Annotated in this window: 56 protein-coding genes and 3 pseudogenes (1 of these 59 running past the window's edge); 9 read left to right on the top strand and 50 right to left on the bottom strand. The window is 38.5% G+C overall.

The genetic code is table 11. The annotated features are described in order from the left end of the window. The 5 genes from IOC57_RS17655 to IOC57_RS26340 all read right to left on the bottom strand — a co-directional run. Positions 1 to 1,249, bottom strand: the 5' portion of a protein-coding gene (locus IOC57_RS17655; protein WP_207439919.1) for a tyrosine-type recombinase/integrase. Its footprint begins 845 nt before the window's first position; only the first 1,249 of its 2,094 coding nucleotides appear in the window; its start codon is at positions 1,247 to 1,249; the stop codon falls past the left edge of the window. Next, positions 1,246 to 2,388 (bottom strand): tyrosine-type recombinase/integrase, encoded by a 1,143-nt coding sequence (locus IOC57_RS17650; RefSeq protein ID WP_207439918.1) that lies wholly within the window; start codon positions 2,386 to 2,388, stop codon positions 1,246 to 1,248. The genes IOC57_RS17655 and IOC57_RS17650 overlap by 4 nt, the downstream gene beginning before the upstream one ends. Positions 2,389 to 2,774: 386 nt before the next feature. Next, positions 2,775 to 3,254, bottom strand: a complete 480-nt coding sequence (locus tag IOC57_RS17645) for a hypothetical protein (protein WP_207439917.1) — start codon at positions 3,252 to 3,254, stop codon at positions 2,775 to 2,777. A 30-nt stretch (positions 3,255 to 3,284) separates the two neighbouring features. Next, positions 3,285 to 3,473, bottom strand: a complete 189-nt coding sequence (locus IOC57_RS17640; RefSeq protein WP_048683874.1) for a hypothetical protein — start codon at positions 3,471 to 3,473, stop codon at positions 3,285 to 3,287. Beyond that, positions 3,473 to 4,057: a peptidoglycan-binding domain-containing protein gene (locus IOC57_RS26340; protein ID WP_207439916.1), complete on the bottom strand. Its 585-nt coding sequence runs from the start codon at positions 4,055 to 4,057 to the stop codon at positions 3,473 to 3,475. Before IOC57_RS26340 ends, IOC57_RS17640 begins: the two co-directional genes overlap by 1 nt. A 519-nt stretch (positions 4,058 to 4,576) precedes the next feature. Here IOC57_RS26340 and IOC57_RS17630 point away from each other — a divergent pair. Further along, complete coding sequence (locus tag IOC57_RS17630; RefSeq protein WP_207439915.1) at positions 4,577 to 5,326, top strand: hypothetical protein; 750 nt, start codon at positions 4,577 to 4,579, stop codon at positions 5,324 to 5,326. 65 nt (positions 5,327 to 5,391) lie between these two features. On the opposite strand, the pseudogene IOC57_RS26550 reads toward IOC57_RS17630, so the two are convergent. The 10 genes and pseudogenes from IOC57_RS26550 to IOC57_RS26545 all read right to left on the bottom strand — a co-directional run bounded on the left by IOC57_RS26550 (position 5,392) and on the right by IOC57_RS26545 (position 16,584). Beyond that, positions 5,392 to 5,690: pseudogene (locus IOC57_RS26550) on the bottom strand (DUF6884 domain-containing protein). A 465-nt stretch (positions 5,691 to 6,155) separates the two neighbouring features. Then, the gene (locus IOC57_RS17625; RefSeq protein WP_207439914.1) at positions 6,156 to 6,539 is read right to left on the bottom strand and encodes a hypothetical protein; all 384 of its coding nucleotides are present in this window, start codon (positions 6,537 to 6,539) and stop codon (positions 6,156 to 6,158) included. 23 nt (positions 6,540 to 6,562) lie between these two features. Then, entirely contained in the window at positions 6,563 to 7,786 is a 1,224-nt protein-coding gene (locus IOC57_RS17620) for a Zn-dependent hydrolase (RefSeq protein WP_207439913.1), read from the bottom strand. A 109-nt stretch (positions 7,787 to 7,895) separates the two neighbouring features. Further along, the gene (locus IOC57_RS17615; protein ID WP_207439912.1) at positions 7,896 to 9,305 is read right to left on the bottom strand and encodes an amidase; all 1,410 of its coding nucleotides are present in this window, start codon (positions 9,303 to 9,305) and stop codon (positions 7,896 to 7,898) included. Between the two features lie 14 nt (positions 9,306 to 9,319). Then, positions 9,320 to 10,153 carry an ATP-binding cassette domain-containing protein gene (locus tag IOC57_RS17610; protein ID WP_207439911.1) on the bottom strand — a complete coding sequence of 278 codons (834 nt, stop codon included), beginning with the start codon at positions 10,151 to 10,153 and terminating at the stop codon, positions 9,320 to 9,322. A gap of 2 nt (positions 10,154 to 10,155) precedes the next feature. Beyond that, positions 10,156 to 11,178, bottom strand: a complete 1,023-nt coding sequence (locus IOC57_RS17605) for an ABC transporter ATP-binding protein (protein ID WP_207439910.1) — start codon at positions 11,176 to 11,178, stop codon at positions 10,156 to 10,158. A 45-nt stretch (positions 11,179 to 11,223) separates the two neighbouring features. After that, on the bottom strand, positions 11,224 to 12,147 hold the full coding sequence (locus IOC57_RS17600) for an ABC transporter permease (protein ID WP_207439909.1): 924 nt from the start codon (positions 12,145 to 12,147) through the stop codon (positions 11,224 to 11,226). A gap of 10 nt (positions 12,148 to 12,157) precedes the next feature. Then, entirely contained in the window at positions 12,158 to 13,120 is a 963-nt protein-coding gene (locus tag IOC57_RS17595; protein ID WP_207439908.1) for an ABC transporter permease, read from the bottom strand. A 130-nt stretch (positions 13,121 to 13,250) separates the two neighbouring features. Beyond that, positions 13,251 to 14,867 (bottom strand): ABC transporter substrate-binding protein, encoded by a 1,617-nt coding sequence (locus IOC57_RS17590; RefSeq protein ID WP_207439907.1) that lies wholly within the window; start codon positions 14,865 to 14,867, stop codon positions 13,251 to 13,253. Positions 14,868 to 16,152: 1,285 nt separating this feature from the next. After that, on the bottom strand, positions 16,153 to 16,584 hold the full coding sequence (locus tag IOC57_RS26545; protein ID WP_207439924.1) for a YkvA family protein: 432 nt from the start codon (positions 16,582 to 16,584) through the stop codon (positions 16,153 to 16,155). Positions 16,585 to 16,751: 167 nt separating this feature from the next. Between IOC57_RS26545 and IOC57_RS17580 the strand changes: the two genes are divergently transcribed. Then, positions 16,752 to 16,991 carry a hypothetical protein gene (locus tag IOC57_RS17580; RefSeq protein ID WP_207439906.1) on the top strand — a complete coding sequence of 80 codons (240 nt, stop codon included), beginning with the start codon at positions 16,752 to 16,754 and terminating at the stop codon, positions 16,989 to 16,991. A 328-nt stretch (positions 16,992 to 17,319) separates the two neighbouring features. Here the strand turns inward: IOC57_RS17580 and IOC57_RS17575 are convergent, their stop codons facing one another. Continuing rightward, a complete protein-coding gene (locus tag IOC57_RS17575; protein WP_309487725.1) occupies positions 17,320 to 17,520 on the bottom strand; it encodes a phosphodiester glycosidase family protein in 201 nt (66 codons plus the stop codon). Between the two features lie 423 nt (positions 17,521 to 17,943). Here IOC57_RS17575 and IOC57_RS17570 point away from each other — a divergent pair, with 423 nt between their 5' ends. After that, positions 17,944 to 18,126 carry a YolD-like family protein gene (locus IOC57_RS17570; protein WP_207439904.1) on the top strand — a complete coding sequence of 61 codons (183 nt, stop codon included), beginning with the start codon at positions 17,944 to 17,946 and terminating at the stop codon, positions 18,124 to 18,126. A 133-nt stretch (positions 18,127 to 18,259) separates the two neighbouring features. Here the strand turns inward: IOC57_RS17570 and IOC57_RS26005 are convergent. Together IOC57_RS26005 and IOC57_RS17565 are read right to left on the bottom strand one after the other, a co-directional pair. Beyond that, positions 18,260 to 18,435, bottom strand: a pseudogene (locus tag IOC57_RS26005) (TIGR00366 family protein); the annotation flags it as partial. Between the two features lie 113 nt (positions 18,436 to 18,548). Beyond that, complete coding sequence (locus IOC57_RS17565; RefSeq protein WP_286184970.1) at positions 18,549 to 18,749, bottom strand: hypothetical protein; 201 nt, start codon at positions 18,747 to 18,749, stop codon at positions 18,549 to 18,551. Positions 18,750 to 19,550: 801 nt separating this feature from the next. Here IOC57_RS17565 and IOC57_RS17560 point away from each other — a divergent pair. From IOC57_RS17560 to IOC57_RS17550, 3 genes are read left to right on the top strand one after another with little or no spacing between them, the layout of a single operon-like run. Next, the gene (locus IOC57_RS17560) at positions 19,551 to 21,026 is read left to right on the top strand and encodes a spore germination protein (protein ID WP_207439903.1); all 1,476 of its coding nucleotides are present in this window, start codon (positions 19,551 to 19,553) and stop codon (positions 21,024 to 21,026) included. 26 nt (positions 21,027 to 21,052) lie between these two features. Further along, positions 21,053 to 22,150, top strand: coding sequence for a Ger(x)C family spore germination protein (locus IOC57_RS17555; protein ID WP_207439902.1), 1,098 nt, complete (start codon positions 21,053 to 21,055; stop codon positions 22,148 to 22,150). Next, positions 22,147 to 23,259, top strand: a complete 1,113-nt coding sequence (locus IOC57_RS17550; RefSeq protein ID WP_207439901.1) for a GerAB/ArcD/ProY family transporter — start codon at positions 22,147 to 22,149, stop codon at positions 23,257 to 23,259. The genes IOC57_RS17555 and IOC57_RS17550 overlap by 4 nt, the downstream gene beginning before the upstream one ends. A gap of 214 nt (positions 23,260 to 23,473) precedes the next feature. Here the strand turns inward: IOC57_RS17550 and IOC57_RS17545 are convergent, their stop codons facing one another. The 8 genes and pseudogenes from IOC57_RS17545 to IOC57_RS25990 all read right to left on the bottom strand — a co-directional run. Further along, positions 23,474 to 24,622, bottom strand: a complete 1,149-nt coding sequence (locus IOC57_RS17545) for an SPOR domain-containing protein (RefSeq protein ID WP_207439900.1) — start codon at positions 24,620 to 24,622, stop codon at positions 23,474 to 23,476. A gap of 711 nt (positions 24,623 to 25,333) precedes the next feature. After that, positions 25,334 to 26,305 carry a peptidoglycan-binding protein gene (locus IOC57_RS17540; protein WP_207439899.1) on the bottom strand — a complete coding sequence of 324 codons (972 nt, stop codon included), beginning with the start codon at positions 26,303 to 26,305 and terminating at the stop codon, positions 25,334 to 25,336. A 173-nt stretch (positions 26,306 to 26,478) separates the two neighbouring features. Continuing rightward, on the bottom strand, positions 26,479 to 26,679 hold the full coding sequence (locus IOC57_RS17535) for a hypothetical protein (RefSeq protein ID WP_207439898.1): 201 nt from the start codon (positions 26,677 to 26,679) through the stop codon (positions 26,479 to 26,481). 1,157 nt (positions 26,680 to 27,836) lie between these two features. After that, the gene (locus IOC57_RS17530) at positions 27,837 to 28,226 is read right to left on the bottom strand and encodes a tautomerase family protein (protein ID WP_207439897.1); all 390 of its coding nucleotides are present in this window, start codon (positions 28,224 to 28,226) and stop codon (positions 27,837 to 27,839) included. A gap of 133 nt (positions 28,227 to 28,359) precedes the next feature. Further along, entirely contained in the window at positions 28,360 to 28,506 is a 147-nt protein-coding gene (locus IOC57_RS17525) for a hypothetical protein (protein WP_207439896.1), read from the bottom strand. Between the two features lie 38 nt (positions 28,507 to 28,544). After that, complete coding sequence (locus tag IOC57_RS26000; protein ID WP_286184967.1) at positions 28,545 to 28,946, bottom strand: helix-turn-helix transcriptional regulator; 402 nt, start codon at positions 28,944 to 28,946, stop codon at positions 28,545 to 28,547. Further along, on the bottom strand, positions 28,946 to 29,236 hold the full coding sequence (locus IOC57_RS25995) for a hypothetical protein (RefSeq protein WP_286184966.1): 291 nt from the start codon (positions 29,234 to 29,236) through the stop codon (positions 28,946 to 28,948). The genes IOC57_RS26000 and IOC57_RS25995 overlap by 1 nt, the downstream gene beginning before the upstream one ends. Positions 29,237 to 29,602: 366 nt before the next feature. Next, positions 29,603 to 29,752: pseudogene (locus tag IOC57_RS25990) on the bottom strand (sugar phosphate isomerase/epimerase); the annotation flags it as partial. A gap of 500 nt (positions 29,753 to 30,252) precedes the next feature. On the opposite strand from IOC57_RS25990, the gene IOC57_RS17515 reads away from it, so the two are divergent. Continuing rightward, the gene (locus tag IOC57_RS17515) at positions 30,253 to 31,167 is read left to right on the top strand and encodes an iron-hydroxamate ABC transporter substrate-binding protein (protein WP_207439895.1); all 915 of its coding nucleotides are present in this window, start codon (positions 30,253 to 30,255) and stop codon (positions 31,165 to 31,167) included. Between the two features lie 395 nt (positions 31,168 to 31,562). Here the strand turns inward: IOC57_RS17515 and IOC57_RS17510 are convergent, their stop codons facing one another. From IOC57_RS17510 to IOC57_RS17490, 5 genes are all read right to left on the bottom strand, one after another. Beyond that, positions 31,563 to 32,069: an Imm6 family immunity protein gene (locus tag IOC57_RS17510; RefSeq protein WP_207439894.1), complete on the bottom strand. Its 507-nt coding sequence runs from the start codon at positions 32,067 to 32,069 to the stop codon at positions 31,563 to 31,565. 13 nt (positions 32,070 to 32,082) lie between these two features. Then, positions 32,083 to 34,065 (bottom strand): ribonuclease YeeF family protein, encoded by a 1,983-nt coding sequence (locus IOC57_RS17505; RefSeq protein WP_207439893.1) that lies wholly within the window; start codon positions 34,063 to 34,065, stop codon positions 32,083 to 32,085. Next, the gene (locus tag IOC57_RS17500) at positions 34,065 to 34,352 is read right to left on the bottom strand and encodes a YwqI/YxiC family protein (protein WP_207439892.1); all 288 of its coding nucleotides are present in this window, start codon (positions 34,350 to 34,352) and stop codon (positions 34,065 to 34,067) included. The genes IOC57_RS17505 and IOC57_RS17500 overlap by 1 nt, the downstream gene beginning before the upstream one ends. Beyond that, positions 34,352 to 34,780 (bottom strand): YwqH-like family protein, encoded by a 429-nt coding sequence (locus tag IOC57_RS17495; RefSeq protein ID WP_207439891.1) that lies wholly within the window; start codon positions 34,778 to 34,780, stop codon positions 34,352 to 34,354. Before IOC57_RS17495 ends, IOC57_RS17500 begins: the two co-directional genes overlap by 1 nt. A 240-nt stretch (positions 34,781 to 35,020) precedes the next feature. Continuing rightward, positions 35,021 to 35,269 (bottom strand): hypothetical protein, encoded by a 249-nt coding sequence (locus IOC57_RS17490; protein WP_207439890.1) that lies wholly within the window; start codon positions 35,267 to 35,269, stop codon positions 35,021 to 35,023. 388 nt (positions 35,270 to 35,657) lie between these two features. Between IOC57_RS17490 and IOC57_RS17485 the strand changes: the two genes are divergently transcribed. Beyond that, positions 35,658 to 36,068 carry a hypothetical protein gene (locus tag IOC57_RS17485; protein WP_207439889.1) on the top strand — a complete coding sequence of 137 codons (411 nt, stop codon included), beginning with the start codon at positions 35,658 to 35,660 and terminating at the stop codon, positions 36,066 to 36,068. 162 nt (positions 36,069 to 36,230) lie between these two features. Here IOC57_RS17485 and IOC57_RS17480 read toward each other — a convergent pair whose 3' ends face one another. From IOC57_RS17480 to IOC57_RS17390, 19 genes are all read right to left on the bottom strand, one after another. Continuing rightward, positions 36,231 to 36,524: a hypothetical protein gene (locus IOC57_RS17480; protein WP_207439888.1), complete on the bottom strand. Its 294-nt coding sequence runs from the start codon at positions 36,522 to 36,524 to the stop codon at positions 36,231 to 36,233. 279 nt (positions 36,525 to 36,803) lie between these two features. Next, the gene (locus IOC57_RS17475) at positions 36,804 to 37,418 is read right to left on the bottom strand and encodes a serine hydrolase domain-containing protein (RefSeq protein WP_396020854.1); all 615 of its coding nucleotides are present in this window, start codon (positions 37,416 to 37,418) and stop codon (positions 36,804 to 36,806) included. A 316-nt stretch (positions 37,419 to 37,734) separates the two neighbouring features. Beyond that, a complete protein-coding gene (nadE, locus tag IOC57_RS17470; RefSeq protein WP_207439887.1) occupies positions 37,735 to 38,565 on the bottom strand; it encodes an ammonia-dependent NAD(+) synthetase in 831 nt (276 codons plus the stop codon). A 34-nt stretch (positions 38,566 to 38,599) separates the two neighbouring features. Beyond that, positions 38,600 to 40,069, bottom strand: a complete 1,470-nt coding sequence (locus IOC57_RS17465) for a nicotinate phosphoribosyltransferase (protein WP_207439886.1) — start codon at positions 40,067 to 40,069, stop codon at positions 38,600 to 38,602. A 61-nt stretch (positions 40,070 to 40,130) separates the two neighbouring features. Continuing rightward, positions 40,131 to 40,682 carry a cysteine hydrolase family protein gene (locus IOC57_RS17460; protein ID WP_207439885.1) on the bottom strand — a complete coding sequence of 184 codons (552 nt, stop codon included), beginning with the start codon at positions 40,680 to 40,682 and terminating at the stop codon, positions 40,131 to 40,133. 15 nt (positions 40,683 to 40,697) lie between these two features. Beyond that, positions 40,698 to 41,462 carry an NUDIX domain-containing protein gene (locus tag IOC57_RS17455; protein ID WP_207439884.1) on the bottom strand — a complete coding sequence of 255 codons (765 nt, stop codon included), beginning with the start codon at positions 41,460 to 41,462 and terminating at the stop codon, positions 40,698 to 40,700. 190 nt (positions 41,463 to 41,652) lie between these two features. Next, positions 41,653 to 43,182, bottom strand: a complete 1,530-nt coding sequence (locus IOC57_RS17450) for an acyl-CoA carboxylase subunit beta (RefSeq protein WP_207439883.1) — start codon at positions 43,180 to 43,182, stop codon at positions 41,653 to 41,655. A gap of 23 nt (positions 43,183 to 43,205) precedes the next feature. Beyond that, entirely contained in the window at positions 43,206 to 43,988 is a 783-nt protein-coding gene (locus tag IOC57_RS17445; protein WP_207439882.1) for an enoyl-CoA hydratase, read from the bottom strand. Positions 43,989 to 44,007: 19 nt separating this feature from the next. Then, the gene (locus IOC57_RS17440; protein WP_207439881.1) at positions 44,008 to 44,907 is read right to left on the bottom strand and encodes a hydroxymethylglutaryl-CoA lyase; all 900 of its coding nucleotides are present in this window, start codon (positions 44,905 to 44,907) and stop codon (positions 44,008 to 44,010) included. A gap of 17 nt (positions 44,908 to 44,924) precedes the next feature. Continuing rightward, a complete protein-coding gene (locus tag IOC57_RS17435) occupies positions 44,925 to 45,137 on the bottom strand; it encodes an acetyl-CoA carboxylase biotin carboxyl carrier protein subunit (RefSeq protein ID WP_207439880.1) in 213 nt (70 codons plus the stop codon). A 38-nt stretch (positions 45,138 to 45,175) separates the two neighbouring features. After that, positions 45,176 to 46,525: an acetyl-CoA carboxylase biotin carboxylase subunit gene (locus IOC57_RS17430; RefSeq protein WP_207439879.1), complete on the bottom strand. Its 1,350-nt coding sequence runs from the start codon at positions 46,523 to 46,525 to the stop codon at positions 45,176 to 45,178. Positions 46,526 to 46,537: 12 nt separating this feature from the next. Then, positions 46,538 to 48,175 carry an AMP-binding protein gene (locus IOC57_RS17425; RefSeq protein WP_207439923.1) on the bottom strand — a complete coding sequence of 546 codons (1,638 nt, stop codon included), beginning with the start codon at positions 48,173 to 48,175 and terminating at the stop codon, positions 46,538 to 46,540. 122 nt (positions 48,176 to 48,297) lie between these two features. Then, on the bottom strand, positions 48,298 to 49,440 hold the full coding sequence (locus IOC57_RS17420) for an acyl-CoA dehydrogenase (RefSeq protein ID WP_207439878.1): 1,143 nt from the start codon (positions 49,438 to 49,440) through the stop codon (positions 48,298 to 48,300). A 60-nt stretch (positions 49,441 to 49,500) separates the two neighbouring features. Further along, positions 49,501 to 50,136 (bottom strand): TetR/AcrR family transcriptional regulator, encoded by a 636-nt coding sequence (locus tag IOC57_RS17415; protein WP_207439922.1) that lies wholly within the window; start codon positions 50,134 to 50,136, stop codon positions 49,501 to 49,503. 208 nt (positions 50,137 to 50,344) lie between these two features. Next, positions 50,345 to 51,106 (bottom strand): hypothetical protein, encoded by a 762-nt coding sequence (locus IOC57_RS17410; RefSeq protein WP_207439877.1) that lies wholly within the window; start codon positions 51,104 to 51,106, stop codon positions 50,345 to 50,347. 28 nt (positions 51,107 to 51,134) lie between these two features. Next, on the bottom strand, positions 51,135 to 52,181 hold the full coding sequence (locus IOC57_RS17405) for a cytochrome d ubiquinol oxidase subunit II (RefSeq protein WP_207439876.1): 1,047 nt from the start codon (positions 52,179 to 52,181) through the stop codon (positions 51,135 to 51,137). Between the two features lie 16 nt (positions 52,182 to 52,197). Beyond that, positions 52,198 to 53,559: a cytochrome ubiquinol oxidase subunit I gene (locus IOC57_RS17400; protein WP_207439875.1), complete on the bottom strand. Its 1,362-nt coding sequence runs from the start codon at positions 53,557 to 53,559 to the stop codon at positions 52,198 to 52,200. Between the two features lie 207 nt (positions 53,560 to 53,766). Next, positions 53,767 to 53,922 (bottom strand): hypothetical protein, encoded by a 156-nt coding sequence (locus IOC57_RS17395; RefSeq protein WP_286184961.1) that lies wholly within the window; start codon positions 53,920 to 53,922, stop codon positions 53,767 to 53,769. 690 nt (positions 53,923 to 54,612) lie between these two features. Continuing rightward, positions 54,613 to 55,119: an acyl-CoA thioesterase gene (locus tag IOC57_RS17390; RefSeq protein WP_207439873.1), complete on the bottom strand. Its 507-nt coding sequence runs from the start codon at positions 55,117 to 55,119 to the stop codon at positions 54,613 to 54,615. Between the two features lie 1,026 nt (positions 55,120 to 56,145). Here IOC57_RS17390 and IOC57_RS17385 point away from each other — a divergent pair. Further along, positions 56,146 to 57,597 (top strand): flavin monoamine oxidase family protein, encoded by a 1,452-nt coding sequence (locus IOC57_RS17385; RefSeq protein ID WP_207439921.1) that lies wholly within the window; start codon positions 56,146 to 56,148, stop codon positions 57,595 to 57,597. The last annotated feature ends 74 nt before the right edge of the window (positions 57,598 to 57,671 follow it).

Here is a 57,671-nt window from a genome sequence, read left to right as displayed (position 1 = left end):
TGGTTTTGGAAATGTCCGTTACAATTTGATATTTCCCATTCAGTTTTACTAGGCAATCATGATTAAGCCTTAAAGTATCAGATAATCGTAAGCCTGTTTTAAAAGATATCCATATTATGGGCTGCACATCTTCATGAAGATAGCTTAGATTGTCAAATAACTGCTCTAAGACATCATCTGGGATGTAGTTTACTTTATCTGACCTTCTTTTATATTTTGGTTTATCTTCCGGGAAAATAAGTACTCTAATATCCTTTTCAGGTGCTAAATCTGAATAAACTTCTTGTAAACCCTGAAGATATTTTTTAACCAAGGATACCGCCTTTATGATATAGTGGCGTGAATTTGTGACTCTTTGATTATCCTTTAAGTCTTTGTTTAGTTGCTCAAGATATTTTTCAATATGATTTCTAGTTAACTTGGTCAAGTCATCCCAATCAGGTTCCAGTGAGAAAATAAAATCTAAGAATGCGGGAATACAGTTCAAATAATTTCTGGCCGATCCCCAGGTTAAATCATTTGACAATAAACGGCGTTTTAAATATTTTTTCGTTTCCTCACGAAATCTCATATTATTAATCGCTGTAAAGTCCATTTTAGTTTGACTGGCTGCCTGATTAAAATATACACCATATTCTTTATTCAGGTTTTTAGCTTCCCAGATGTCTTTTTCCCATTCATCTCGAAAGTCTATTAGTTTATTAAACTCAGTTAGAAGATTTAATAAGTACTTGGCCCGGGGAGACTTAACTTTATATCCATCCCGTTTGCTAATGTAAAAAGTCGATACTCCGTTTTTCTCTAACCAAGATAGCCACTCCCTGTTCGCCTTGTCAATATTCAAATCAGTGAGAGAGTTGAGATTGGGGTATTTTTCATTTACAAAACGGTTAAATAGTTGAATGTTATTGGCTTTTCCAACAAACAAAGTGTTCATGGTCCATTCATCCTGAAATATTTTTCTATACACGAAAAATTTAAGTTCTAAATTAATTAGCTCGCTCTTGAATGGAAAATGGATTATTTTCCTATTGAAAGTAGGATTCTCCAAATAAGATTTAAAATTAGAAATTGTCCTAAAAAAATTAATATGCCATGAATTCTCAATTAAAAAATAAGGATTATTGACAATTACTTTATGCACATTTTCATCCCCATCAATATTACGAACCACATAGGACGATAATTCATTCCTCATATAATCGTGTACACTTTCAAAATCCCGGCTTAATAAAGGATTAATACTCATTCATTGATTCCCCCAGGATTATTCTTGTTGTAAATCTTAAAAGCATGTTGAGCTTTTTCCCAATTATTGCGAATATCTTCTTTAGAAGGGTGAAGGTATAAGTTCATGGTTGTTTGAATATTACTGTGGCCTAACCGTTCTTGAACTTGTTTAATATCACCAGTTTGTTTGTAGTATAGAGTCGCGTGAGAATGCCGTAATAGGTGAGGATGAACAGAGATATTGCTTTTTTTCCTTAATCGTTTAAATAGAGCTGATACATCTTGATAATTCATGCCCTGACCTGCATTTTTCCCACGTAGTTTGACAAATACGAAATTTTTATGAATATCCATTTCATCTAAAATTTCGTATAGGTAGTCATCATACAAATCCATTAATTCTTGGGAAACATAAATTTCTCTTTCTCCTGTCTTCAATCTTGCTCCATTCTCTAATTCTCCCCGATCAACTAAGCGTATCCGGTGACCATTTTTGTGATCAAACACAAAGTCCTCCAGGTAGAGTGAAAGTAGTTCTCCAATCCTTAGTCCTGTTTCAAATAGAGTTTGCAAAAGCAGCCTATCTCTAATGTTACTAGTTGCTTTAATTAATTCACTTACATCCTCTTTAGTTAATGTGTTAATTTTTTTCCTCTTCTTTTTGATTTTTAAAATGTTCTTATGTACTGATTTATTTTTATTCACATGGTAGAGGAAATCTTTATATTGTCTCTGTCCTCTATTAAAGTCCTCCTGCATAACAGTATCAGCTAATGCTTTTGGAATTTCTTCGTTTCTGAAAAGGTAGTTGTAAAAACCTGTAACTGCCGTAAGAATCAAGTTAATTGTACTCTCTGTCTTTCTAGCCTTTGTTTTGGAAATAGGAGTAGTATTTAAGCTTTCAAAAGGGTTTCTTAACCATCCTATAAATTCTACTAAGTGTTCTAATTTTACCAGGCTATAGTTGATATTCTTTTGATTTAAGTAATCGAAATATTGTTTCAATGCGTAGCAATAAGTCTTTTGCGTATTAGTACTCTTTCCCGTTATATCTAGATATTTTAGGTATTTTAACACCGGAAGAATAGGAACTCCCTCATCATCTATGAGCATGTATCTTTTGCTGTGATTCTCTAGGAAAACTTCTTGAACCCTCATTTACTAAACTTGCCCCCCTATACTAAACATAGTAGACATATTTTCTTAAATCTTCTTAATCATTTTAATATACAAAAAAAGAGAATTAATGGTCGTATATTGAACATTTTATCCTCTAATTATTATAGTATAGTTAATCGTTATTGTGGCGTGTATATAAGCGGACCTTACCGGCCGCATCAACGGAATATATTAAGCGGATGCCGTCGAGCTTCAGCTCCGTTAAGTAATCGGAGGAGTCGAACGGATCATCGGATTTGTGCAATAGCATTGGCGATATGAACAACGTAATTCACCTCGTCTATAAGTTTAACATGGCGCAGGTGGAGCGAACCATTTTCGCAGACTAGTAGATTATTGGAAAAACCCCGACCTATTGGTCGAGGTTAGTAAACTATGCGTGATATTTGCGTAAATTGTTCCTTTGTACACTGAATAAGGGTTTTGTGCTCAACGCCCTCTTCGTCGATTAAATAAATGTAAGCGTTTGAAGTTTCTTTTTTCATTGCTCGGACTGCTACATCAGCGATTGCACCGACCGAACCTACAAGAGCAGTACTTAGAATCGTGCTGCTTTTAGGTTTACCGACGTTTCGACTTTCACCGTGTTCCCACTCAATCCGTGAAAGTTTGAAGTGTTTTTGTCCAAATGCAGTTGTAACCTTGACCTTGCCTGGCTGACTCCACTTCATTATGGTCATTCTGTTAACGCTTTCTTTAGCTTCCACATTATTAGTTAATACGTGACCACCTGCCAATACGCTGACTTGAATCCGAGGTTTAATAACCTGTTTCCAAAATCCCATAATAGCACCGTCCCTTTTCCTTTTAATTATATGTACGCATCCGCCTACGAATGGGTTCATTTTTCCTCGTAAGCTTCCGCAATTATTTCGTTAAATATCTTCGTGTTTCTTCGGAAAGAAGGACCCCGTAATCTGGCCGAAGTTCATAACTAACGCGCCGATAATAAGATTCCGCGTTTGCTCATCTCCGTAAAACACAAATAAGGCCGCCGACAAAACGATCAGCAGTCCGAAGGAAAAGAGGTATTGGAATTTAATCCGCTTGATAATCGTCATCATTAGAACATCACCGCCCAGGTCTTAGCGCCAACGATGCCGTCAGCCGAAAGTTTCTTACGTTTCTGATACGCCTTGACCGCTGCTGCCGTCCCTTTGCCGAAGATACCGTCAGGCTTAACGCCAACCGCACGCTGGATCCGTTCAACATCCTTACCCTTCGACCCGACTTTTATAACCTTGCCCGGATACTTGACGATAGAAGCAACGGGTTTGGTAAGATCTTCACATCTTGTTAAAATAGTCCAAATTCCATTTAAATCACTTTCAATAAGTCTTTTCATTAATGCCAATGCATGTTCATCAGCTAATACAGCTTGGTGATCATTTGAGTATGGTTCGTCAGGAGTTAAGAATAATTCACTAAGCATCGGTAAAAATTCTTTTATTTTCTTCTTCCTTGGAGTTTTCAAAACTCTTAGACTAGCACTTGAACCTTGTACTGCACAAACACCAAATCCATAAAGTGCCCCATGCAAAGAAATAGTTAACCATTTAAACCAATATTTATCTTCTCGGTTCTTATAATGAAAACTAGCCTTTTCTAAATAATCAATTGCATTATCAAGCTCATTTATTCTTAACACTACAAAAATCACCTCATAAGTATTTTATTACCTTTGAGGTATTATGTGAATTTTATCTAGTCTTAATATCTTAAATGCTATATTTATGTATTACTTATGTATTCTATCCTGGTTTTCTATGTAATATTTATTCTATAAAGGAGAAAATTTAATATCCTTCTTTAAATTTTCTCCTTATAAGTACGATTCAAACAGATTTTCTGAATAGATCTGGCTGTAACACCTAATTCCTTCCCTTTTATAAGTGTCTACTCTATAGGGTCCAGGTTAAAAAACTGGCTAACCTTATAATACGAACGCACCATTAAGAGTAAAAGGGTGTGTTACTCCTAATGAAATCACAGTTTTATTAATCCTCAAAAAGATACAATTACAAATGTTTCAGCTACTTCAACAATCAAGACTATAATTTCTTAGTCACTTTAGCACAATCCAGTTTCGCTTAAGTAATTGTCCTTTAATTATATTGTAATAGGACAATTTTTGATTCCCATATACATACTGCGAGGAGGTATGTATATGTTTGTTGAACATAACAGGTATTCTCCAAAAGAGATTAACTGGATTCCGATTAAAAAAATAAAGCCCTTATACATCCCACATATTACAAAAACGTTTTATAAAAGGATGAATATTAATTTTCACTATCTTGATACTTTTGATTTACTTCTACCTGTTGAAAAACATCCTCAAAAAGAAGAGTATTTTTTAGTAGGAAGATATGATTGTTATCTTTTCATGATTAACGAAACAAATTTAAAAGAAGTTCCCTGTATAATTGAAGAATTCACAGGAAAACCCTCACAATACCTAAAAATACTTCGCAGGCTTCATAACAAAGGGGATTCAAATAAGACTAGTAAGCAAAGCCTTCTAAACAAGCTCCAAGCAAGAAATTTATCTATATCACAGGTCATAAAAATGACTGGATTCACAAAACAAGATTTAGAGGATTACCACTACAAACAAACTGTCCCACAGGAATATATAAACAACCATACAACAGAAAAAACCTTGAATTGGATTGACAACCTCAGTCTCGATAACACTGTAAAAGATTTCTTATATAAAAGTGCAGGTCTTCCGCAAAGTAACAAAGAAAGACTGACAGATGAAAAACGCAAATTTCTCCAATACTTCTTTAAACATGCCAAACGATTCGAGCAGCTCACTATTCCAGAACAAATTGAAGTACTGGCTACTGCTTTAAATTTCCGAAGTGTAGTAATGTCATTTTTACAAGAAAAAATTTACAGGTATTTAGATTGATATTTTTTTCAAATCCACTTTGTTAAGATTATGTAACAAAGTGGATTACATCATTAACCTCTTGTTTACAAATCATACTGGATTGCGTTTTGCTCTAGTTGTTCCTCATCCTGACCAAGCACCAACTTTGCCCAAGCTTTCCCCTCTATTACTTTCATATTATTCAATTTCAAATCATAAGGAGCAATCATTTGTTTTTTACTGAGAAGTCCATATTTGCGGATAATATAAACCAGTTATCATAATTCTGTAGCTCAATGTACTTGATTGCCTTACTAAACAAGGTAGACTTCTGACTCATCTTTTCAGCTTCACAATGGATGATTTCCTTTAAGTTAGTATAACTTACGAATGCTATTTTCAATTACATCATTGTCTTTCTTTTTAGGTAAATTGTGCCACACACAAATGAATTTGATGATATTGAACATTTTGTTGATAATGATAAACTTAGTAGTCATAAGATTAACACGGAATAATACACCATAAACAAAAAGAGCAGGGAAACTCTCACTACTCTCTTCGTGTGTGTATAATAAATAATATTATGATAATGATAGTTGCCGTTTTCACGTTAGTGAAAAATGAGCAACTGCTTAAGAGGAACGGAGCGGTAGCGTAGGTACGGGGTGGCTACCCAATATTTATTCAAAGTAAAGATAGGCTAGGCAGCCCGTCATGAGTTCGTTTCTCACTCATTCCTCCCCGCCCATTAGACCAATCTCCGCTTTGCTCCGATTAGCCTAATGTATCTAAATCAACATAGAACATACTCCATACTCCTCATCTTATTTCTTTATATAGAAGGGATGAGGAGTCTGAAGTTGTCTTATAATATTTCTTGAACAATCTCTAAATCATGATGTCCTAATTTAACAAAACCATTTTGGTTCCAATTTACTAATTGCTCCCCATCATTGTAGATGTCAAATTGCAATAAATACACTGGATAAGGAAGGTTGTTAGTTCCTATAATGTAACACAAGTTGTATTCTGAGTATTGATTCTGAACAATGATATTACCGAACCAATTTATTGCAACTGAGCTATCTAAATTGTCACCCTCTTCTACATCAGCGCTAGGGAAATGAACATTGTCTGTAACTCTAAATGTTCTATCTCTTTTTTCAACTATAGTCTGGCCTTCTATTAAACACCTTTCGTTGGTTAAGGCTGTACTACTCGCGATTAATTTATCTATTAGCCTTTTCATCACCGATCCTCTCCCCATCTTCCCTACATGGAAAGTATAGTTTCAATCAGGACATTTACCCCTTTTTCACAGTCTTCCCAACTAGTAAGTTCATCTTCGCAATGACTTTTTCCATCTATGCTTGGAACGAAGAGCATAGCGGTCGGAATATAACTGGCGATGAATTGTGCATCATGGCCAGCTCCACTGTCCATTCGTTTATAGGAATATCCGAGATTTCCAGATGCTTTTTCCAAGTCAGCGCAAAGCTTTTTATCGAATAGAACCGTGTCGCGATCCCAAAGCTTGGTCACTTTGATTTCGCACCCTTCATTATTTTCTACTTGCGATAGACCTTGAATGATTTCTTCTACTCGTTTAATAACTTCCGCATCCTTATGTCTGGATTCAATCGTAAACACGACTTTATTTGGAATGACGGTATTGATATTCGGAAAGATATTGAATCTCCCCATCGTATAAACCAACGCCTTATCGAGTTTGCTCAGCTTTTCCCGCGCTTCTGTAATAATATTGATGGATGCCATAAGAGCGTCTTTTCTCATCTCCATCGGGGTGGTTCCTGCATGGTCGGACACACCGGTTACTTGCATTTCATAGCTACACATGCCGATTACACTTTCGACCACACCAATCCTTACATTTTCATTTTCCAAAATTGGACCTTGTTCTATATGTAATTCTAATAAAGCGGTCGCTTCTTTTAGACGGTTTTCTTCGCTGCCGTTATAACCAATTGCATTTAGAGCTTCTTCAAAAGTGATACCATCGACATCTTTCACTTTCATCATCTTTTCTTTTTCGAATTTCCCTGATAACACGCCTGAAGACATCATAACAGGTTCAAATCTAGCGCCCTCTTCATTCGTAAAAGCGACAACAGTAAGGGGAAGACGCAGTTTAATATTGTTTACCACTAAAGTACGAGCTACCTCCATACCAGCAGCTACTCCCAATATTCCGTCAAAACGGCCACCTTTTTTGACGGTATCTATATGCGATCCGATTACAATCGGAGGCTTATTTTCTTGTCCTTCCAAGGTGGCATAGATATTCCCCATATCATCCACTTTGATGGTCATTCCCAGTTCTTCACAGAAAGAACAAAAGAAATCTCTTGCTGCTTTATCTTCTTCTGACAGGGACAAACGGGTAACGCCATTTTTTTCTGTTCGTCCAAAGTCAGCAAATTTCTCTAATGTATCCTTTAATTTTTCCTCGTTTACGAGTACCATTTGTTTTTCCATCATTATATGCCCCTCTCTAGCCATTGATCATTTTCCTATCTTTTTACAACAGTGACCAAATAACAAAACGACTTTCCATCATTACCATATGCTATTTCTATCGGCATTTTTACAGTGTAATATTTTCTGCCTTATAAGCATTATTCTTTTCTAAACAAGACACCCAATTCGTGGACTTCTCATATACTTCAGCGATATTCATGATTTTTCCATCGTCATACGGCTTCCCAATTAGTTGGAAGCCTACCGGCATTTTCTCTTCAGTAAAACCACACGGAACACTGATAACGGGAAATCCTAGTAAATTCCCGAGCGGAGTCCGGCCTAATGTGAAAATATTATTCAATGATTCTTCTGGCTGGATGCTGCCAATATCAAAAGGCGGGATTGCATTTGTTGGTGTAAATAGAACATCCAGCCCCTGCTGAGACATTGACTCTAATACATGCCCTATAAAACGTTTGCGAGTATTTCTGGCTCTGATATATTGTGTGGCAGGAACGCTACGTCCTAAGTTCAGACGGTAGGCGATATCTTTTCCATATAGTTCAGGCGTTTTTGCGAAATTCTCCTCGTGGAGCGTATACGCCTCCGATTTTGAAATCATTTTTTGTGCTTCAATTGCCTCTTCCAAATCTTCGAGTTTAATAGAAACCACTTCTGCGCCTAGTTCCATTAATTGCAGCAATGCCGCTTGCACCACGTTTTTCATTTCTGGATCCATACTTTCAAAAAAGTACTTTTCACATACACCTATTCTAACCCCATGCAAATCCGTGAGTTCCGTACCTAAATCGATAAGACTAACCATTTCCGGATCAGCCATGATTCTCAGCATGATGCGGCTATCAGCTACCGTTCTCGTCATTGGGCCGATGTGATCGAGTGTCCAACTTAATGGCATACAGCCATCTGTGTTCACTAGATTATAAGTTGGCTTTAAGCCGACTATACCGCAAAGTGCAGCCGGCAGGCGAATCGATCCGCCTGTATCCGTTCCAACCGCTCCGAAAGCTGTCCCTGTTGCCACTCCAACAGCGGAACCGCCGCTGGAACCGCCAGGTATTTTTTTTATATTCCATGGATTCCGGGTAGAACCATAATGGGGATTTTCTGTAGTAGCGCCCATGGCAAACTCGTGAAGATTGGTTTTGCCAATGACGATTGCTCCGGCAGCCTTCAATTGTGCCATTACCTTAGCATCCCGCTCTGCAATGAAATGTTCAAACACCTTTGAGCCGGAAGTTGTAATGCTGCCCTTCATTTCAAAAATATCTTTAATTGCAATCGGCACTCCGTGAAGGGAACTGCGGATGTTCCCTTCTGCAAATTCTTTTTCCATTGACACTGCTTGTTTCAAAGCTTCCTCCTTCAACACCGTAATATACGCATTAAGGGTAGGCTCAAGTTCTTCAATTCGCTCTATAAGCTGTTTTGTTAATTCTACCGGTGAGATTTCTTTTCTTTGTAAAAAGCCGGAAATCGTCTGTATATCCTTAAAAAACAATTCCTTAATCATTAATCTCCTCCAATTCAAATCACATTTATTTTTCGATAAACTTCTCCCAAATCCCCTTGCAGGGTCAAAATGGAGCTTAATAATTTTTTCGTCAACTCATGTTTAGGATTTTTAAACAACTCCATCGTCGAAGCTGTTTCAATCACTTCCCCCTTTGATAAAACCGCCACTCGATCACAAAAATAAGCAACTAAATCCAGATTATGTGCGATAAATAAATAGGTTAAGTTAAATTCTTTTTGTAAATCCATTAATAGATTAATAATCTGTGCTTTAACGGAAACATCTAGTGCGGATACCGGTTCATCGAGAACGAGAAATTTAGGTTTCAAAATTAACGCTCGTGCAATTCCTGCCCGCTGCCGCTGTCCGCCAGAAAGTTCGTGCGGGTAGCGGTCATAGAAGTCAGCTCTCAAACCAACCACCTCTAGCATATGGAGAGTTTCTTTGCGAATCACTTGGATATCTTGATTGACTCCAAATTTAAGCAAAGACTGAGCAATTTGAGAACCGATTGTTTTACGTGGATTAAAGGCTGATCCAGAATCCTGAAAAACAATTTGGACTTCCTTTCGCAATGCAGCCATCGATTTTTTAGATAAATCCATTAACGACTGTCCTTTGTAGATAATGGATCCGCTTGTCGGATCGATCAATCTGAGTATCATTCTTCCAACTGTCGTTTTGCCTGACCCAGATTCACCAATTAAACCAAACGTCTCTCCCTCACGGATGGAGAAACTGACATCCTTGACGGCTGTCACCTTTTTACCGGGAAGCAATATACCATTTTTTCCGCCATAGATCTTTTGCAATTCTTTTACTTCAATTAAAGTATTGTCTTTCATCTTTAACGGCTCCTTTCAGTCAACACGCAGCGCACTAAATGATTTGAATTATACCGATTTTGTTTTTTTAATAACGGCTTCGTTACATGACACTCATCCTTAGCTAAATGGCAGCGGCCGGAAAAACGGCAGCCCTGCGGTAATTCCAAGAGATTTGGCGGTTCTCCCTTTATCTGAAATAATGGTTTTTTGACCATGGTTTCCTTAAATATCCAGTCCATATCAGGAATACATTTTAGTAAACTTTGCGTATAAGGATGCTGGGGATAATTAATGATATCGCCAACTGCCCCGTTTTCGACAATCTGTCCGGCATACATGACAGCTACCTTATGTGCGATTCGGGCAACGACGCCAAAATCATGTGTAATGATTAAAATAGCCGTACCGAATTCGCGATTTATTTTGACAAATAGATCTAATACCTGTAATTGCACGGTTGGATCCAAAGCAGATGTCGGTTCGTCAGCAATAATTAAATCTGGACCACAAGCAAGTGACATCGCAATAACCGCCCGCTGCCGCAAACCACCACTTAATTGATGTGGATAAGACTGGAAAATCCGTTCCGGATCATCAATTCCCATTTGAGCCAAAAGAGATAGGGCCTTTTCCTTTGCTTGAGACTTCGTCGCTTCCGTTTTTGCCACCATAATTTCAACAATTTGTTTACCGACCCGATAAGAGGGATCCAATGATGTCATTGCATTTTGTGCCACCAGAGAAATTCTTCTTCCTCTAATTTCCTGCATTTTATTTTCACTGAGGGTAATGACGTCTTTACCGTCTACTTTAATTGAACCGTTATATTCTTCTATCAAATTTTCAGGCAGCAGTTTCAGGATGGAGTTAATGGTCATCGATTTCCCAGAACCGGACTCCCCGACAATCGCCATGATTTCACCTTTTTGCACAGTAAAGTTAACATCCTCTAAAACGGTTAGAATACCGTCAGCCGTTTTTATTTTCGTAGAAAGATTTTCTATATTAAGTAAAATACTTTCTTCTTTTAGTGAAGCAGCCATTTTCATCTAACCACCCTTTCCTCTTTGCCTGTATAAAAACTTCTCTCAGCCTTTAGCCGTTTGTCCTACACCGACTCCTGTGGTTTTTTCTGTTTTCACTTTCTTCTTAGCTTTCATTTTTGATTGTTCATATGGATCTAGGGCATTTCTTAATCCATCACCAATCATACTGAAGGCAAAAGATAAGATTAAAATGGCGATGCCTGGAATGAATGTAACATGCGGATACCCTTGCATTAACACTTTACTGCCATCACTTGCCATTCGGCCCCAGTCAGCTGTCGGAGGCTGAACACCAAGCCCGATAAAACTTAAACCTGCTACCGTTACAATCGTTACACCAGCAAGTGTTGTCGCATATGCGATCAAACTCGGTAATACGTTAGGGAGAATTTGCTTAAACATGATTTCCAACTCTCCTATTCCAAATGCTTTGGCAGCCTCCACATATTCCTTCTGGCTTTCTTGCAGGACATCTGTATAAACAACTCGTGTCATATAAGGAATGCGAACAATAATCATCGCAATAATGACATTGAGCAACCCTGGCCCTAAAATGGCAGCGATGGCAATCGCCAATAACACGGCCGGGAAAGCAAAAAAGATATCTATTACTCTCATAATCAAGGTTCCGATAAAACCTTGATAATATCCTGCTATAATTCCAAGTGCAATACTGACAACAGCTGCAATGACAACAGGAACAACCGCTGAAATTAGGGATGTTTGCGTTCCAAAAATGATTCGGCTTAAAATATCTCTTCCTTGTTGATCTGTTCCCAGGATATGTCCGTCTGTTCCTGGAGTTAGCAATCGGTTACTTCCTTCTGCTACCGTATTCGGATCATACGGTGCAACAAAGTTAGCAAAGATTGCTAGAAAAACTGCTAATAGAATAATAACCGCTCCTATTGAAGCCATTTTATTGCTGAAAAAAGCTCTACTTGAGAGTTTCCACTTCTCAGCCATCCCTTCACCCCTATTCTGCTTTTATAGAATCCTGTAATTTGGGACTCAACCAAACGTTTAATAGATCGACAACTAAATTAACTATGACAAAGGTTAAGGAAATTAAGAGAATGCCAGATTGAACAGTAGGATAATCATTGGATGTTACGGCTGTATAAAGTTGCTGTCCGATGCCAGGCCAGTTAAATACAACTTCACTAAACAAAGCCCCTCCCATAATATACCCCACCTGCAATCCAGAAATATTGATGACTGGCGGAAGAGAATTTCGCATCACATGCACAAAGTTGATTTTTGTTTTGGAAAGACCAAACGAGTGAAAATATTTTACATAATCTTTTTGTAGCACATCAAGAACCGTACTTCTTGTTAATCTGGCAATCACAGCAAGAGAAACGGTTGCTGTTGCAAAGGCTGGTAAAACTAAATGATGAAGTAAATCCATAGAGCCGCCGGGATTTCTCATATTATACATTCCGCTTACCGGAAACATTTGTAATTTAATTGCAAATAACCACATAAGCATTAAGGCGATCCAAAACACTGGCATACTGGCACCAATTAATGCAGCTCCCATACTTACCTTATCAATCACACGATCTTTTTTTAATGCACTGATGAGCCCTATGATAACCCCTAATGTAATACATATTAGTAAACTAGCGACTGTTAAAATCAAGCTGTTCACAAATCTTGGCAGAAGTTCATTTATAATTGGTTTATGAAGAGTATAAGAATAACCTAAATCCCCCTTAAGCAAATCCATCATCCATAATCCGTATTGTGTCAAGAGCGTTTCATTCAATCCCATCTCATCTCGTAAGGCTTTAACTGCTTCTGGTGTTGCATCACTACCGAGAATTGATTTGGCAGGATCTCCCGGTATCATTTGGATTAATAAAAAAACAATAATTGTAACCCCAAAAAGCACAGGGATTGTTGATAAGATTCTTTTCAGGATATATCTCAGCAATTAAGCGCCTCCTAACCGATTCACTATAATGACAATAACTTACAATTGGACAAAACCCGAGAAAACAATTTAGGTATAATGTCTTCTACGGGTTAGCCCTTGCTAATGGATCATGTACTTTATAAACTAATTATTCTTCAATATATACAGGTGCTAATGTATACCATTCTTCTGATGGTATAACGAATCCTTTCACACGGGAATTAATAACATAAGGTGCTGAATCATTGACAATCGGAGCAAACGCTGCATCCTCCATAATTATTGATTCTGCCTGTTTCCATAACTCCAATGCCTTATTTTCCTCTACAGAGGTAGAAGCTTTGTCAAGAATTTCATCTAACTTTGGATTGACATATTTACCAGAGTTAAAGCCTCCTGGTGCTACAAATTCAGAGTGGGCAACCATAGATAGGAAGTAAGGAGATGTACGGCCAGATGACATTTGGTTCATTCCAACATCTGGTTCCATTCCATTACTATAAGCAGAATAATAAGTAATCCATTCCTGAGTATCTAAAGTAACATCAATTCCAACTTCAGCTAAATCCCTTTGAATCCATTCGGCTATATCAACTGGAATCAATTGTCCTGAACCATCAACAGATGTTTGCAGTGTTGTTTTAAATCGAGCTTCCAAGCCTGCCTCTTTTAAAAGCTGTTTTGCTTTTTCTGGATCATATTCATACCATTTTTTTTCACCACCATAGTTCACTGCACCAGGTGATTGAATAGTATAAGCTGGCGTTACGGTTCCATTTAACAATTCATTGGCAATTCCTTCTTTATTAATCGCATAATTAATTGCTTGTCTTACTTTCAGATTCTTCATATTTTCATTATCAAAATTAAACGTTAAATACCAAACATGCGGAGGTGTACCTGAAACAACCTTAAATCCTTGATCTTTCAAATTTTCAATAGAATCAGGAGACGGAACAGCAATAATATCGACCTCATCATTTTGAAGTGCTAACACCCTTGCTGCCGGGTCTGATAATGGTCGAAAAATCACTTTATCCAGCTTAGCCTTTTCTCCCCAATAGTCTTCATTTTTTACAAGGGTAATATGTTTGCCTCTTTCTCTGCTATCGAACTTAAACGGACCTGTTCCAACCGGATTTTCTCCCATACTATCATTGCCATTCTTTTTAATCGCCTCGGGACTAACAATTTGCAATGAATTGATTTGTGCCAACATTCTCGGAAATTCTGAGAATGGAGATGTTAAATGAATATTAATGGTGTTATCATCCACTACTTCACTGCTCTCAAAAAACTTCCAGGTTCTAAAGGTACGTCCCACTCCCAATTTATCGTAATATTCAGAATTTTCATCTGTTAATCTTTTAATGTTAAAGTCTACTGCTTCCGCATTAAAATCTGTTCCATCATGGAATTTAACCCCTTCTCTTAAATGGAACGTATAAGTTTTACCATCTTTAGAGACATCCCAACTTTTCGCTAATACAGGGATTAACTCTGGTACTGCTGATTCTTCTGATGATTTGCTTAAATCTTCCCCAATTAGAGGTTCAAACATTTGATTCGTGATTCTCATCGTTACCCATCCACCTGCACGATGCGGGTCTAGAACATCTGCTTCTGACTCCATCCCGATGATTAATTCTCTACCACCAGAGCTTTCTTTGCTATTATCAGCGGATGATCCTGAATCAACATTACATGCAGTTAAAATGAGTACGAAGCTCAATAAGATCGATAGTGCCAAACTTTTCTTTTTCATTTTTTTCCTCCTATGTAAGTAAAAAAATTACTTCTATTATATATAGTGAATCTGGAAAGCATTGTTTTTGAAGATGAAACGATGTTCTAGTTGTCTATCCCACAAGTGACGTTTCCCTTAAGAGGGGCTTTTAAGATGAGGTTTTTATTTAGAAAACTGATCAGCCAACCCATTTATTTCCCAACGATTATTCAGTATGGTTATTACTACTTCATTAAACTCAGAAACTATCTCACAAATATCTGTCACTAATGGTTCAGGGCAAACGACAGCTATACGAAATTTGATAGGCCTCAACTCCCTCTGTAATCTTTAATTATCTTATGAGGTTCATTATATTCTGAAAATTAATAGTATTCAATACTAGTGTCAGGAAATCTCACACATAATTTTCCGTAAAATAGTCCAAACTGCTTGTTTCCCTCACTTCACAGAGTAATTTTATCTCTCTAACGTTAATTAATGTTATAAAATATAACATGTTAAGAATCTCGTTTTTTCCTTTATAAAACTTCCAGATAGACTAAACCCAAATTATTTCTCAAGATTTTGCAGGAAATATGTTCTACAGAAACAGATTGCGCAAAGAATGGAAAGCCCATGATACCAAGAAATTTCCGCAAAGAGTTCTATAATCTAAAAGAGAAAATCGACTCACCTAAAATGACCTTAGACTTACACATGTTCCTATTTTGATTCAATAAAATATAAATGGGAAGCTATCTTGGAACGAGTAGGTCATGCTGATATTGAAACAACGCTGAATACTTATAGTCATGTCTCACATAATAGGCAGAAATCATCTGGATTATCCAAGTCTGGTGAAATATTTAGAATGATTACATATCTCCACTCGTTTTTAATTTTTCCTAAGTCCACAACCTGCTGAACCTACTTCATCATTTTCTTCACCCTAGGATAAGGTGATTGAGCACTCCTATTTGATTTGGTTTTGTTAATTACAACTCTCTGATTTTTGTTATAGTATCCTTAGTGCTAAAATCATAACTCTCAGCATAATGAGCATGAACTTGATCAGAGCCTTTGCCCCTAGTTGCCACTAATCATGATAGCTTGCCATCGTTTCTTCTCTTAATCTTTTCACATGTGATTTCCATTAATTTATGACCGTTCTCCGATTCTAAAAGAATCACCCTTACCAACGGTTCGATTCTAATTCTATGTATTAACCCAACATACTCCCAAAACGTAAAAAGCACCTAAACGGTAATAAACAAACAAAAAGCACTTATCCTATATAAAGTAAGTGCTTTTTGAGAAGAATTTATTTATCTTTATCTTTATCTTCTTGCTCATCTTGATCCGTTTTCTTATTTAATTTATCGTCTACAGAATCTGTATCAGAAATTGCACTTGCCCCAACCCAGATCCTAATTCGGTCTTTTGCATTTAGTTTTACTTCCTCATCAATAAACATTGAGACAGTGACTAATGCTCCAAATAACCCTGAGAAATCGTCCGTATATCCACCAGGCAATAAATCTGGAATTAAATCAATCGGAAGGATGAAATATCCCAAGGCACCAATAATTACTGTTTTTGCCCAAACAGGGGTTTCTGGCTTTTTAAGTGTGTAATATAATAATAAAGCTACATAAACAACTGAAACGCCTGCTTTTTTACCAAACTTTTTAATCTTCTTCCAAAATGAATCTTCAGAAAAATCATCTGAGTATTTAGTTGTATCTATTATAATCTCCTCCTATTCCTCATCAATATTTTACCATATTAATAGGAAGATTACCTATTTACACCCTACGCCTACAATTGACATCAATTCCTCACATGATTAAATCTCATTCTAGTAACTTTCTATTATATAATGAAACTAATAAAATAAATCAACATATGGAGGGTACATTCATGGACATAAATGAAAGACTAGCATTAGAGTCATTGTTATCTCCTGAATTAATCAGCAAACTGAAAATCTTATCAGATAATACAGACATGCCTATCCCTGAATTATTAGAAATATCTGTATCGTCACTCCTAGAAAAGATGAGCAATCCTGCCGAACTAAATATTGGACTTAATAATAAAGAAATGATTTTAAGAAATAAAATTATCATTAATCAAAATAAAGAAGTATTAAATAAATAGATACAAAAAAGTACTTAACCGTTGCAGGTAAAGTGCTTTTTTTAATTGAAGAGTTCCTTCAATTAAATATTTTTACTTTTAAACAAGTATATTGAAATAAACATTTAAAATTTCATCAATTCAAATCCTTCTTGTATTTCGAATGCTGAGTTTTGGTATTTCAGTTGATATTTCCGTTCACCGGTAAAATCTCTAATTGATCTGTACTTTTTATAACCGGGTGAATATCATGTAAATCAGTTCACATATAACTATAAATATTTTCTTTGTTTAAAATCAATGAAATGAACTTCAATAAATGGACCGATCTCTTTTACAAGTTCATTTATTATTCTACTAACAATATTCCGTCGGCAATCGGTCGTCCACCTGTTGCATCAAATGGACTTGTGACTCGATGATCCCCAACCGTCATAGTCGTCGATCCGCCGCCGTCAAGATTGATGGCATTGACGGCTCCTAATAACTTCATGACTTTCGCACTCTCTTCAAAATTAGGGAGCTGTTTTTTATATCCAAAGTGGCTCACTCCAAAATTTCTTTTTCTCTTTTCAACTTTAACTTCAGTTAGAATTATACATTAAAAAGGTCGATAATCTAGTGCATTATTTCACAATCCTTGCTGTATTATCCTTGTATCCCTTGATTCACCAGATATTTCCTTTCAATCTATAATCCCTTATACAAAGCTATATTTCGACAAATTCTAAATTTTTTTCATTAATCGATATTGTTAACATCATACAAAACTGTTAAGAAACTCGTATTCAATTGTTCATTTTTTCACAAATTGTTCACAATCTCAATGAAACCGCTTACGTTTATTGGTGTATAATGTACATATACTAATTGATGTCCTGAGATTACATCAATTGGCATACATTTTCCATAAATAATTGACAGTTAGCATACATTTGACTTTTATAATACCAAATAGAAAGGAACTAATCAGATGATCTTAAAATCATTGAAGAAAGAGGGCATAACAACCATCACTTATTATAATAACGGATTATTAAAAACATGTAAGGGCTCTATGCATAAGCTTAACCTTAATGATCAAACCCTTTCCTTAATAGATGAAAATCAAAAAATTTTCTCTATTCGTTTATCTGGTATCAAAGAAATTCATTAACCTAAATGCTTATATTAGGGATCCCAATAATCTCTTTTATAGATTATTCTTCACTATCATACATTTATCTTTAGAACTACGAATTTACAACGTTAAGAAAATTCCAATATTAAAAAGCTCAATTCCCTTGTATTTAAAAAAATAAGAGTCCTATTGAAATAACCACATCACTTACAAAGAGTGTCAATACACAATAACCCTTTTATATCCTTAGCTTTTAGTCCTGCGATAGCTATAGCAAGAGCTGGGAGTGGGGAGTGCCCAGAATGTTTGAATATGGTTAGTCCAGGAGCCTCCCCAGGCAGCTGATTAAAAATTCCTTCTGTCCTACTAATTAAGTATCTGCTCTATTCCCATTCTCCTGAGCTCTCGTAATGACTCTCCCCCTATTAAAAAAGCAATATCCCTATTCGAATAATGCTTCACAACTTCCCTTTTACTTCGGTACCGTCTTTTAATTTGGTTTCCACAAGCACTAGGCCTTTGTGTATAGAAAGTCCTTGCAACAATGATTTTAAACCTTTTCTTTCAATTTCCGGAAAACTGACTTTACTGCCATCCTTTTCAATTGCCTTAATAATCATGCGGTTAACTCTCTTTGAAGTAATAATCAAACTACCCATCTTAAAATCTCATAAGGAACGGGAATGGAGAATCCTTTTCCTTTACTTTCACCTTAACTTTTAACATAATCTACTCAATCACCACGAAAACTTTATCACAGTTAGCCGTGGTGATATCACCAATCCAAAATATTCACCTCAAATTAATCCTTTTGAGTGAGCATTTCGATTAGCCGTGCAGTAAATTCAATCTTTTTTTCGTTGGAGCATTCAATATTAAATAAACGCTAATAATCCTTCAAGTTCCGATTATGATACGTGAAATAGATATTTTATGCATAATTAAACTTGGATGTTGCCACATGATTTTATCTAAGCTCTTTTGTTATACACTTTTAGCTGTATGATATTCATCATCGCTAACGCTAACAACCTGCTTATGTCTCCGCTGCTACAAACCATAATTCTTTTGTAAATACAATATATTTTAATATTCTAACGTGGTCTCCTCCCAAATATATAATTTTTGTTTTTTTACCATTATACTTTCCCTCGTCCTTTCGTTACATCCCTGTACAAGAAAATACAGATAATTATTCTTCTACACTGTAAGATTTGATATGTTATACTCTCGGGTCCTCCCTTTTGCTCTTTCGCACCTAAAAATCCCCTTTTAATAATTTGAAAATGAACAAGAGTTTTTTTAATTCTATGAAGGAGTTCAGTAAGCTTTAAAATTTCTACTTCAGCTTTCTTATATCCTCTCCTCCTCGCTCTATTCAGGTATATTTCCCCTATTAAAAGGTTATCCTAATCATCATGTATGTAAGCGTTATTAAAGAAGGAGACCTAGAAACCAAAATGGCAATTCAACGTGGTCTAATAAATGAAAATATAGAACAATTTAAGATACATCTAGAAAAAGAACTGGGTGCTGATTCTGACCTGTTAATTAGAGAACTTCAATTACATAACCGAATAGATTTAATCATTGTCTATATTGATGGGATCTGTGATAAACAAGGGATCGAAACTTCTATTATCAAACCAATTTTGGAAGTAAGTAACGATTCTTTTTATTTCAATGAACCTAATAGAACAGCTGATTTAAACCAATATCTAAAAGACCAGGTATTATCTGCTTCAGAAGTAGAAATAACGTCTAAGTGGGATACTATTTTATCTTCTCTTGTTTCTGGAAATACAGTCATCTTTTTTAATAAGAGTTCAGAAGTGTTAGTGATAGGGACTAAATCCATTGATTCTCGCTCCATTAGCGAACCCACTACACAAGTTCTTGTTCGCGGTCCCAAAGACAGCTTCACTGAAAATATCCGCACTAATACGTCTCTCGTGCGTTCACGTATTCAACATCCTAGTTTACGCATTGAATTTTCTAAATTAGGGGAAATGACACAAACGGATATAGCTATACTATATATATCGGATGTTGTAGACGCTTCTATATTAAAAAAAGTAAAAGAGAAAGTAAAAAGTATTAAAATCGATGGCATTTTGGAATCGAGATATATCGAAAGTTTTTTAGAAGATGAAACATATTCTCCCTTTCCCCGTACGTTTAATACAGAACGGCCAGATGTAATGGCTGGTAACTTGTTGGAAGGGAGAATAGGCATTTTAGTGAATGGGACACCATTTGGGCTTATCTGTCCTACGCTATTAATGGATCACTTCAAAACCGCAGAAGATTATTATGAAAAGTCCGATATTAGCACTTTCGTACGCTTATTGAGGATTTCTTCTTTTATTATCTCATTGTTAACACCAGGTGTGTACGTAGCTCTAGTGACCCATCACATTGGAATGATTCCTACTAACTTAGCTGTTAGTATTGCTGCACAACGAGAAGGAGTACCTTTTCCAACTGTTGTCGAAATTTTTTTGCTTGAGGTGACATTTGAGATTCTACGAGAAGCAGGCATTCGGATTCCCCGAGCTTCGGGACAGGCAGCATCCATTGTAGGTGCTCTAATCATTGGGCAAGGGGTAGTAGAGGCCGGATTTGTCTCTTCTGTATCAACAATTATCGTAGCTTTAACGGCCATTAGCAGCTTTGCTGTACCTCAATATTCCATTGGAGCAACGGCCAGAATCTTACGATTTGTTTTTTTATTTATGGGAGCTTTTATAGGTTTATATGGTATTATGCTATCTTTATTTTTTATTGGTTTTCACATCGCTAAGCTACATTCTTTTGGTGTACCATATTTATTACCTATGACTCCTTTTAATCCTGCTGCTCAACAAGATAGCTTTGTTCGAATGCCTTGGGGTCAAATGAAGCGAAAAAATAATAAGATAAGAGATGAAAAATAAGAGGTCTAAAAGAGATGGTGGGAGACATGATCGTAAGATTTTCTAAAGGGTTTAAAGTTCTAGCAATCATTTCGTTATGTAGTTTTCTTACAGCTTGTGGTGATTATAAAGAAGTAAATCAGATTAGTTTTGCTACCGGTGTGGCCTTGGATAAAGAAAATGATGGAACATATAAGGCTACTCTACAGGTCGTCAATCCTTCTAATGTTTCTTCAGCTAGCAGATCAGGAGGGCAAGGTCCGGCCATATTAAATTATCAAGGACAAGGAAGAACCGTAGGTGAAGCTATGTGGAAGAGCTTCGAGAAACTCCCTCGTCCAGCTAGTTTTCCTCATTTAGAGATAGTGGTAATAAGTGAGGAGATAGCGAAAGAAGGTTTACTTAATGCTCTAGAGTTGTTTGACCGAGAGCCCGGTGTCCGTTTATCAACGGCTGTTACAGTTTCCCATAATGCATCTGCAAGTTCTATTTTAAACGCGCTCACACCTTTAAATAAAATACCAAGCAACTCTTTGATTTCTAATCTAGAGAATGTTAAGAAAGTGGCAGGTACGGGTCAAGCGTTAACTCTTAGTCAGATTATTCAATATATTAAAGATGATGGGCAGGAAGTAGCTATTTCAACGGTAGCATTCCCAAATAAGAAAAAGAGTACAGGTGATTTATCTAATCTAGAAAAAGCATCTCCTACTTCTCCTGAGGTAGATGGGACAGCCTTTTTTAAAGAAGATAAATGGGTTACATGGAGTAAGAAACATGAAATACGTCCTGTATTAATAGCTTATAATGAGATGAATGTAAAAGGGATAGCAGAGATAGAAGAGATAAAGGGCTCATATACCATTGAAAATGATAATGACCTTCAGCCTATTGAAAAAAGTGTAGAGAAAGAAATGAAGAAGGAAATTAAAAAGATGATTGCCCTTACCCAGAAATATCAAACAGACACATTAGGATTTGGTAGAAAGTTATCTGTTCAACATCCTTCTCAATGGGAATATTACCGTAAATCATGGAGTTCTCTTTACCAAAGAGCCCACACAGAAGTTCACGTTGATATTTCGATTAAAACAGCAGGATCACGTACACATTCAAACCAATTCCAAAGGGGAGAAACACAATGAAAGAGAAAATAAATACTATTCAATTTTTCTGCCTCATTGCGTTATTTGAAATAGGAAGCGCTCTATTGCTTGAAGTAGGGCGACCTGCGGGTAAATATGGATGGATTTCCTTGATAGGTGCAGGCATAATAGGATGTTTGCTTTATCTAGTATACACAAAGCTTCATACCTATTATCCTTCCTTGCCTCTTACTCAATATACTCAATTAATCTGGGGGAAGCATATTGGAATAATAATTAGCTTCTTGTATGTCCTCTATTTCATGTATATGGCGGCACGTATCTTGAGAGACTTTACAGCCTTATTATTAATAATGGCTTATCGTAATACTTCTCCAGTTATAATTGCAGCATTGATGATAGGTGTATGCATGTATGGAATTAAACAAGGGATACAAACAATAGGAAGAGTCGCTTTAGCTGGATTTGTTCTTCTTTTTTCTATTTTATCTGTAATCATTTTCTTTGAATGCATTAATGGGTTAATGGAAGTAGATAATGTACGGCCTATTATCCCGAGAGATTGGTCTCCAATCCTCCATACAATTTTCCCAACAGCGTTAACCATTCCATTTGGAGAGATGATTGCTTTTTTAATGATTTTTCCTGATCTTGATCAGAAATCGAAAGTAAAAAAAATAGGATTATATGCCATTATAGCCAGTTGTCTCTTCTTGGCTTTTTCCTCTATTGTTAATATTATGATATTAAATGAAGATATTGTAGAATCATCTATTTTTCCACTTCTTTCAGCTGTTTCTCTTGTGGATATTGCTCATTTTATTACCCGTTTGGAATCTCTAGTTGTTATTACATTGGTTACGTTAGGGATTTTTAAAGTGTTAATTTTCTTCTATTGTACTGTTATTGGAACAGCAGATATCTTACAAATAAAGAACCGAAATAAATTAATCTTACCCATAGGACTTCTAATTTTAACTTTGTCGTTTGCCATTGCGCCTAATCATATTGAACATCTTTATATTGGAATTCACAAAGTACCTTATTACCTACATATTCCTTTGCAAATTGTTGTGCCTATATTACTCCTTTTGACAGCTTTTATAAAGAACAGAAAAAAACATAACCATATTTTCTATAAGAGCTAGTATGTGCTACCGATTTTTGACTATACTTATAAAAAAATAATGAATCCATATTTTATATAGAATGTAAATTGCCTGAAAACGTCTGGCTTTTTAATGCAAAAACATGACTAACGTTTTAAGCAACAGAGGTGGAAAGTAATTTTTCATATTGTGGCATGGTTACGTTTCCAAAGTGCTCTAGAGTCCTACCAGTTGGAAGGTTACCTGGATTGCGCTATTTTGCGATTCGGAAGGCAAACTCTGCTGCTTCCCCCGTTCCCGCAAGAACAAAACCACTGCTTGGAATGACGCCTCCACGATGGTTAAGAATTTCCGTCACTTCTCCGGCATGATTTAATACCACTTCCACACCGTCGCACGATTCTGGCTTTCTTCCAAATACGTACGTATATTGGATAAGCTCACTTTCATCCTTACAAGTAAAATCTTGTTTCGGCCGTTCTGTTGTCATATCTCCCCCAAAACCACCACAATTGCGGATTAATCCTGGTTTCCGACTTAATCCATCCAATCCCCTAACCATGCCATCAGATGAAGTAGCCTGAATGGACGTGGAAAGAGCTGCAATGTTTGCCTTCTCTTCAACAGAAGACAAACACAGAGCTGAACGGCCATTAATCGCCTCACTGGCAAGTTGACCATTACTGTCGAATATACCAGCAAGATCGCCTGGTGTTCCATCCTTTTCTCCTACAATAAAGTATCCAGCATTAATTCCTGCAAGGGCATCATTTCTGTTTGCCAATTGGGTCAATGCTTTTTCCCCTGTCACTGCATCATTTGCTAATTCAGGCACCATATCCCCTTGAAATCGATCCTTATCTACTTCAAGGACGTTTAGTCCTGTTGTTTTCTCTCCGTCTTTCCCCTTATACACAGTCCGTAGACTCGGATGTCCCTTTTCAGATAACTTGTTTCTCATTTCGGTTGCATCCGTTTCCAGCTGATATTGGCCGATGCGAATAATGTATCCAAGTGGACCTTTTTCCCGGTCATCCAAAGCCCGATCCGGTTCTTTAATGATACGAGCAATTTTGAAACCATCCTTCTTTAAATTCCCCCACAATTTCTTTGCCTGCTTCTGTGTTTCTACAAATGCCACATCCACTGTATAAAAGTCTTTAGAAGATATTTCAGCACGATTGATTTTGGTATTCCTCACTCCTGGTGCTGGATTCATAGAAGTTCTTTTCTCATGCAAATTAGACGTCCCCAACGGAAGCACATGATTTTTCATCTGCACTTGTGATTGAACATTCAATTCTACTTGAACTTGAGTTTCTGGAATGACATTTACAATCATCACAGATGCTAGACTAATAGAGACGATAAGCAAAATTGGATTTTTCCATATTTTTCTCATTTTTTCCTCCAATAAACTTATGTCATCCTTTAACTTTATTGCCTAAATGAAATAGTAATTTAAAATACTAATATATTTCAGTCAATTTAAAGTGAACAAAAATAAACATAAATACTCGATAAATATTACAATTCATATTTGTGAAAGGACTGAATTTTGGATATTTTCTCTTTGTACTGAGTAAATCAATCTTAAACAAAGCCTTACCTTGCTTTACTACTTAATCAGTGGATATTATACGATATCAGGTGGGATTATCACTTTGGAGGTGAAATTTATGGAGACAGTAAATAAGAACTTGTTGTTGATACCTGCCATTTTGTCGATTATCAATGTAATCTGCCTTGCTTCTTTCCCCCGTTGGACTTAGTGTCATGAATTACCCATTTTCGAGGATTTTAACTGATTTTGGCTTGTTATGCCCATTTATCGCAACTTTATCATTCTTCTATTTAGTAATTAAAATCAGAGGAATTAAGCATTCCGCCTTAAAGTGCTTTCATTTCGTAAATGCGGTTACATTTCTTGTCCCGCTATGTATTCTTACTTTTCTTATCCTTCGATTCTTAAACGATTGGGATATTTAATTCTAAAAAAAAACGGCTATTTTAAAAATCATCTTTCATCCATCTAAAAAAAGCCCTCTTTTTTTAGGGCTTTTTTGCTAAACCAATTGCATTTAGGCATTATAGTTCTATTCCAATGCATATATCATCCAAATAATTTTGCAAAGGTATTTTCACCTGCAATACCATCTGCAGGTAATCCCTTGGCCCTTTGAAATGCCTTCACCGCTATTTCCGTTCCGCTTCCAAAGATACCATCTATGCCATGTGGATTTTGCCCTTCCAAATAAAGTGCAGCTTGAAGGATATAGGTGATGTTCCCTTTCGCCCCTTCCCTAACATTAGGTGAAGCCGCTTTTGTTTGGGGTCCCCATATTCCATCAACATTAACCTTTGCACCATATTGTTTATTCAATTCGGTTTGAAAACCCTTTATCAAGGCTTTTTTTGTATTAGGACCATAATAACCGTCAACATCTATTTTTACATTATACCGGCTATTTAATGTCCTTTGAATGGACTTGATAGTCTGATTGCCGCTGTCCTTTGCAGGCGGCGTATTTTTTACAATGGCATCCGATTCGACTTGTGTTGCTGGCGGGGTGGTTCCATTCACTTTTGATATCAGTCTAGGCTTTGTTCCCGCTCTTAACTGAGAATAAGTTAGTCCGCCCGTCATATCCAAGTGAGGATAATCTTTTAAGCTTGACCAATCCCCTCCCCATGCAAAGCCCAAGGATTTACCTATAGCCGCTACCCGTTTCCATTTTGCATCAACTGTCCATATGGCATTCTTTCCGTCATCACTTACTATGAAATAATCAATGGCTAGTCCATAGTTATGGTAAGATTGACCTGGCATCGCGTTGGTCACTCTCGGTTTCGATAAATCACTATAGTTTTTACCATCGTAGATATAACCTAGGCGACCTTGACCATATAACTTTGCTTGCTCTTCCATAGACCGATAACCTGCGCTGATTTGGACAAAAATGCCTTCTTGATATGCCCGTTTAACCATTTCCAATGCGGATTCTTTTACAACTGGATGAATTCCGCTGCCCATATTCTTTTCCGAACGATCCAATAAAGTTTCTAATTTAACTGTCAATTTCATCACCTCCTTATATGTTATGGTACTTATTAGGAAATGCTTGTACATCTACCTTGACGTTACAAAGAAAACGCCCTTTTATGTGGACCTAGTAAGGGTTCATCATTCATATAATTCTGGTAAAATAACAAAAGCACAATCCCATTAAGGATCGTGCTTTTGTTATTTTAAAAATGCTAATTTTCATTTTCTTTACCTTTACCAATGACTCTTATCAATTCATCCAGCTTTTCATTTCTTTCTTGATCTAATCTTGTCTTTGCATTGATGAATTTAATTATCTTAATTATGAAATAAACACTTATACCAATAAGTCCCAGATAAAACAAAATCGGTATGATTGCAAAAAGCCCTATTAAGCTGCTGGCTTGGTCCATAAATATCCCCCCTAAATGTAAAATACAGTATTATTATACAGGAAAAACAAAGTAGTCGTCCGATATCAATTTATTATTTAAATTGCGCAATATTGTAATTTTTTTGTGCAAAGTACCTGAAGCTAGCAACATGTTAATAGCTCCCAATAGTCATCAGAAAATTTCATAAAGATAGGGTAAAACAATATTGAAGGATTTGAGTCAGAAAAGGGAGAAGTTAAATTCACCCATTATCATATATCCCACTCTAATCTGCAACTGAATGACCAATTAAAAAAGGCAGCCACTAGGACTGCCTTATGGAACAACTTTTTTTACAGTTGCTTCACTCCATTAGTGATTAATAAAAACTGCGCTTGTTTTTTTTGCATTTGCATTTGCATTTACAACGCTTTCCAGGAAACCATACTGTACTTGGGTCATTGTTCTCAAAACATTTTTCTTCATAACAACAATTCAGCTTCATCCTAACACCCTCCTTACTATTGTATATGCATGGACTGATGGATGGTGTGGACAAGTTGCTAAAAGTTTAGAAGTGACATGCCAATTAATTCATTTTACCTGACTCTGGACAATTTCCGATGTATGTGGAAGCAAACTGAAATCGTCCCAAGTTTATGGCGAGGAATAACGATTTTCGCATCTTTATATACATGCTTATTTGGCCAAGCTTCCATGTTAGCTTCAGCAATGATCCCTGAATTCTTTTTTTCCAATGCGAAGATCATATCACCAAATAATAAACTATACTTTGGAAGCCATTTTGACATGTTACCTGAAAATTGTTATGTCAGCTTGTACAAAGTGGTAAGAGCTGGGACATAAGTATTTTAGTCAACGATAAACCCGAACCATAAGCGGAATTCCGGCTAATAGATCGAGTCTTTCTTGGTTCTTTTCCATAGATTTTGTTGCTTTTTGCATCCTATTTTTAAAAATCTAGTGTAATGGAACGAACTTGTTCTTACAGCTTGAATGGATGAATAAAAACAACATATACGAAAGCAGCATGATATTTAATAGGTAGAATAACGTAGAATGATCCGTCTTTGATGATGGTTTATTTAGTTATGTCCCAGCCTCTTCTCTTCAGTTATTTGTACCAATCATTAGGGGTATTTGAATACTCTTCGTCAGAGGGGAGAGTACCCCATTTATAATTTCCCATTTAAAAATTGGGCTTCGCCTAGTCCAAAACTCCAATCAGCATCCCCATTGGTAACAATTGAAACCATAATATCATTTGGTTCTATTCCACAATTTTCTCCCAACTCTTGAACCAAAACCTTATAAAAATATTGCTTCTGATCTTCCCTTCTTTGCTTACTAGTTACACTTATTACTACTAAGTTCTTACTTCTCTCAAAACCTAACCCTGTATCTTCTATTATTAATTCATGGGCAGGGTGTTGATGAACAATTTGATATCGATCCTTTTCTGGTACATCAAAAGCTTTAACAACTGCCCGGTGAGCAGCATCCAATAGATTTCTCAAAGATTTCTTATCTCGGCCTTCGATTAAATCAAATCTGATTAATGGCATTATAAATACCCTCCAAAGTTAATATTTGATTACGCTGGTGCTTGCATAAATAGAATTAATTAAGAGTGAGAACTTTTATCTACTCTATACGTTTCTTTTTAATCCTATGTCAGACATTTTTTTAAACTAGAAATCAAACAACACTGATTTCACACGCATTACTATTTAATGTGTATACCCGTGTATCCTTTAAAAGGATCCCTCTTATAACATCTTTTGGTTCCATTGCACGGACAATTCCAGCATCTGCTATCACTTGGCCATTTACAAGGTGAAACATTCCTGTTAATTTTCCTTTATTAGAATTATGGTTCTATCCTATAGTAATTGTTTTTGCACTTGCCCCTCTGTATAGGTAGTTGCTTTCAAGTCTATATAGAGAGTGCGAAAACGTCCAGGCGAAGAACCCATTGCAGAAGTAAAAACACGAGTAAAATAGTGAATATTTTTATAGCCGGTTTCTTCCGAGATATCTTCAATGGATAAATCTGTTATTTTGAGTAAGGTCGCCGCTCCCTGTATTCTCTCATTTTGAACAAACTCCGAGTAACTTACACTTGATTTCAAGTCAAATATTCGAGACAAGTGCCGACCGGATATATGCAAATGACTTGCTGCATCCGTAAGTTTTAAAGGCTGTGTTCGTTTATCCTTAATATACAATTTCACTATATTAAAAAGTGAAGAAGCCGTTTTAAGGACAGGTAAGTTGATTATCATTATGTGAATGGGAAACAAAAGTTTGCACTAACGAAAGAATAAGGGAATAAGCCCAATTTTTTTAGCATTTCTTCGAAGAAAGCTTGTTCGGTCTTTGTCGCTTGGATAAGCAGGGATTTCCAAATTAGTGCAGCCATCATATCCTTATCTTCCTTTATATTCATAATCACTTCAGGACATTGCTTAGTTTCCTCCATACTTTTTAACCATTCGTCACTTGATTCCAATTCGATCAATTCAAACGCAACATAGAGGAACGATAGTCCGCTTTCACTTTTTATTTGGTGCAATACATCTGGTTTTGAAAAAAAAATGGTGTTTTTTTATAGCGGATAAATACAATCATCATCTATATACTCCCCTTCCTCATCCATTACAAAACACACATCAAAAAAGAAATGTTTATGAAGAAGATTATCATAATGAATTGGCACGCTCCCCCCAATAATGAACATAAAATGAAGCTAAACGATGAACATATTGATATAAAGCCATTTTTTCCGCTATATATTCATTTAGATTCAAAAAAAGAACCCAGTTTTAAGTTGAAAAAGGATTTATTTATGTATAAGATTGTTTGTCCTCTACTCCAACTATAATATTCCTCTAAAATTAAAAATAAGAGGAGGTCTTCTCGCGGTGTTCATTCGATATTTAATGTTGCGTTTTTCTAATGCGATTAAAAACTCAAGTCTTTTATTTTGACTTTCCAATAGTTCATCCAATCTCAAATGAGACGCTGGAGACCATCCACCAGTCGTCATTTCAACCATACCAACCCCCATTTCACGAATAACATCACGCATTTCCTAATAAGACAATATTTAGTGATCGCATTTGCTTTATAAGGACAGTTTTTTTTATACTTTAAAGACATTTTTTTATGGCTGAACACTTAAAACTCTTAATGATTCCTTATAAGCCCTATAACCTATAAATTGATCTAATAATTCTCAAGTATGCCTTATTGAAAACGGTTCTGATCTATCTAAAAAATTCTGACCTTACCTTCGCTTTCCTACTTCGCCACATTTAGACCAACTACCGATTCATCGTTTTTTCCTTCTTTATTTTTTTACCAGTACCCTTGTCCTGTCCGTCATGAATTGCCAGCCTTAACTATGTTTCTCCAAGTAAGTGTGACAGTTTAGCTCACAGAGTTTAGCAATCTGGCGAAAGTTATTGACAATGATTATCATTCCTATTAATATGTTGATGTAGTCATTGAAAATAAATATCATTACTAATTAATTACTTTTTTGATATGTTTTTAACCTACTCTATAATTAATAAGGAGAAAATCCGCATGAAAAAGCTATTCATACCCTTCCTACTCTTGTTCGTACTTATTCTTAGTGCTTGTGGGAACAAAGAGACAGTGAACGAAAATGATGCATCCAAGGCTAAAAAAGAAACAGTTACATATCAATCAGAAACTGGCCCTATTGAGATTCCTAAAAACCCAAAAAGAATAATTGCTCTTTCTAATGGGCCTAATGTATTGGCTTTAGAAGGTAATATCGTTGGGATAGACCAATGGACTAATATGAATCCACTTTTTCAAGAAAGACTAAAGGGAGTGGAAGTCGTATCAGAAGATAACCTCGAGAAAATCATTGAACTGGAACCGGACCTAATCATAGCGGGATCCGAGATGAAAAATATTGGAAAGCTGAATGAAATTGCTCCAACTGCAGTATTCACTTGGGGGAAATTAGATTATTTATCGCAGCAAATTGAAATCGGAAAACTCTTAAATAAAGAAAAGGAAGCAGAAGAATGGGTTAATGATTTCAAAACGCGTGCCGAATCAGCAGGAAAAGAGATACGTGCAAAAATTGGTGAAGATGCAACCGTTTCTGTAATTGAAAATGATGCTAAAGAATTTTATGTATTTGGAAATAATTATGCACGTGGAACAGAAATATTGTACCAAGCAATGGATTTGAAAATGCCTGAAAAAGTAAAAGAAAAGGCACTTAAACCTGGCATTTATGTCCTCTCATCGGAAGTGCTTCCCGAGTATACTGGAGATTATATTATCTTTAGTAAAAACCCGGATGTCGTTAATTCATTTTTGGAAACCGATACGTGGAAAAATATACCTGCCGTTAAGAACGATCGTATATTTGAAATAAATAGTAAAGCATCTACCTATAGTGATCCAATCACTCTGGAGCACCTTCTGGAATTTTTCGAAAAATCATTTCTTAACAAATAATATGCAAAGAAGGAATTCTATAATTGAGAATTCCTTCTTTAATATGTTTTATACTTGAATTTCTTCTCATAAAAACAAAAGCACCTGTTGTCCTAAAAGGCAATCAGGTATTAAATCTAAATCTAGCTGATGTCCATATCAACAATGAAAAGACCTTAACTTTTGCGTTAGGTCATATAAAAGAACAAGCTTTTCTTGTCCTTCATTATTCTTTCTTCAGGTATCTTCTAAAATACTCTTATCAAAAAATCCTTCTTTTGTGATCAGCTGCATTGGATAAATTCTCATAATTGGCCCATCCTCCAACAATTCACAAAACCTACTTTGTTGTTTTATTAGCTCGTGTAAAACAAGAACTTAAATGGAAAAAGCTGAACAGCCCTTTGTATAACTGCTTATTCAATGCTAGAAAAAATTTGTTTTCTTATATTTGCATCAATTTTATTATTTGAATAATTATCTTGTAAAATATCAATTAAGCGATAGATCATTCCATCCTTTCCATGGTTAATTTCTAAGAAATTATTTACGAAATGATGAAATAGCTCTTCATCCACTGATTCTATTGGAGCAGGTAAATATTTTTCCCCTTGCTCAATGTAAGCTTTCCAATCAGCAAAAGCGATTGCATCAATAATGCAGTTCCAAGCTTTCATCTTTAATTCGTTCTCCTCAAATTGCATTAGAATGAAAAGACCTGTTTCATCAGCATTATCTAAAAATTGATAGATAGTATCTCCAGAAATGTTTTTGTTTTCAACCCAACTCCAGCATAAGTCAATTGCTTCTACTGCATCTTTATACCCAGAAGAGTTCGAAAGCATGCCAATAACTTTTTCAGACAAAGTTAAAAGAAATGCTACCTGTAAATCAGAGTTCATTTCATTAATTTTTTCTATCACAAACTTTTCCTCCTTATTCGATCAAAACTCCATTTTTCAAAATAAAGGATAATTTCCCAGCAGGTTTAACTCCCTCAACTGTCTCAGAAGATAACTTTATCGTTAACTCAGGGTACCTTTTACTTAGTTGCATAAATATTCCTGGTTTAACATTTGGATTAATAATTCCTTGTATACAAGTTGTACAGGCACCTTTTGGATTAGATTGATGTAAATTTAATGTACCGGTAACTTCTTCTGCCTTCAATCCTCTTTTTTCAACCTCCAAAATGAATTCATTAATTACACCTTCCTCAGCATGTCTCGTAGATAAAGGATGGGAAGAAGGAGACTTAATTGGCCTATTGGGCATTACTATATCTAAATCAGGTAAACCTGCTTCTTTTCTAACTTTAGGTGAGCCACCCTCAAATATTTTACCTTCTAAACCTTTTACATCTGTTTTTCCAATAGCAATTGTTTGAGTTTCAGGAACACCTAGTTTTTTTCTAAGAGTTTCCAAATCCTCTTTTCCAATGTTAATACCCGATTTACTTCCCGTTCCATTTAAACCCTTACCACCATCACTCTTCAGCGAAAACTTCTGTACGATATCCTTAATCATCGTTTTATCAAAAGTGACATGCTTGTAGTTGTTTCCATACGCCGTCGCTAATTGTTCGCCCCTGATACGAAGAGGTATTTCCACATTGCCGATTTGCCGGCCGAATGCTTTTGCTTTCTGAACCTGCTTTCGTGCAAATTCCTTGCTGTACGGGATGAACTTTGTCCCACTCGCTACTTTATCAGCGACCTTCGCCGCACCTGCCACACCGCCGATTCCAAGTGCCATCAGCAGCCCGTTCTGGCGCTGTTCCTCGGTGAGCTCGTTGCCGAACATATCTTTGCCGGTGACCGCTTCACCGAGGCCGTTGGCAGCAAGGAGTCCGTATATCCCGTATTCAGTTTTCTGGAGGAGGCTAAAGCCTTTTGTCGTTTTATAGGCATCGAGCGCTTGGTTCGCTGCGTTGAGTCCTTTTGCCGTTTTGTATAGCGCGCTCCCGCCTTTGATGGCCCGGCCTGCCCACCCGACGACGGGGATGAATCCAGCAGCTGCCATGGCGCCGGCGGCGATTCGTTCGGCATCGGATAGCTTGCGGCCCGTTACTGGATCCACTCCCGTTGAGGCCCTGATTGAATCATAATATCCCGTGAATTCCCCTGTAAAGGTTTTTGTCGTATCCCAGGCTTTTTCATACCATGGTCGGTTTTCGAGTTCTTCCATTTCTCGTTCGATTTTCCTGGCTTCGGCTTGTTGCTTTTTGAAGGTTTGATAGTCTTTCATCTGACCGGCGACTTCATCCTTCACTTGATAGACGTCACTATTCTTGAATGCGGACTGGTTGAACGTCATCGGCGAAACGCTACCGTCCTGTTTGGTGGCATCAAGCAAGGCGCGGAAGAGGCCAACGGCCACGTTTTCCTGCCCGACGGACACATCATACTCCTCGACCAATTGCCGGTCGACATTCTCGACCTTTGTCACGGTGTCATCCAGCCTCTGTCCGGCCAGCGTGATTTTTTCATTAAAGTCTTTTTGATCGAACATATCAAGTGGCAGGATATCGTCAATGCTGTTCAGGATCCTTTGGAGATCGCGCGCTTGTTCATCGACAAGCGACTTCGCTTGGCTAATGCCTGCCGACACTTCGCCATCTAAAAAGGGAACCTCGACCACCGTATTTCCGGATAGGTCCGCTTCTTCCAAATTGGCTGGAATGCCTTCCAAAAAACTGATTTGCGTCGTGAATAGCTCCATCCAGGCGTCCGCTACCTCGATTTGTGCTTCATAGAAGCTTTTGATGGCGGTAGCACCAGCTCCTTGAAACTCGTTATCCAGGCCAACGATGCCCTGAAATTCCTTTTTCAGGGCTGCGAATTCCTTATTAAGTTCTTCATATTGCTTGGCTCGCAACTTGGTTGCGGTCGTCAATGTCTCGGCTTCATATATTTTCATCACGGTTGATATCCATATGAAGACGTATGGACGATCGCTTCATCCTGTTCTTTTAATAAGTCAATGTTGGCGCGGGTATCTTCGACATTTTTCTGGACGATTTTGATATATTGCTCGAAGACCTTCTCCAGGTTCGTTTCCCGATCGATCCATTTCGAAGTGAATTCCAATTTATTGTTGCAAAGCTCGCCTGCTGGCAAATTTCCAAGCGTGACTGTACCAAGTGCCGTCTTCACCTGATCGACTTGTTTCGTAACGGCAGGATGATTCAGTTTGATTGTCGTCATTAAAACAACCGCCTTTTTAAATCTGATATTTTACCATCCAGCTGTTCAAATGCCTCTTCCCCTTTGCTCAAAAGGGAGTCGGCTTCTTGGGCTATATTCCCTGCTATGCTCAGAAGCGTATTCTCGGCATTCAGCTTTGTAATCATTGCCTCGATTTTCCATTGGTAATCGTCATAATCGTCATGAATGATACTAAACATCACATTGTAGGCATCATGACGGGCTTCCTGAAATTGATCTGAGCGCTTCCCTGTCCAGCTGCCTCCTAGCTCAGGGTCTTTAATTTTCCTAATCTCGTTCAGGCACATGCTCTGCTCTTTAATAATATCGTTCTTCGCATTTTCTAAACGTTCAATTTTCACATGTAAATCAGCTTTTTTACTGGAGATAGCAGAGTGTATATTACTTAAAATATCTGCATAAATCATGAAACTCACCTCAGAAACAGTATAATTCTACATTAACTGTCATATTTTTCTTATTTAACATTATAAGGATTAAAGTCCGAGAGTTAAATAGGGATAAATATGCTATTTTGTCAGTTGAAAGAGAAGATTGGCATAAAAAAGTTCCTACCTACCATATTCTTTATACCCGTCATTTTACCAATTTTAAACAAGTAAGTAGAGTGTCATCTCATTGGGTTTTCTATAAAAATTGCCCCCACTTCATTCAAACTGCCCTAAACCGTGTCTGTGCAACAAATCATCCCGAACAAATTTCCTGCATGTAGAAGATAATTGTGTCCGTTCGGGATGTATCAAATCTCCAAAAGGCAAATCACCGACAAACTTCACTTCGCCTTCAAAATCCTGTCCTGATTCAGCATCAAAACCGATTACTTTCACAAAGCAAGTTTTATGTCCGGTTTTCATAAAATCAATTACCGTTAATACATGATTATGTGCATCGTTCATTCTTTTTCCCTCCCACCATTAAAGCATTAAGTAAGGATAATTTTTACTAGCATTCAATCAAAACAACCCTAACTAAGATCGCTAAAGGCATTAAAACATTGGAAATAGGTACACCTATTTTCCACAAAACTTTTATAATTTATTTTTCTATGTATTTTGCTGACCTTTTCACCATTTTATGAACTATAACCATGTATAACTGATGTTGCATATCCTGACTTTTCAATTCATTCACTTATGTTTTTACGTTTCCCGGAATATACTTCTCTTATCATGTCTATAATTTCATATCACTTCCACTGAAGGTCAGTCAGGCAACCCCAGGGACCTTCCCCCCTTCTATATAGATTTATAACCTGCTATAATCTAAGGAATGGAGGTGTGAAAAATGAAAGAAATCATCCAGATATTGGCTGAAATCGTCAATAATCTTCACGATTTCATCCTATTCTTTGTGAGTGACACATTAAATTCAAATGCAACAGACAAAGATCTGCATTTTTGGATAATGGGAATCATCGGTATCATCATATTTTTGTTCGTGTTATTTTTATCGAATTTAATTTCCCGGATGCGTTTTGGGATAACGATACTATCTTTCCTATATACCTTTACAGTCATGGTAGTTTTAGTATTTGCCATTGAAATACAGCAAGCCCTTACCAGCAGAGGAAATATGGAGTTTCAAGATGCGGCGATAGGCCTATGGGGGTTCATCGTATTTTTCATGGTTTTTGCTGTACTATCATCCATATTCCTTTTAGTGAAGAATTTTTTTAAGCAATCAAAAAAAAGGTAACGATAGGTCACCTTGCTTATGACATTCCTAATGGCCATTCAATAACTAGAAATTCGGATTTCGTATTGGCGGAATGATATACTCTCTGTAGCATCAACTTAAATGGGAAGGAAGGTTACAGAGAAGCAAATTTGATTCGGGGTAAATTAGCATAAACTATCATTACTTCGGTTCACTTTCATTGAATAAATCAATGCTAAACAGATTAAAAGAATCGTCGTCATTAATACGTTCCTGGTCATTACCAGAAATATCAGGACTATTTTCCCTGCGACGGCGATTTACTTCCCTTAATTCCGCTTCCAGAAAATCCGCTTGTTCGTGGGAAAGCTTGATGGTGATTTCATTATTTTGATCATCTGCAGCTTTCAAGAGAACATAGCTATCCGCAGCATTACGTAAAGTCACATTGCTTACTGTTAAATTCATGTTCGTGAGTTCATATCTTGCCTTCATAAAGTAAAAAGAACCTCCATCGGAAAATACCGGTTAAAATAATGTATATTAAATATACTCTACTTCAAGATATCTAAATATACAAATTCTTTGTTTGAAAAAGCCTTGAAACCTAAAGAAATCTACCTCTTTAAAGAGCTTCCCAATACTAAATGGATCATTGCTGCGCCGTGTCATTAACTCCGCGATCTTGTATAAAGATACAGGTGACGTTTCTTCCACTGAAAATCCAGAAGTTCTGGAAACAATCAAGCAATTGGATGCTATAAACAAAACCCTTCACGACCGGAAAGGTTCCATTTGTTTACAATTATTTCTCAATCGCGCAAGTAATATCGTATGGACCCATGCTTTCATTTGAAGTAGATGTGGTATATACGCCCCTCCGTCTGCACCGCCTTTTATGAGAAGGAAATAAACATTTGTTCTCCATGCTCCATTTTCTTCGTCTATGTAACCTAATGCAGTATTTTCAGGAAGCTGGTCCATGGAAAAATAACCGGAATCTTTCATTTCACAAGGCCGAAAGATATTATTGACGATATATTCAGAAAATTTATTTCCGGTTAATTCCTCAACAATCAACCCTAATAAAATATAGCCGACATTATTGTAATGAAATCTTTCCCCGGGTTCGAACATTATCACTTCATCTTGAAACATTGGCAGGAAATCTTTTGAATTTTCCATATGGCACATTGGTTTTTTCTGCCAAATCTGTTCGAAATCATTCATCACTTCTTCATCAAAGTAATCAGGAATGTCCGAAGTGTGTGTTAAGAGGTGATGGATGGTTACATTTTGATGGAAATCAGGAAACACGATCGAAAGACAGTCTTTAAGCTTAGAATCCAACGTAAGTTTCCCTTTTTGTATGAACTGGCAAATGGCAATCGCTGTAAACTGTTACATCCAGAAGCAATGCCGACCCTTGTTTCGGTCGTATTCATGATTTCATCCGCTCGGTTGAAATAGCCATGTGCTGAGCTATGGATCTGGTCATCTACGCTTTCACACCGATTACACCCGAGAATTCAATTTCCTTGCTTGTTTCTTCAATAATCCTGGATAGATCCATATGTAGAGTCGACATTCAGTTTTCCCCTTTGCCGGTAAAATTTTCATTACCTATGGTGTTCATCATGGTCTTGCAAAAGAACCCGCATCTTATGTGATGCGGGATAACTTTTATTAGATTTCACTCTTTCTTTTATTTCCACCAAGTATCATAAACGTTAATGGCTTCATTGCGTTTATGTTCGGTTTTGGTATACCATCCTTCGATGATTTCGGCAGCTTCCGTTCTGATTTCCTTGCCTTCAAGGTAATCATCGATTTCATCATAGCTAACACCTAAAGCCACTTCATCAGGAAGTAACGGTTTGTCATCTTCTAAATCAGCCGTTGGTATTTTCGTATAAAGACGCTCAGGAGCACCGACGAAATTCAGGATTTCTTTTCCTTGCCTTTTATTTAAGCGGAATAATGGAATGATATCCGCTGCACCGTCACCATGTTTCGTAAAGAATCCTGTGATCGCTTCAGCTGCATGGTCCGTACCAAGCACGACGCCTTTATAAAGTCCGGCTAAATCATATTGTACCTTCATTCGCTCACGTGCTTTGACATTTCCCCTTAAGAAATTCGATAGCTTTTCAGAAACTGCATCTTCCACAGCTTTAACTGATGCATCTACCGCTTCCTTGATGTTGACAGTAACCGTTTGGCTTGGCTTGATGAATTTTAAAGCCAGCTGCCTGTCCTCTTCATCAGCCTGTACTCCATATGGCAAGCTTACAGCAACAAACTTATAGTCAGTGCCATTTTTTTCTTCATTCAATTCATTGACAGCAGTTTGGGCAATATACCCCGCCAGTGTTGAATCTTGACCTCCAGATATTCCAAGTACAAAGCTTTTCAGAAACGTATTTTTCTTCATGTACCCTTTTAATAGATCAACACTTTTCCTGAATTCGACTTCAGGATCGATCGTTGGTTGGACAAGTAAATTTTTTACGATTTCTTTTTGTAATGGACGCATTGGCATAGCCCCGCTTTCTAATAAAATAGATTGGTCATTTTGTTAGCATTCTTTCTACATTGGCTTTAACTTCATCTATATTCCTCATTTTATTATCCCAACAATCCTGGCTTAGATCTACCGGGTATTCTTCAGGATTAAGTGCACGAAGGTACTCCGGCCATAATACTTGGAGATTTTTTTGCGTGAAGGCCTTGATTTCAACTATGGTCGGCAATTCATAAATCAAACTTCCATTCTTGAAAATATCCACATGCAGATCAACTGCATCGAAATCTGTGACGAATTTACTTAGGAAGGTATGGACAGGGTGAAACATTTTTAATTTTTCCTGTTCCTGCGGCTTCTCATATTCCATCGCCAAATAATCACCTTCAGCATGATGGTTCACTTTATTGATGATTCGATATACTCGTTTTAATCCAGGTGTCGTAACCTTTTCAGGGTTAGAAGAAATTTTGATGGTATCTCTCATATTCCCATCTTCGCCCTCTATTGAAACCATTTTATAAACAGCACCGAGCGCTGGCTGGTCATAGGCCGTAATCAACTTGGTTCCGATGCCCCAGATGTCAATTCTTGCTCCTTGTTGTTTTAGATTGATGATCGTATATTCATCCAAGTCATTGGAAGCGACAATTTTCGCATCATGGAACCCTGCGGCATCAAGCATACGCCGTGCTTCTTTTGATAAATAAGCTAAATCACCGCTGTCAAGACGGACGCCAATGAAATTGATTTTATCGCCCAGTTCCTTGGCAACACGGATTGCATTCGGGATGCCAGAACGCAGTGTATCATAGGTATCAACCAAGAATACACAGTCTTTATGGGAAACAGCGTATTTATGAAAAGCCGTATATTCATCTTTATAAGCTTGGATCATGGAATGTGCATGTGTTCCTGAAACCGGTATGCCGAACAGTTTTCCAGCACGTACATTACTAGTGGAATCAAAGCCAGCAATATAGGCCGCTCTCGCACCCCAAATTGCAGCATCCATTTCTTGTGCCCGCCTTGAACCGAATTCAAGGGCAGATTCTTCACCGATGACCTGTTTGATGCGCGAAGCTTTTGTTGCTACGAGTGTGTGATAATTCACAATGTTAAGCAACGCAGTTTCTATGAGTTGGGCCTCACCAAGCGGTGCCTCCACCCGCAATATCGGTTCATTGCCGAAGACAAGCTCCCCCTCTTTCATACAGCGGATCGCTCCCGTGAAACGGATGTTTTGTAAATAGTTCAAAAATTCTTCATCATAGTGCAGATCATTTTTCAAATAGTCGATATCACTTTCCGAGAATGAAAAGTTTTGAAGGTAATGGACAATTTTTTCTAGTCCCGCAAAAATCGCATAACCGCTGTTAAATGGAAGCTTTCTGAAAAATATCTCGAAAACTGCCTTTCGGTTATGTGTTTTATCCTGCCAATAAGTTTGTGCCATATTGATTTGGTAAAGATCAGTGTGTAATGCGTAACTGTCGTCGTTGTACTTTTTTTCCATGGATAGTTCCTCCCAAAAAAGAAGCATTCGCTTCCCTTCTATTCTGTTACTTAAATGGATATTATAGAATGGTTGCTCCAAGAGATCCTTTAAAATGTCCAAGTGCCCAATGGTGACCAGCATTATTGAACGAGGCCACTGCATTTTCATATACAAAGATCTTATAGCCTAGATTATAAGCGTCGATTGCCGTATGCAAAATACAGATATCTGTACAAACCCCGACTAAATATATATCGGTAATGTGACGTTCCCTTAGACGTATATCAAGGTCCGTTCCTGCAAATGCCGAATAACGTGTTTTATCTATATAATGAACATTCTTTTGATTTTTATTTGTTTCATACTCCTCTTTTAACGCCCCGTATAGGTCTCTACCCATTGTACCGCTAATATTATGCGGTGGAAACAAATTCGATTCAGGATGTAAGCGGTCTCCTTCTTCATGTAAATCAATCGCAAATACCGTGTATTCGCCTTGTTTGATGAAATCCCTGGTTATACTGACAAGTGCCTTCTCGATATCCTGGCCTGGCTTCCCGCAGGTCAATGAACCCCCATCTGCCACGAAGTCGTACGTATAATCTATATTGATCAATGCCCTTTTTCCCATACCACATATTCCCCCTTAATAGTAAATAGAGTCCATCACAACCTCTGCATTAAACCGGTAAAGCTGTGAAGGCCGATACGAGTTACGTTTCGTTTTTTTCTGCATACCCTTTTCATCCAAGACTTTCTCCAAAAAAGGTAGTTTCGGGGCTTTTGCATAAAAAAGTGAGTCTGCGCTGATTTTCGCATCATCTCTGGCTGTAAGCAAAACACGTTGCAGTTCAGAAAGTGTAAATTCATCCGGCAGGAATTTTTGGGCTATCGTCGTTTGCACCATTTCTTTTTTCAATAAATTCATCGCATCTTTAATAATAGTATAATGATCAAATGCAAGATCTAATTGTAAGGCTTCCTGGATCGTGAACAATTCAACCTCGGCTGCATCGTCATTCGCTTTTCTTTGATGAAGAAACTCTTCCTGGACAATTGCATAAAAAGCATTGGATATGATCCATCCCCTGGAATCGCGCCCTGGCCGGTCATAAACCCCGAAATGCTTGACATGGAATCCGGCTACGCCCGTTTCTTCTTTCAATTCTCTTTTGGCAGCTTCATACGCAGTCTCGCCAGCATTGACAAATCCTCCAGGTAAAGCCCATTTATCCCCTTCAACATTCGGGCTTCCTTCCTTATCTTTTGTGGCACGTTTGATTAATAATAGCTTCAAAAACATTTCAGGAGGGGCTTTCTCTGCCGTTTTCTTTGTAGTAATGGTAAAAATAGCAATATCTGCTGTGTATCCATCTGGAGAAATATATTTCTTTTTTTCCTGCTGAGCCATGGCAACTCTCACTTCCTTTCACTAAGTATGGAATTGAGTAATTAGTAAATCATTAATTACTAATTATAGTACTCTTCCTTGTGTGATTTAGCAACTCTAAATCAAAAAAATTTTCTAATTATTTAAAAATCATTTTTTTAATACATGATAAATAGCCCGGTCATGTTGACCGGGCTCGTTTATTGGATCTTTAAACGGGATAGACCCCATGTTTACGATCAGTAAATGACAATTGCTTACTTCCATACGCTTCAAACCGGGCGCTCAATTCATCACGCAGGTCATTTGGCTGTATGATCCCATCAACAATCATCTCGGAGGCTAAGCGGTAGATATCAATGTCTTCATTGTATTCATTGCGTTTCTGTTCGATGAATGCGGGGCGTTCTTCCGGTTCCATTGCATTGATTTTATTAGCATAGACGGCATTAACCGCAGCTTCTGCCCCCATGACCGCAATCAATGCCGTCGGTAAGGCAAGAACGCAGTCCGGTTCAAAAGCCGGACCAGCCATCGCGTATAGTCCAGCACCATACGCCTTACGGACAATGACAGAAATCTTGGGAACAGTGGCTTCACTCATGGCCGAAATCATTTTCGCACCATGGCGAATGATCCCTGCCCGTTCGACCTTCGTCCCAATCATGAATCCTGGAATATCCACCAGAAACAACAGCGGTATATGGAAAGCATCGCATAAATTGATGAACTTGGCTGCTTTATCAGCTGAATCATGGAAAAGCACGCCCCCCTTGACACGCGGCTGATTGGCTATGATCCCTATCGTTTGTCCATTTAGCCTTGCAAGCCCAGTAATTAATTCAGGTGCAAATAGCTTCTTGATTTCACAAAAAGATTGCCTGTCTATAATCCTATCGATCAGGTCATACATATTGAAGGCTGCATTCTGATTTTTAGGAATCAGTTCTTCCAATGTTTTTTCGAAATCCGCCGGCAGCTCAGGTTTTACGCCTTTTGGCCTTTCTTGATAATTTCCTGGAAAATAGCTTAAGTACCTGCGCGCAAACGCGATCGATTCTTCTTCCGACTTGACAAGCACATCCCCGCATCCTGATACAGAACAATGCATTTTCGCCCCGCCCATTTCCTCTTCGCTCACCTTTTCGCCAATGACCATCTCTGCCATTCTCGGTGATCCTAAATACATGGATGCATTGCCATCCACCATTACGACAATATCACAAAAAGCTGGGATATATGCTCCGCCTGCGGCAGACGGGCCAAACAAAAGACAAATTTGTGGGACTTTTCCTGATAACTTCACTTGATTGTAAAAGATGCGTCCTGCACCGCGGCGTCCCGGAAACATTTCTACTTGATCCGTAATTCGTGCCCCGGCAGAATCGACTAAATAAAGGAGGGGCAGCTGTAACTTTTCAGCTGTTTCCTGAATGCGAATGATTTTCTCGACGGTCCTCGCTCCCCAGGAACCAGCTTTTACAGTCGAATCATTGGCCATGACACAGACCCTCTGACCATTGATTTTTCCGATGCCTGTAACCACGCCATCAGCAGGCAGACCATCACTGGCACAATTAGCAAAGAATGCGTCCTCTATTTCAACCCCTTCATCGAAAAGCAGCTCTAGCCGTTCACGTACGAAAAGCTTTCCTTTTTCAGCGTTTTTTTGATGATATTTTTCTAAACCGCCTTTTTTAATCGTTTCAACCGTTTCGGTTAGTTTATCCGTCGTTACCATCCCTGTTCCTCCTTCAATTGAAATCATTGGCCCTTAAATTCCGGTTTGCGCTTTTCCTTGAATGCCGACAGACCTTCCAGTCGGTCCCGGGTTTTTAAAGTTGTTTGATAACAGTCTTTTTCAATTTCCAACCCTTTTTTCAAGTTAGTCTCAGCCCCATGATTAATCGCCGCTTTTGCAGCCCTGAGTGCCAATGGGGCATTGACCGCAATTTCCCCTGCCAATTTTTTCGCTTCCTCAAGTAAATGTTGAGATGAATATACATGACTGATGATTTTCAAGGCATGTGCCGTTTTTGCATCCAATCTTCTTGCCGTATAAATCAGTTCTTTCGCAGTCGATATTCCGACTATCCGCGGCAGGCGCTGAGTACCTCCCGCTCCTGGGATGATGCCTAATGACGTTTCTGTCAGTCCCACCTTCGCCGTTTCCGATGCGATTCGTATATCACAAGCGAGTGCCAACTCCAGGCCTCCGCCAAAAGCCGAACCGTTAATCGCGGCGATAACCGGAACTGGAAGGTTTTCTACAGCCGTAATCGTGTCTCCAATCAACTTGACTGTCTCCTTGACTTTATCATCATTCATACCTACGCGTTCCTTAAGATCCGCACCTGCACAAAACGCTTTTTCACCCGCCCCGGTTATAATGACTGTTCGTAAATTGGAATCTCTGTTCAATTCATGCAGACCTTCGGTTAAACAATGAAGCAATTCTGTGGATAAAGCATTAGCAGCATCCGGCCGATTCAAAGTCACGAGGGCAATTCCATTTTCCTCCGTGCTTATTTCAACTAATGATGTCATAAATTCACCTCAATTTGTCTTATTGTGCGTTATAAACAGCCATCTGATGGCTAGGTAATGGTTTTTCCAAAAAGCTTTGCATAAAGGCCGCTGCCTTCATTAGTTTTTCTGGATTGATTCCCGTGTGAATACCCATTTTATGTAGCATATGAACTAGGTCATCCGTAGCCACATTTCCGCTCGCACCTGGTGCATATGGGCAGCCTCCTAAACCTCCGAGCGAAGAGTCGAAAGTGCCCACACCATAATTCAGTGATTCAAGAACATTTGCGAGCGCCATTCCCCTAGTATCATGAAAATGGAGGGCAATTCGGCCTATATCATATCTTTTTACAGCCTCTTCAAGGAACATGGCAACCTGTCTTGGAGATGCAACCCCAATGGTATCACCCAATGAGACCTCATCGATACCATATTCAAAAAGTTGATCACAAACACGGAAAACCTGTTCGGACGAAACCTCCCCTTCATAAGGGCAGCCGAAAACGGTAGAAATATAGCCTCTAACCATTTTCCCGCTTTTGGCTGCTGTCCCGATGACATCCTTCATTATTGGAAAAGTATCGGAAATCGATTTATTGATATTTTTAAGATTATGCGTATCACTGGATGACATGAATACGGATATTTCATCGATATTGGCTTCAAGGGCCGATTCCAACCCCCTTTGATTGGGTACAAGGGCCGCATAAGTGATCCCGGGGTTGCGCTTTATTCCCTTAGCCACAAGCGCGGCATCACTCAATTGGGGAATCCACTTTGGATGTACAAAAGAAGTCACCTCAATATAAGATAATCCTGTATCAGAAAGCTGGTCGATCCAATCCATTTTGCTTTGTGCAGGTATCATGACCTTTTCATTTTGCAGCCCGTCGCGAGGACCCACTTCCTTAATTGTCACTTTTTCAGGCCAATTCATCTTACCCCTCCATCCCATTATTCAATGACGGCCAAAACGTCGCCCTCATTTACGAAATCCCCTTCATTCACTTTAAGTTCTTTAATGGTACCGGTTTCCTCAGCTGCAATGGGGATTTCCATTTTCATCGATTCCAAGATAATGATATCCTGCCCGTCTGTTACACTTTGCCCCTCATTCGCTACGATTTTCCAAACGCTTCCTGCCATGCTTGCCTTTAATTCTGCCATCTTACATTCCTCCTGATCATTATGTTTTAAAATGCACGTTATACAGTCAATTTTTTAATATATTTCGCAATGAAATCCGTAGTCGTATCTCCTTGGGAAAAAGCTTCATGAGAACTTATTTCCATCAGTAAAGGTAGATTTGTTTTAATCCCTTCTATTTTATAGCTTGCCAACGCTTCTCTTAATCTCTTGATCGCTTTATCTCTTGAATCGGCGCTCACTACCAATTTTGCGATCATCGGATCATAAAAGTGGGATACGACGGAAGTTCCATGAACAGCCAATTCATGACGGATCCCTTCACCTTCTGGAAGTTCCAATCTGGTGATCCTTCCCGGGGCTGGATAAAAGGTTTTCGGATCTTCAGCATATATGCGCACTTCAATGGAGTGTCCATCCTGTTTAATCTCACTTTGAGTGAATTCCAATTTGTTGCCCGATGCAATTTTAATTTGCTGTTCGACTAAATCCAGTCCCGTAATTTCTTCCGTGACGGGATGCTCTACCTGAAGGCGTGTATTCATTTCCAGGAAATAAAAGTTTTTATCCGCATCAACTAAAAATTCGAGGGTCCCCGCATTGCTATAACCGATGGATTTTACCGCTTTCACTGCAGCCATACCCATCCTGTTTCTAGTTTCTTCGTCAAGGAAAGAAGAGGGAGCTTCTTCCACGACCTTCTGATGCCGCCTTTGAACGGAGCATTCCCTTTCCCATAAGTAAACAGCATTCCCAAAGGAATCCGCCAATACCTGAATTTCAATATGACGAGGCTTCTCAATCAATTTTTCTATGAACATATCTCCATTGCCAAAAAACAATTGGGCTCGTTTTTGATTCCCTTCGAAGGCCTTGGTAAGTTCATCTTCATTAGCCACGGCCTGCATCCCGATCCCCCCGCCGCCTGCTGCTGCTTTTAACATGACTGGATAGCCAATCTTATCTGCTACGGCTGCCGCTTCTGCACTATCAATTAACGGACGTGAAAATCCGGGTACCAATGGAAGTCCCGCTTGCTCCATCTTTTTCCGCGCCTCTACTTTATTGCCCATCTGCTGGATAATCTCTGGTTTTGGACCAATGAATATTAAGCCGGCTTCTTCGCATGAACGTGCAAAATCTTCATTTTCACTAAGAAATCCGTATCCAGGATGAATGGCCTCCACTCCGGTTTTCTTGGCAATCTCCAAAATCTTATTGACGTTTAAATAGCTCTCCTGTACTCGCGGGCCACCCAATAAATATGCCTCATCCGCCAATCCCACAAATGGCGAATCCGAATCTGCTTCCGAATGGACGGCTACCGTGCTTATTCCCAACTTCCTGCATGTACGAATAATGCGTGATGCTATTTCTCCCCTGTTTGCGATAAGAATTTTTCGAATCATTCGATCTCCTCCTTATTTAGTGCCTTCCGATAGTAGGTCAAGAGTTTGTTGCCGAAGCTTATACTTTTGAATTTTTCCGGATGCAGTCATTGGATAAGCATCGGTAAATTGAATGTAACGGGGAATTTTATGAAAAGATATTTTCCCTTTGCAATACTCTATCAATTCTTTCTCCGTAAGGGTTTCTCCTGCTTTCAAAATGATCCATGCCGCGACCTCTTCCCCGTACTTTTGATCTGGAACGCCGAGTACCTGTACATCGACAATAGCAGGATGTTGATAGAGGAATTCTTCAATCTCACGGGGATAAATATTTTCCCCTCCGCGGATGATCATATCTTTCAGCCGGCCAGTTATCTTGCAATAGCCCCTTTCATCCATGACCGCCAAATCGCCCGTATGAAGCCAGCCTTCCCGGTCAATCGCCTCCTCAGTGGCTTCCGGGTTATTATAATATCCCTTCATTACATGGTATCCCCTTGAACAGAGTTCCCCTTGTTTACCCCGCTGGACTTCTTCTCCGGTGGCTGGATCGACGATTTTCACTTCCACTTTCGGCAAAGCCATTCCCACTGAAGAAACACGAAGTTCGATCGGATCGTCCGTTCTTGTCATCGTAATTCCTGGAGAAGATTCCGTTTGACCATAAGTAATCGTAATTTCCGAGATTCCCATCTTATTCACCACGCTTTTCATGACTTCGATCGGACATGTGGATCCTGCCATGATTCCAGTCCGCAACGAACTTAAGTCATACTGGTCAAAGTCATCAAGATTAAGTTCAGCTATGAACATCGTCGGTACACCATGAAGTCCAGTACATTTTTCGGCTTCAATGGTCTGAAGGACAACGCGTGGGTTAAACTCCACGATGGGCACCATTGTTGCCCCTACAGAAACAGAGGCCATCGTACCGAGGGAACAACCGAAACAATGAAAAAATGGAACCGGGATGCAGAGTCTATCAACTTCGGTAAGCTTCATGCATTCCGCGACATTCAATCCGTTATTGACCAAGTTTGAATGCGTCAGCATCACTCCTTTTGGAAACCCTGTCGTCCCTGATGTATATTGCATATTTATCACATCACCAGGAGTCAATTCCTCCATTCTCAGGTCCAGCGACTCCTCCGAAACGGATTCGCTCCCACTAATGACTTCATCCCACGAAAACGTTCCGGGATGACGCGTATCACCTAAAACAATGATATTTTTCAATTTTGGCAGTTTCTCAGATTGTAATTTTCCTGGTTCTGCATTTTTCAATTCAGGTATGATTTCGTACAGCGTATCTATATATGAATGATCCTTATATTGTTCCATCAGGATGATCGTCGTCGAATCCGATTGCTTGAGCAGATATTCCAGCTCACTTGTGCGGTAATTAGTATTGACCGTAACCAGTACCCCGCCCATTTTCGCGGTGGAAAATTGGGATATAAGCCATTCCGGTTTATTGGACGCCCAAATGGCGATATGCTCACCTTTTTTAATATCTAGTGACATGAACCCCCTGGCCGCCTTTCTGCAAATTTTTTCAAATTCGCGATAGGAATGACGCAGGCCTAGTTCATGGTACACCACCGCTTCATTATCACCATATTGTTCAGCTGTCCTCTCAAGCAGTTTCCCGATAGTAACATCTAGCAAATCAGACATCAAACTCCTCCTATCAAATAAAAGTAAGAATGAACGCTTTTTGCTGTATAGATAACATCTGCTTTTCACCAAAATGAACCCAAGCATCATTGTTCATTTTACGTTCGGAAAGATTAACAGCCTAATTGTCTGGCAATAACGATTCTTTGAATTTCGGATGTGCCTTCACCAATTTCCAATAACTTGGCATCTCTTAAATAGCGTTCCACTTCATATTCGCGCATGTAACCAGAGCCGCCGTGTATTTGAATCGCTTGATTGCTGGCCCGGAACGCGGTCTCACTTGCAAAAAGCTTGGCGTATGCCGCTTCCTTTGCAAAAGGTTTTTTATTGTCTTTTAACCATGCAGCCTTATATACCATATTCCTCGCCAATTCAATTTCCATCGCCATGTCTGCAAGCTTAAATTGAATGGCCTGGAAATTTGATATGGATTTACCAAATTGAATGCGCTCTTTTGAAAAAGCTAAAGCTCTATCAAAGGCAGCCTGAGCGATACCGACAGCCAAAGCTGCAATCGAAATCCTTCCTCCATCCAGTGTGAATAAGAATTGTTTGAAGCCTTTGTCTGGATCTCCCAATAAATTTTTCTTAGGTACCCGGACATTATCCAGAATGATTTCACAAGTATTGGAAGCCCGAACTCCCATTTTTTCATAATTGCTATTGATTGTAAGCCCTTGGGTATCGGTTGGCACGATGAATGCCGAGATGATATTCTTGCCCTTGGAATCTTTGCCTGATACGGCAGTGACGGTAACGGTTCTTGAATAACTGGCATTCGTTATCCATGTTTTCTCACCATTAATCACATACTCATCACCTTCCAACACGGCAGTGGTTCTCGTACCGCCAGCATCGGAACCTGCATTAGGCTCTGTTAACCCAAAAGCTGCCAGCGTTTCACCCGTCGTGATCGGGACCAGATATTTTTGCTTCTGTTCTTCGGTTCCAAAATAGTAAATTGGACTGGCTCCGAGCGAAACGGCTGCTGCATAACTTAAGCCGGTTCCCCCGCACGCCTTGCCAACCTCTTCAACTGCAATGGCATACGAAATCGTATCCCCGCCCGAACCGCCATATTCTTCAGGAAACGGAATTCCAAGTAACCCAAGTTTCCCCATTTTTTTGAATACATCCTCCGCAAACATGGACTTTGCATCCAACTCTATCGCAATGGGTTTAATTTCCTTTTCGGCAAATTCCCTAACCATTTCCTTAATCATCTGCTGCTCTTTTGTAAGTGAAAAATCCATATATTCATTCCCCTTTCTATTGAGACCGACTAGTTGGTCTGTGCAAATCAAGTATCTTGTTTAATCCACGATAAATTGGTTCTTAAGTAAAAATGGCTGGGTGATTTCTGCTTCTTTCTGTTTATCTGTCAATAGGGCATTCAGAATTAAATCCACGTAAATATCGCCGATTTCATCGATTGTTTTTCCACCGTCCCTTTTGTACCATTTATAGGACCAGTTCACCATCCCCAGAATTGACATTCCGGTAATTTCCACCGGCAATTCGTTGCGGAATACTCCCTTGTCAACGCCTTCTTTGATGACGGAAAAAATGATTTCCTTATACATTTGACGCTTTTTTTTGATTGCTTCAACATAAGGTGGTTTTAAGTAAATGCTTTCTTGATAGAAAACTGAGATGTGTGGTTTATAGAGGTCAAAAACTTTAACGAATGATTGAATGATCTTTTGCATCTTTTCTGTCGGATGGGTACTTTCTGAAATGGCTTCCTGTGCTTTTATTAAAACATATGAAATAAAGTAATCATGGATGACAAATAAGAGTTCATCTTTGGAAGAGAAATGGTGATAAAAACCACCCTTGCTAGTTCCGCATGCCTTAACGATTTCGTTAACGGAAACACCATGAAAACCATGCTGATCGAAGAGCGTCAACGATATTTCAATTATTTTTTCTTTTAACTCCGTAAGAATGCACCCCCTTTGTATCCGCTTACATTTTATCCAGAAGAAAAAGTTTGATTATGTATAAACTGGATTTATTTAGATTTTACCAAATAATTAAAAATTGTCAATTTTTAATTATTTAAAAAACAGCCCTCTAAACCAAGAGCTGTCAACCTACTTATTTAACCGGGTTATTCCTGGACTATCATGCATTCGATACAATACCCTATTGTTATCACAATTTATTTATTCCCTTGGCCTGTTTAACCTGTGCTTTCACAAGCTGCCATCCATTGTCATACTTCCATACTGATTTGATCTCCAATATCGAATCACGTTCATCGGGCCCTTTTACATTTTGGACACCCATAAGCGCTTTTCCTTTACCAAAAACGGTTTTGAGGTCCAGTGAAGAGTATGGATCAACCAAAAGCTCTGTTGGTTCATTTAGTTTTCCATTTCGATAAATGCCCAATTCCTCATAAGCTTGTTTTCTGGAACTGACATCAATCACCACTGGCTTTTGACCTTCAATAATGATTTCCGCTTTGTAGCCATCAATAAATTGTGCCATTACTGGAACGGATGGAGGGACTTCCAGTTCCTTCACATTTTCATCCTTGAACGTATAGGCATAACTGGTTATCAACCGCTCTCTACCTTCCATCAAAACCGTGACCAATACATCCTGGACTCCATCATTATTCAAGTCGGCAACCTTGAGATCTGGAGTATACCCAGCTCTGAGGGGGACGTTGATTGTACGGCGATTGCTTTCCACATTCAATTCAATTTTCTTCAGAAACTTGCTTCCTTCCTCATATGGCAGACCCTGAACCTGGATGATGTCTATTTTCTGGTCACCCGTTACATCTCTTTTTGTGGATATATATGTGCCATCTACCTGAAAATTTTTATCATGCGCTTCAACCGCTTGGTAGCTCAAAAATAGTGAGATGACTAAAACCGCATATTTTAGCAGATCTAACTTTTTCATAGTGATAACCTCTCTTTTCCAAGATGAACTAGTTTGACATTTGTCGCCGTTTGAATTTTCGGCGCTGATCTTTCATGAAGATGGACCAGAAGTAGTAGAATCCTGGCACTAATATCGCAAAACCCACGATATATGTGGCAAACACGGCCCGGAATGAGGTCGGGTCGGTAAATCCTGAAAGAATCGTGACATTTGGATAAATGATATAAGGTAAATGGGCGATACCATAAACATAACTGCCGATTAAATACTGTATGATAATCGCTATTACAGCGAGGCGAGGCATCCCTTTAACCTCCTGCTTAGAAAAATAGGGTAAGTACAGTGCTATCCCGCTAATGATGAAAAAAACGAGCGAGACGAATAACAATGCAGAGTTTTTCATCATTCCTTGGTAAATCCAATTCGCTTCGTTTCTTAACGTGAGCATAACCAACAGAGCCATGACTAACATAAGCGGTCCCGTTATCATCGCATCCCTGCGGTATATTTTGTATGCTTTCATTTCATCAGCCTGTTTTGAGTAATCGGACAGGAGCAAAGATGATAAAAAAAGTGTGCTCATAATCCCGAACCCCACAAATGCATACTCATTCGGACTCGTGAAAAGTTTAGATAAATTCAATTCTTCATTTCCTCTTACACCTTCGACAAATCCAAGATGGGTGATTGGCAATACGCTGATTAATAGCCCCGGTATGATCAATCCCGTCAATCCTGAAATATACGTTAACGCCTTTTCATATTTGTCTACGCTATGCGAGAAAACCAAGAAAGCACTCCTAATACATAGCAGGACCAAAATCAGGCTCGCAGGAACGATCAAGGCTACCCCAATTGGGAAAACCGCACCTGGAAATAAACTATAAATCGCAATAACAAGACCAACCACAAAAGTATTCGTCACTTCCCAAGTTGGTGATAAATAGCTATTTGCTATCTTCGTAGCATTCGTTTCTTCCTTTTTAATGTAAGTCATTGCCCAGAAGCCAGCGCCAAAATCCATAGAGGCCATGATGGCATAAAGAAAAATAAAGCCCCAGACCAGTGTTATTGCAAGAAGAGCATCACTCATTCGCCTTCCTCCCCCTTTATGAATTCGAATCGAAAAGACTTACATCTTTCTGTTCGGCCTTATATATATCATCCATCACGGAATGACGTTTGAAGTAATACAGCAGTGTAAACACGACAGAAACGCATAAAATGATATATACAATAATGAACATCGTGAATAAAAATCCAAGGTTTTCGTACGAAGTGACTGAATCCTCTGTGGACAACATCCTGTATATCGTCCATGGCTGTCTGCCTGTACAGGCAAAGATCCAGCCGCATTCAATCGAAATCACCGAGAGCGGCCCTGCAGCAACAAACAGCCAGAGAATCCATTTTGGATATGTCTCCTTTTTCAGCCATTTATTCCATACCAATGCAAACAGTGCTAACGCGATTAACCCTGAACCAATTATGACCATCGCGTTGAATAAAATATGGACATAAAGCGGCGGCCAATACTCTTCCGGAAAATCGTTTAAACCGGTCACGACCGTATCGAAGCTATTACCGGATAGAAAGCTTAATAACCATGGGAATTCAATCCCATATTTCACTTCCTGGGCTTCCCTATCGGTATAACCGAACAAGGTAAGTCCGGCATGGTCCTTTGTTTCAAACAAACCTTCTGCCGCCGCCAATTTTTCCGGCTGTTCCCTATATAAATGCTGTGTAGTCGCATGACCGTTCAATGCCGTCAAAAAAGAAAAAACCAATCCCAATACAATACCGAGCCTCAGTGCTTTTTGGTGAAAATTAAATTCAGCTGTGCCATATTTATTTTTCAGCATCTTATAAGCAGCAACGGCCGCTATGACAAAAGCGCCTGTAGTATAAGCAGTCAAGGCCGTATGTCCTGCGGTCACCAAGAAACTTGGGTTGAAAAATGCCGCCCAAGGATCGACATCGACGATTTCCCCATTTTCAAACCGGAACCCAGCTGGTGTCCCCTCAAATGCATGGACATTCGAAATCAAAACAGCCGAAGCCATTGCTCCGAATGCAACAAAGAATAAACTCACGATTCGGGCCCATGGCTTGATTTTTTCAGCAGCATACACATAGATTGACATGAACAGCGCTTCTACCATGAATGCATATATCTCTATCTGGAATGGAAGCGCCATGACACGTCCAATCACTTCCATGAACCCCGGCCATAATAGTGACAGCTGCACACCCGCAATCGTACCAGTCGGAATCCCGACCCCAAGTAAAACCCCTAATGTTTTGGTCCAGCGTTTAGCCATGACAACATACTGTAAATCCTTTGTCCTTTGATACATCAATTCCGCGGCCAACATCATCATCGGCAACCCGACACCGATCGTTGCAAATATGATATGTACAGCCATATTCGTCCCGAACATCGCGCGGGCCATTTGTATATGATCCATACTGTCTTCCTTTCTAACCTTTGTCTCTTGGTAGTATCTCCTCTATAAAGGAAAATATTTAATATTATTCCACAAACTAAGTTTTCATAGGTGGTACAGAATGACAATATTTTAACTTAATGATTTTATATTGATTGCTTATTTAATATTCTATCGAGGTTATTCTTAGGATATATAAATTTCGGTTTATCGGTTTCTTAACCTTGCTTAGATTGCATGTACGAACGGCAATATTATAACCGTGCAAATAATCGTCATTTCGTTCGTCACATCAGTAAACAGAGTGGATTTCACATATAAACCTTCGTTCAAACCTTCTGGCTTGCCAGAACCACCAACGATATCTTTCGCACTCACCTCCATACCTTCGTTGATGAGTTATTGAATTTTGTTCCACTGCGCTCTGTTGCTGCTGGGCCTAAAAAATTTTTACAAAACACCTGCATTTTTGAGGATAAAAAGTTTTAGAAATTACCTTTCGATACCAGTAAGTAGTTGACTCTACTTTTCTGAAAATACAAGTGCACACCATTAGCAGCATATATATGTACCCACCAAAATTCTTTACTGTTTCTACAATGGATAAGATTGGGAAATACTACCCAAATACCCGGGTCACCAAATAATAACCATTGACAACACTAATAATGGAATCAATGATTGCCGGGAATTCTTCACAATCCTCTAAAGAACTTTCATTTTTATATTTCTGCACATAAAAAAATACACACATTCCCTACAATAGTAGTCTATGTGTGTATTGCGGCCGGCATTGACTTTGCCCAATTTCAGGAATGGTTTTCCTATAATAAAAGCACGAGTACTACCCTATATATATTTATTTTCATTCCATAGAACTATCTTCGGCATAAATCGCTCTATATTTCTAGCGAGGGGATTTTGCCTGGACTTCAATAATTGGATTGACCTTAGTCAGTCTAATCCTTCTCTTGGCTTACGGCTTTTCAGCTTAATCGGTATTGATAAGGAATGCCTCTTACCTTCTTTGCACCTCATAGGTTATAAGTGATATCTTCTAAATGAAAGCTAAGCTTAAGGATAATCTACATTTAAAAACATAGCCACATCTTTGCTTTTTTGTTTTCTCTGATTCCGCATCCCTGCTCGATCTAATGCCGTTTCATGTAATTTTTTTTCTTCTTCTGTCTCCGGAATAACTTTTGGAACACGTGTTGGACGTTTATGCTCATCAAGTGCAACAAATGTTAAGAGAGCAGTCGCTGCAATTCTACGTACACTGCTTTTTAAATCTTCAGCAATAATTTTTACAAATACCTCCATGGAAGACGTGCCTGTCCATGCCACATATGATATAAAACAAACTGAATCCGTTGTACGAATGGGATGTAAAAAGTCCACTGAATCTGTTGAAGCAGTTACACATTCACTTCGGCTATGACGTGCTGCAGAAATCGATGCCACTTGATCGACGTCACTCATTAGTCGGCCGCCAAATAATGTATTATGATTGTTCACATCATTTGGAAATATACGACTCGTTCTTATCACTCTTGATTCTTTGCAATATTTTGCTTCCATAAACCCGTCCTCCTAAAACATGGGACCCGAAATCACCTATGTAAACTTTTGGTATATGGTAATATTATGATACAAATTTTAGCTTTTTATCCTTTCAACACTATCAGCCTATATGACCTAGTGCTCCGAGAATGTGCAGATTGCATTAAAATATCAATCACCATCTGCTGTTGCTCAAACATTAAAAGTTCCTCCTGTTCGAGTGAACTGTTGTCTTTCTCTTGAAAGAACCAGACCTTTCATATTGGTGGGTCCACCGGTCAAGGGAGGACGGGGTCAGATTATCTTCACCGAGTGATTTCCTGGATTTCCCGTTTAGTTGAAACTGCATCATTCAGCAAATGCTCATCAATGATTCTCATATAAATTTTATCTACTACTACTTCTTCTTTTTCTTGATAAGCTCCTTTAACTAAACGAAGGGGAATTCCCTTTCATTCTTTTATGTCCTGTTCACTCGAAATAAACAGGATTGAATCCCTGTTCCAACATCCTCATATGGTGCGTGCAATTCCCTCAGGATATCTAAAGTGATTGGGCAATGGGCATGACCTTCCCTATCGATTCTGACTTTTTTTGCTGTCTAAAGAATTCGACACAGATTTTGAATACAAAAATTCCGGTCAAGGTCCAAACTAAGCTGCGTCATTTTTACAATTAAATCACTATTACTCCTACACTCCACATAGCTCCGTAGTCTCTATCGCCTCCCCCCTTATTTCATCCCGTTGTTTAAAAAGGGTGAATACTGCTTCTCCTCTACCTTTCTAAATGAATTTCGGCTCCATCATAATATAAAAGCCTTAAATAGATAGCTGCCGAAAAAAGGCACCATCTTTCTATTCCACATAAAGGATGAACCTAGTTGAATATGATAGCAATAATCAATGATGAACAAATAATTGAAGATCCTTCATAAATGCTGACCCAATTGGAATAAGATAGCGTAAATCCCATATAGAAAGTGTAACAAGAGAGGAGAAAAACACTTTGTCCTTTTTCAAAGATCCGCTATCACCCGATCAAATGCTTGCTGTGATCAGAAATGGCCTTGGACCTTCCCAAATCCCCAAAAAAATCATAATCATTGGTGCCGGCATGTCAGGGTTGGTTGCAGCATCCCTTTTAAAACAAGCAGGGCACGATGTAACGATATTGGAAGCAACCGGGAGGGTCGGTGGGCGTGTTTTGACCATACGGGAGCCATTTTTAGAAGGTTCCTACCTTGAAGCTGGTGCCATGCGCATTCCGAATTATCATTACTTAGTTGCAGAATATATTAAGAAGTATGGTTTACGAGTTAACACCTTTGTGAATGCAACTCCTAATGATCCCATTTATGCCAATGGGATCAAGACGACCGCTGCCATATATCAAAGGAACCCGGATATATTGAAGTACCCTGTAGCCCCCCATGAAAGAGGCAAAACAGCTGAAGAATTACTCAACATGGCAATTAAGCCTGTGACTGACTTCATCAATCAAAACCCCCGCAGAAATTGGGAAATAGTCATTAAAGAATTTGATAAATACTCCATGAGCTTCTTTTTGCAATACAATCCTGTAGGAGTGAGTCTATCCACGGGGGCGATTGAAAGCATCAAAGTCCTATTGGGTTTAGAAGGATTCCCTGAACTTTCATTTCCAGCCATTCTTCGGGAGCTTATGCCGCTCTTTAATCCGGACATAAAGTTTATTGCAATCGAAGGAGGAAACGACCATCTTCCTTATGCTTTTCTGCCGGAATTGAAAAATAATCTAAACTTCAGATATGAAGTGACAAAGATCGTTCAACATGAAAATCAAGTAACCATTCATTCCAAACATACTCAAAGCAAAAGACCCTTAACGGTCACCGGTGACCTTGCCATCATGACTATCCCTCTTCAATTGCTGCAATTTATAGATATTGAACCCCGGAATTCCTTTTCTCATAATAAGTGGAAGGCAATAAGGGAGCTCCATTATGCTGCGTCCACAAAAATCGGACTTCAGTTCACACATAGATTTTGGGAAATGGAAGGCATCTTCGGCGGAAAATTGACAACCGATTTACCCATTAGATTTGCTTATTACCCCAGCCAAACGAGCACCCAGAGTGAATCCGGTCTCATCTTAGCAAGTTATACATGGGAAGATGATGCCACTTTATGGGATATACTTCCGGAAAATGATCGTATACAGCACGCATTGAAAAATTTGGCCGTGGTCCATGGAAAACAAGTATATGATCATTTTTTATCAGGGGCTTCTTACAGCTGGACACTGAATCAATATGCATACGGCGCGTTCTCCATGTTTAAACCTGGTCAGGAAACGGACTTGTTTCCATACATCCCAACTCCTGAAGGAAGGGTCCACTTCGCTGGTGAGCATACATCAACCGTACCAGCATGGATTGAAGGAGCCATTCAATCCGGCATCAGGGTTGCACATGAAGTGACGAACCTTCCTAAAACATTCGATGGGCCCTTATAAATGAAGGGACTTTTACTTATTTGTCCATGACTCAACTAAAGAACCATGAAAAAAACCTTCCCATTTGGAAGGTT

The organism is Bacillus sp. SD075, assembly GCF_017355165.1.
Lineage (GTDB): Bacteria > Bacillota > Bacilli > Bacillales > DSM-1321 > Peribacillus.
This window is presented reverse-complemented; position numbering and strand designations above follow the sequence as displayed.

What these genes read in the sequence shown, in the direction of transcription:
- IOC57_RS17650 (WP_207439918.1), bottom strand. Translation starts at nt 2,388, where the DNA reads ATGAGGGTTCAAGAAGTTTTCCTAGAGAATCACAGCAAAAGATACATG.
- IOC57_RS17645 (WP_207439917.1), bottom strand. Translation starts at nt 3,254, where the DNA reads ATGAACCCATTCGTAGGCGGATGCGTACATATAATTAAAAGGAAAAGG.
- IOC57_RS17640 (WP_048683874.1), bottom strand. Translation starts at nt 3,473, where the DNA reads ATGATGACGATTATCAAGCGGATTAAATTCCAATACCTCTTTTCCTTC.
- IOC57_RS17630 (WP_207439915.1), top strand. Translation starts at nt 4,577, where the DNA reads ATGTTTGTTGAACATAACAGGTATTCTCCAAAAGAGATTAACTGGATT.
- IOC57_RS17625 (WP_207439914.1), bottom strand. Translation starts at nt 6,539, where the DNA reads ATGAAAAGGCTAATAGATAAATTAATCGCGAGTAGTACAGCCTTAACC.
- IOC57_RS17620 (WP_207439913.1), bottom strand. Translation starts at nt 7,786, where the DNA reads ATGGAAAAACAAATGGTACTCGTAAACGAGGAAAAATTAAAGGATACA.
- IOC57_RS17615 (WP_207439912.1), bottom strand. Translation starts at nt 9,305, where the DNA reads ATGATTAAGGAATTGTTTTTTAAGGATATACAGACGATTTCCGGCTTT.
- IOC57_RS17610 (WP_207439911.1), bottom strand. Translation starts at nt 10,153, where the DNA reads ATGAAAGACAATACTTTAATTGAAGTAAAAGAATTGCAAAAGATCTAT.
- IOC57_RS17605 (WP_207439910.1), bottom strand. Translation starts at nt 11,178, where the DNA reads ATGGCTGCTTCACTAAAAGAAGAAAGTATTTTACTTAATATAGAAAAT.
- IOC57_RS17600 (WP_207439909.1), bottom strand. Translation starts at nt 12,147, where the DNA reads ATGGCTGAGAAGTGGAAACTCTCAAGTAGAGCTTTTTTCAGCAATAAA.
- IOC57_RS17590 (WP_207439907.1), bottom strand. Translation starts at nt 14,867, where the DNA reads ATGAAAAAGAAAAGTTTGGCACTATCGATCTTATTGAGCTTCGTACTC.
- IOC57_RS17580 (WP_207439906.1), top strand. Translation starts at nt 16,752, where the DNA reads ATGGACATAAATGAAAGACTAGCATTAGAGTCATTGTTATCTCCTGAA.
- IOC57_RS17570 (WP_207439904.1), top strand. Translation starts at nt 17,944, where the DNA reads ATGATCTTAAAATCATTGAAGAAAGAGGGCATAACAACCATCACTTAT.
- IOC57_RS17565 (WP_286184970.1), bottom strand. Translation starts at nt 18,749, where the DNA reads ATGGGTAGTTTGATTATTACTTCAAAGAGAGTTAACCGCATGATTATT.
- IOC57_RS17560 (WP_207439903.1), top strand. Translation starts at nt 19,551, where the DNA reads ATGGCAATTCAACGTGGTCTAATAAATGAAAATATAGAACAATTTAAG.
- IOC57_RS17555 (WP_207439902.1), top strand. Translation starts at nt 21,053, where the DNA reads ATGATCGTAAGATTTTCTAAAGGGTTTAAAGTTCTAGCAATCATTTCG.
- IOC57_RS17550 (WP_207439901.1), top strand. Translation starts at nt 22,147, where the DNA reads ATGAAAGAGAAAATAAATACTATTCAATTTTTCTGCCTCATTGCGTTA.
- IOC57_RS17545 (WP_207439900.1), bottom strand. Translation starts at nt 24,622, where the DNA reads ATGAGAAAAATATGGAAAAATCCAATTTTGCTTATCGTCTCTATTAGT.
- IOC57_RS17540 (WP_207439899.1), bottom strand. Translation starts at nt 26,305, where the DNA reads ATGAAATTGACAGTTAAATTAGAAACTTTATTGGATCGTTCGGAAAAG.
- IOC57_RS17535 (WP_207439898.1), bottom strand. Translation starts at nt 26,679, where the DNA reads ATGGACCAAGCCAGCAGCTTAATAGGGCTTTTTGCAATCATACCGATT.
- IOC57_RS17530 (WP_207439897.1), bottom strand. Translation starts at nt 28,226, where the DNA reads ATGCCATTAATCAGATTTGATTTAATCGAAGGCCGAGATAAGAAATCT.
- IOC57_RS17525 (WP_207439896.1), bottom strand. Translation starts at nt 28,506, where the DNA reads ATGTTTCACCTTGTAAATGGCCAAGTGATAGCAGATGCTGGAATTGTC.
- IOC57_RS26000 (WP_286184967.1), bottom strand. Translation starts at nt 28,946, where the DNA reads ATGATAATCAACTTACCTGTCCTTAAAACGGCTTCTTCACTTTTTAAT.
- IOC57_RS17515 (WP_207439895.1), top strand. Translation starts at nt 30,253, where the DNA reads ATGAAAAAGCTATTCATACCCTTCCTACTCTTGTTCGTACTTATTCTT.
- IOC57_RS17505 (WP_207439893.1), bottom strand. Translation starts at nt 34,065, where the DNA reads ATGAAAATATATGAAGCCGAGACATTGACGACCGCAACCAAGTTGCGA.
- IOC57_RS17500 (WP_207439892.1), bottom strand. Translation starts at nt 34,352, where the DNA reads ATGACGACAATCAAACTGAATCATCCTGCCGTTACGAAACAAGTCGAT.
- IOC57_RS17495 (WP_207439891.1), bottom strand. Translation starts at nt 34,780, where the DNA reads ATGATTTATGCAGATATTTTAAGTAATATACACTCTGCTATCTCCAGT.
- IOC57_RS17490 (WP_207439890.1), bottom strand. Translation starts at nt 35,269, where the DNA reads ATGAACGATGCACATAATCATGTATTAACGGTAATTGATTTTATGAAA.
- IOC57_RS17485 (WP_207439889.1), top strand. Translation starts at nt 35,658, where the DNA reads ATGAAAGAAATCATCCAGATATTGGCTGAAATCGTCAATAATCTTCAC.
- IOC57_RS17480 (WP_207439888.1), bottom strand. Translation starts at nt 36,524, where the DNA reads ATGAAGGCAAGATATGAACTCACGAACATGAATTTAACAGTAAGCAAT.
- nadE (WP_207439887.1), bottom strand. Translation starts at nt 38,565, where the DNA reads ATGCGTCCATTACAAAAAGAAATCGTAAAAAATTTACTTGTCCAACCA.
- IOC57_RS17465 (WP_207439886.1), bottom strand. Translation starts at nt 40,069, where the DNA reads ATGGAAAAAAAGTACAACGACGACAGTTACGCATTACACACTGATCTT.
- IOC57_RS17460 (WP_207439885.1), bottom strand. Translation starts at nt 40,682, where the DNA reads ATGGGAAAAAGGGCATTGATCAATATAGATTATACGTACGACTTCGTG.
- IOC57_RS17455 (WP_207439884.1), bottom strand. Translation starts at nt 41,462, where the DNA reads ATGGCTCAGCAGGAAAAAAAGAAATATATTTCTCCAGATGGATACACA.
- IOC57_RS17450 (WP_207439883.1), bottom strand. Translation starts at nt 43,182, where the DNA reads ATGGTAACGACGGATAAACTAACCGAAACGGTTGAAACGATTAAAAAA.
- IOC57_RS17445 (WP_207439882.1), bottom strand. Translation starts at nt 43,988, where the DNA reads ATGACATCATTAGTTGAAATAAGCACGGAGGAAAATGGAATTGCCCTC.
- IOC57_RS17440 (WP_207439881.1), bottom strand. Translation starts at nt 44,907, where the DNA reads ATGAATTGGCCTGAAAAAGTGACAATTAAGGAAGTGGGTCCTCGCGAC.
- IOC57_RS17435 (WP_207439880.1), bottom strand. Translation starts at nt 45,137, where the DNA reads ATGGCAGAATTAAAGGCAAGCATGGCAGGAAGCGTTTGGAAAATCGTA.
- IOC57_RS17430 (WP_207439879.1), bottom strand. Translation starts at nt 46,525, where the DNA reads ATGATTCGAAAAATTCTTATCGCAAACAGGGGAGAAATAGCATCACGC.
- IOC57_RS17420 (WP_207439878.1), bottom strand. Translation starts at nt 49,440, where the DNA reads ATGGATTTTTCACTTACAAAAGAGCAGCAGATGATTAAGGAAATGGTT.
- IOC57_RS17410 (WP_207439877.1), bottom strand. Translation starts at nt 51,106, where the DNA reads ATGAAAAAGTTAGATCTGCTAAAATATGCGGTTTTAGTCATCTCACTA.
- IOC57_RS17405 (WP_207439876.1), bottom strand. Translation starts at nt 52,181, where the DNA reads ATGAGTGATGCTCTTCTTGCAATAACACTGGTCTGGGGCTTTATTTTT.
- IOC57_RS17400 (WP_207439875.1), bottom strand. Translation starts at nt 53,559, where the DNA reads ATGGATCATATACAAATGGCCCGCGCGATGTTCGGGACGAATATGGCT.
- IOC57_RS17395 (WP_286184961.1), bottom strand. Translation starts at nt 53,922, where the DNA reads ATGGAGGTGAGTGCGAAAGATATCGTTGGTGGTTCTGGCAAGCCAGAA.
- IOC57_RS17390 (WP_207439873.1), bottom strand. Translation starts at nt 55,119, where the DNA reads ATGGAAGCAAAATATTGCAAAGAATCAAGAGTGATAAGAACGAGTCGT.
- IOC57_RS17385 (WP_207439921.1), top strand. Translation starts at nt 56,146, where the DNA reads ATGCTTGCTGTGATCAGAAATGGCCTTGGACCTTCCCAAATCCCCAAA.